We start from the raw sequence: 56,968 nt of genomic DNA, 5'->3' as shown, positions 1-56,968 counted from the left end.
GGGGGACATCAGAAAATAAAAAACCCCGCCAGCGCGAGGTTTTTCAGAGAATTAGCGTAACAGGATCCAGACAAGTTGCCCCCAGAGTAATGCAGAGACAGTAAAAGCACTCATCCACGACCAGTATTTAGCGGAGCAGCGGTTATTCATCAATTCACACCAGAAAATGTATTCATTCAAACTGCGTAATAACGCAGTTCATTATTTGCTGTGGTGTATTTATTTAACAGTACACAAGTACAGAGAAGAATAACGAGGGTAATTTACCTTGGTTATTCTAATGACAAATTATTGTTTAGATGCGTCGTCTTCAGCGAAGCTATCAATAAAGTCTTTTTGCTGGGGCGTCAGTTTCCATGACGCCGGAACTGTGGTTTCAGTTTGCGGTTTCGCGTTTTGCGGTTTGTCATGGCGCTGACACAGTTGTTTAACAGGCTCTGAACGACCAATCACCGCCATTTTAACCCCAGAATTTCCAGATAACGAAGGCCACCACGACCCAGAACAAGGCTGAGCCCAGAAATACCGCTAGCCAGGCTTTACGCTTCAACGCCGGGTCCCTTTGCGGTTCTTCACTTCCTGATGGCATTGCTAACCTCGTACAATCGACATCACTTATCATTTCGGCACCAACAATAGGTACAATTAATCATGAGATGAGACAAATCCTAAAGAAACTTTAGCCGAAAAGCTAGTGAATTTACGCACTGTTTCTAACGAATTATTTAATCTTTTGACCTGAAATAAATTATTGAAGTATGAAATTTGCGAAGCGACATTTTAGTTTCTATCTTTATCGCAAATTTAAGGCAGGATATGCATTTAGTGGAGCGAGTCAATCATGCAAAAGTATGATTTGAATAAGCGAATGATAATGAGAATTCTACTTAAGTAAGTTTAAAGGGTATCTCCTGAGAGCAACAGATACCCTTTTGCCGATTATTTCTCGGGAAGCTTAATGTCTTTGAACATCGCTTCAATATCTTCATTGGAACGCAACGCAACCGCAGCATCAACCACATCACGTGTCAGATGTGGCGCAAAGCGTTGAATGAAATCATACATATAACTGCGCAGGAAGGTGCTGCGACGGAAGCCAATTTTGGTGGTGCTGTGGCTAAAGACGCCCTGCGCATCGAGTTTTACCAGATCGGGGTCGGAAACAGGATCCACCGCCATACTGGCAATCACGCCCACCCCCAGCCCCAAACGCACATACGTTTTAATGACGTCGGCATCTGTCGCCGTAAAAACGATACGTGGTGAAAGACCCGCACGGTTAAATGCCGTATCAAGTTCAGAGCGCCCTGTAAAACCAAAGGTGTAAGTGACGAGCGGATATTGGGCCAGTTCCTCAATAGACACTGACTGCTTAGAAGCCAGAGGGTGGTCCGGCGTCACCACAATAGAACGGTTCCAGTGGTAACAAGGCAGCATCACTAAATCGTCATAAAGATGCAAAGCTTCTGTGGCGATGGCGAAATCAGCATTACCTTTTGAGACCGCTTCGGCAATTTGCGTGGGTGAACCCTGGTGCATATGCAGCGACACGCGCGGGTAACGCTCGATAAAGCCTTTGATAACGTTGGGTAGGGCATAACGCGCCTGCGTATGGGTTGTCGCGACGTACAGTGAGCCTTTATCCGGCCAGGTGTGCTCTCCGGCAACAGATTTTATCGCATCAACTTTTGATAAGACTTCGCGGGCAATACGGATGATCTCCTGCCCCGCCGGGGTGACCTGAGTTAAATGCTTGCCGCTTCGGGCGAAAATCTGGATCCCAAGTTCATCTTCCAGCATACGAACTTGCTTACTGATGCCCGGTTGCGAAGTGTAGAGACCTTCGGCGGTAGAGGAGACGTTGAGATTGTGGTTTACCACCTCAACGATATAACGGAGCTGCTGTAGTTTCATGAAAAGCCATCCGAATTCGCGCAAACAGGCAATCGCTTAAGACGATTTCATAATAAAAAGTGGGTTTACTATAACCACTATATCATTTATATCTTCCATGTATAGATTTGAACAAAAAATAATAACCACCGCATAAAAAAAGGGCCGGATAACCGGCCCCTTTCTAACCTATTAATTTACAGGCAATTATTTTTTCGCTTCAGTCCATTTACCGTCAATGAAGAACGCGGACCAGCCTGTTGCCTTGCCCTCTTTCTCCGATGCAACATATTGCTGCTTGGTTTTACGGCTAAAGCGGACGATGGTTTTATTGCCTTCAGCATCCTGCTGCGGCGCATCGGCCAGGTAACGCAGTTTTTCCGGTAGACGATCGCGGAAGCGGTGTAACTCTTCAACCAATGGCGCGCGGGTTTCGCGTGATTTCGGGAAGGTGTTAGCCGCAAGGAAGACCCCGGCAGCACCGTCACGCAGCACAAAATAAGCATCCGATTTTTCACACTGCAGTTCAGGCAGCGGAACCGGATCTTCCTTCGGCGGCGCAACTTCGCCATTACGCAGGATCTTACGCGTATTTTTACAATCGTCGTTGGTGCAAGCCATGTATTTACCGAAACGCCCCATCTTCAGGTGCATTTCAGAACCACATTTCTCACACTCAACGATGGGGCCGTCGTAACCTTTGATGCGGAACTCACCCTCTTCGATTTCGTAGCCATCGCAGGAAGGGTTATTACCACAGACGTGCAATTTACGCTTCGGATCGATGAGATAGCTGTCCATCGCCGTACCACACTTGCTGCAACGACGCTTAGCACGAAGGGCATTGGTCTCAGCGTCATCGCCTTCCAGTACGTTCAGGACTTCGTTCTCTGGCACCAGATTGATAGTGGTTTTGCAGCGTTCTTTCGGCGACAGTGCATAACCGGAGCAACCCAGGAATACGCCAGTGCTGGCGGTACGAATACCCATTTTACGACCACAGGTCGGGCAATCAATACTGGTCAGTACCATCTGATTCGGGCGCATCCCCCCTTCTTCTGGATCCTTTTCCGCCTGATCAAGCTGACGAGAGAAATCACCAAAGAAGCTATCGAGCACTTTCTTCCATTCCGCTTCGTGGTTGGCCACCTGGTCAAGGCGGTCTTCCATCTGTGCGGTGAAATCGTAGTTCATCAGCTCGCGGAAGTTATCTTCCAGACGGTCGGTAACGATTTCGCCCATCTTTTCTGCATAGAAACGGCGGTTTTCGACACGCACATAGCCACGATCCTGAATGGTCGAAATAATCGATGCGTAGGTCGACGGACGGCCAATACCGCGTTTTTCCAGTTCTTTGACCAGCGATGCTTCGCTAAAGCGGGCAGGCGGCTTGGTAAAGTGCTGAGCGGGCGTCAGTTCAATCAGTGACAGCACATCGCCGGTATTCACAGCCGGTAAAGTACGGTCCTCATCACCTTTACGCAGCGCAGGCATCACTTTGGTCCAGCCGTCGAAGCGCAGAATACGACCACGCGCTTTCAGACGATAATCACCTGCACCCACGGTAATAGTGGTGGAGTCGTACTGCGCTGGCGTCATCTGGCAGGCAACAAACTGGCGCCAGATTAGTTGATACAGTTTCTGCGCATCCGCTTCCATGTCCTTCAGGGAATCGGCTTCCACCGCCACATCTGACGGGCGAATTGCTTCGTGCGCTTCCTGCGAATTCTCTTTGCTGGCGTACTGGTTAGCACTTTCCGGCAGGTATTTTTTGCCGAATTTGCTGCCAATGTAGTCACGCACCATGCTTACGGCATCCTGGCTCAGGTTGGTTGAGTCAGTACGCATATAAGTGATGTAACCCGCTTCATACAGACGCTGAGCCATCATCATGGTTTTCTTCACGCCAAAACCAAGACGGGTACTCGCAGCCTGTTGCAAGGTAGACGTAATGAAAGGTGCACCCGGCTTGCTGCTGGTCGGCTTGTCTTCACGATCGACAACCGTGTAACGCGCTTTTTCCAGCAGGCTGACCGCCGCCATCGTCTGTTCACGATTGACCGGACGGAAAGGTTTATCCCCTTCATGGGTCACGGCCAGAGGAAGCGTATCGCCGCCCGGCGTCGCCGCGCTGGCACCCACTTCCCAGTACTCTTCCGGAACAAACGCTTTGATTTCGCGTTCGCGTTCAACCACCAGACGCACAGCTACGGACTGAACACGCCCTGCGGACAACCCGCGAGCAATTTTCTTCCACAGCAGCGGAGAGACCATGTAACCCACTACACGGTCCATAAAACGGCGCGCCTGTTGAGCATTAACACGGTCAATATTCAACTCACCTGGCTTATCAAAGGCCTGGCGAATGGCGTTTTTGGTAATTTCGTTGAACACCACGCGGCTGTAGCGTGATTCATCACCCCCGATCACTTCCCGCAGGTGCCATGCAATGGCCTCCCCTTCGCGGTCAAGGTCGGTTGCGAGATAGATGTGGTCAGCTTTCTCGGCCAGTGATTTCAGTTCAGAAACCACTTTCTCTTTGCCCGGGAGCACTTCGTAATGTGCATCCCACTCGTTCCATGGGTCGATACCCATGCGATTGACAAGCGCACCGCGCTCATCTTTTTTAGGCTTTTTAGCCGGTTTAGCGGAAGCAGACTCCGCGCTCTTTTTAGGTGCTGAGCCACTGGTCGGCAAATCACGGATATGACCAACGCTGGATTTCACCACGAAGTCATTACCCAGATACTTATTGATCGTTTTGGCTTTTGCCGGGGACTCAACGATGACGAGAGCTTTACCCATATTCACCTTTACCTAATAAAATTCTTCCAGGAATTCGTCGCTCATTACTCAACCGTCCACTGGCGACGAGCCAAATATATAGTGGCGGCGACAATGGATATCAACCGTTTTTACAACCATAAGCAAAACATATCGCTATCAGGTGATTGAGTTGACAGGTTTTTTCTCCTGTCCGCGATACAGCACGACGATTTCGCGGTCGAATGTCAAGCAATTCTGTTGCCAGATTGACGAAAGCGTCACACTGTACCTGATAAAATTTGTTACGCAACTTTATTAGCATGCATTTTCAAAACACGCCAGCACGGCGACCACCTCAAAGCCTTTGCTCAGGCAGGGAAAATTTGCCCACACGCGGTGTGGGGCGTAAACTTGTTAAATTTTTCAGGAGGAGCGAAATGCAAGACTCAGCGCAACCTATTAACCAGCAGTCATTGCTGGAGCTGGCCAATAAAATGATCCGCGAACATGAAGACACCTTATCCGGTATCGTCGCGACCGGTGTGACACAGCGAAATGGCATTCTGGTGTTTAGCGGCGAGTATTATCTTGATGAGCAGGGATTGCCAACCGGGAAGAGTACGGCGGTGTTTAACATGTTCAAGTACCTGGCGCACGAGCTTTCAGAAAAGTACACGCTGACCGATTAAAGCAAAAACGCGAGGCTTTCACCTCGCGTCTTATTGTCTATAGAAAACCCCCAGCTAGGCTGGGGGTTCAGTAAAGCTTTCAGCTTTGAGCCGGATATAAAAACCCCTTTTGATTTGTTAAAACATCTTTGCGGTCTGGCAACTGCAAAAGTTAAACAAGAAATCAAAAGGGGGTCCCAATGGGGGACGAAAAGAGCTTAGCGCACACCCGATGGAACTGTAAATATCACATAGTCTTTGCGCCCAAATACCGCCGACAGGTGTTTTATGGGGAGAAACGCAGAGCAATAGGCGGCATATTAAGAAAGCTATGTGAATGGAAAAACGTCCATATTCTAGAAGCAGAATGCTGTACGGATCACATTCATATGCTTCTGGAAATCCCACCGAAGATGAGTGTGTCGGGGTTCATGGGGTATCTGAAAGGCAAAAGCAGTCTGATGCTTTATGAGCAGTTTGGGGATTTGAAATTCAAGTACAGAAACAGGGAGTTCTGGTGCCGTGGGTACTACGTAGACACGGTGGGTAAGAACACGGCAAAGATACAGGAATACATAAAGCACCAGCTTGAAGAGGATAAGATGGGGGAGCAGTTATCGATCCCTTATCCGGGCAGCCCGTTTACGGGCCGTAAGTAGCGAAGTCTGATGCAAATGTCAGATCGTATGCGCCTGTTAGGGCGCGGCTGGTAACAGAGCCTTATAGGCGCATTTGAAAAACCTCCGGCTATGCCGGAGGATATTTATTCAGAGCAGTGGTTTCTGCCCACGCTGCCACCAGCGCATCAGTAACTTATCGACACTTTCGGTAGCACTGCCGGTGAATCTGTCCATCAGTTTCTTGCGCTGCTGATAACGCAGACCAATAACCTCATGGTTTTCAAACAAGCCCAGCAATAATTCATCACTGGTTCCGACCGCATCAACCAGACCTTTCTCCAGTGCCTGCGTGCCGTACCAGTGCTCGCCCGTCGCCACCTGTTCGATGTCCAGTTGAGGGCGCATCTGGTGGACAAAACCTTTAAACAGGTCATGCGTTTCGTTAAGGCTCTCACGGAATTTCTGCCGCCCTTCTTCCGTGTTCTCCCCTAACAGCGTCAGAGTTCGTTTAAACTGCCCGGCGGTATGCAGTTCAATGTCGATCTCTTTTCCTTTCAGGAAACGGTTGAAGTTCGGAATCTGCGCGACCACGCCAATCGACCCAATAATGGCAAACGGCGCCGCTACTATAGTATCCGCTACACAGGCCATCATATAACCACCGCTGGCAGCGACTTTATCGACGGACACTGTCAGAGGGATCTGCTTATCACGAAGACGTTGCAGTTGAGACGCTGCCAATCCGTAACCGTGGACCACCCCACCCGGGCTTTCCAGACGAAGCACCACGCGATCCTCTGGTTTGGCGAGGGTCAGTACGGTGGTTATCTCTTCGCGCAAACTCCCCACTTCATGGGCATCCATACTTCCTTTGAAATCAAGGACGTAAACGCGGGATTTTGTCGCGGACACTGACTCACCACGTTTCGCTTTAGCTTTGGCCTCTTTTGCCTCCAGCTTGTTTTTTTTCTTTTGGGCTTTATGCCAGAGCTTTTGCTGCGCCTCATCCAATAACGCGACGGCCATCTCCTCCTGCATTTCCTTATATTGTTCGCTCAGACGGGTGATGCGTAACTCTCCCCGCTGACGTTTGCGTTGTGTCAGATTGACAATGAGAATTGCAACAACGGCTATCGCGACAACAACGGTCGCAATTTTGGCCAAAAACAAACCATATTCAGACAGTAATTCCACGCATTCCACCTTGGTTCAGCCACTTAACGTTCGTACCCAGTGTACATGAGGCTTTTAGGCGCGTCTCGCATTGCGAATACCTTGCTGATATCAGATAACTGGCTGGTTTCACATCAATTACCCTGCCACAAGAGCGACTCTCCGCCAGACTGATTGAAATACGCGGCGGTTTAAGGCATAAACCCAACATCAGACTAACCCGCGCAGACCAAGGAGTCAGTGTGCATTACCAGCCACAACGCGACCTGCTACGCAACCATATTATTCTGGTGACCGGAGCCAGCGACGGTATCGGCAAAGAGGCCGCGCTAACCTATGCCGCCCACGGTGCCCGACTTATCTTACTCGGGCGCAATCAGCAGAAACTTCATCAGGTCGCCGACCAGATAGCGCAGGAAGGCGGTCAGGCCGCCAGTGTCTATCTCCTCGACCTGGCAACCTGTTCACCGCAGGATTGCCATACCCTTGCCGGGCAGCTTGCCATCCAGTATCCCCGCCTGGACGGCGTACTGCACAATGCCGGGATATTAGGGGATGTTTGCCCTATGGATCAGCAGAAACCCGACGTTTGGGGTGCTGTTATGCAGGTAAACGTCAACGCCACCTTCTACCTGACCCAGGCACTTCTTCCTTTATTACTCAAAGCCGAAAGCGGCTCACTGGTGTTTACCTCTTCCAGCGTAGGTCGACAGGGTCGGGCAAACTGGGGAGCCTATGCGGCGTCCAAATTTGCCACCGAAGGCATGATGCAGGTGCTTGCTGAAGAGTACCAGAACCGGTTGCGCGTCAATTGTATCAACCCAGGCGGCACACGCACGAGCATGCGTGCAAGCGCATTTCCGTCGGAAGACCCGCAAAAACTGAAAACACCCGCTGATATCATGCCGTTATATTTATGGCTGATGGGTGATGACAGCCGCCGTAAAACCGGCATGACTTTCGACGCCCAACCAGGACGAAAACCGGGGATATCACAATGACTGAAGAACGTTACCAGCAGCGCCAGCAGCGCGTAAAAGAGCGAGTGGATGCTCGTGTTGCGGCAGCGCAGGATGAGCGCGGCATTATTATTGTCTTTACCGGCAACGGTAAGGGAAAAACCACCGCGGCATTTGGCACTGCAACCCGCGCCGTCGGGCACAATAAAAAAGTTGGCGTTATCCAGTTCATTAAAGGCACATGGCCAAATGGTGAACGCAACCTGCTCGAACCGTTGGGCGTTGAGTTCCAGGTGATGGCAACCGGGTTTACCTGGGAAACGCAGAATAAAGAGAGTGATACAGCAGCTTGTCTGGCTGTCTGGGAACATGCACAACGCATGCTGGCTGACCCGACACTGGATATGGTGCTGCTGGATGAGCTGACTTACATGGTGGCGTACGATTATCTGCCGCTGGAGTGGGTACTTGAAGCGCTGGAAAATCGTCCGACTACGCAAACGGTAATTATTACCGGCCGCGGTTGTCACCGGGATATTCTGGAACTGGCGGATACCGTCAGTGAGTTGCGGCCTGTCAAACATGCGTTTGAAGCCGGTGTTAAAGCACAGATCGGCATTGATTACTGAATAAATGCCAGATATCAGATAAGAAAAAAGGGCTTTCGCCCTTTTTTTATTGTCCGTTGCCGTTATTGCGGCTACTGGAACGACGACCACCCGGAGCCTGACGGCTGCTGGTGACCTGAGTGTGACGCTTCACCGCACGACGAATCTGGTTCGCCTTCATACGGCGACGATCTTTTTCTACCGCTACTTTTGAGGTGGTTTCCGGCGTCAATCCAACCAGTTCACGCAGGTAGTTGGTTTGTGCCAGATCCAATTCGGTATAGCCACCACGTGGCAGACCTTTTGGCAGCGGAATATCACCGTAACGAACGCGAATCAGGCGGCTTACCTGCACGCCCACCGCTTCCCACAGGCGACGAACCTCACGGTTACGCCCTTCGGTCAGGGTGACGTTGTACCACTGGTTGATCCCTTCACCACCACTGAATTTGATGGTTTTGAATGCTGCCGGGCCGTCTTCCAGTTGCACGCCGCGTCCGAGGTCGCGCAGTTTAGCTTCATCAATCTGGCCGAAGACGCGAACCGCGTATTCACGCTCAACTTCACGACTTGGATGCATCAGACGGTTAGCCAGTTCACCATCGGTGGTGAACAGCAACAGACCACAGGTGTTAACGTCCAGACGCCCCACAGCAATCCAGCGCGCACCGCGCAGTTTTGGCAGGCGGTCAAAGACGGTCGGACGCCCTTCAGGATCGTTGCGGGTGCAGAGCTCGCCTTCCGGTTTGTAATAGGCCAGCACGCGGCAAATTTGCTCAACGGATTCCTTCACGGAAATAAGATGACCGTCAATACGAATTTTCAAAGCCGGAGTGACTTCAACGCGATCGCCGAGCGTGGCAACTTTACCATCAACGCTCACGCGACCTGCTTCAATAATGGTTTCGATTTCACGGCGGGAGCCGTGACCAGCTCTCGCCAGCACTTTCTGTAACTTCTCGCTCATAGAGCTTTCCTCGGGTGTCGCCTTCACAGGCGTCGAATAAGGTCATCAGGCCGCCGCGGCGCCTGTGAAATGGCCGCGTAGTATACCGACTTGCGTGATTATAAGAAAGGCTTAACGTCGCCCACGCCTTCGCGAATCACCACCGGTGCGTCGTCTGTCAGATCGACCACGGTCGTCGGTTGCTGGCCCAGGTAACCGCCGTGGATAATCAACTCCACCACTTTCTCAAGACGGTCTTTGATCTCATCCGGATCGGATTCAGTAAATTCGCTGCCCGGCAACATCAGTGACGTCGACAGCATCGGTTCGCCGAGCGTTTCGAGCAACGCGACGGCTATCGGGTTAGCAGGCACACGCAGACCAATGGTTTTACGTTTTTCCTGCAGCAGGCGACGAGGAACTTCTTTCGTCCCTTTCAAAATAAAGGTGTAGTTACCCGGCGTGTTGTTTTTGATCAGACGAAACGCCACGTTATCAACAAACGCGTAGGTCGACAGCTCAGATAAATCACGGCACATCAGGGTGAAATTATGCCCGTCAGGCAGCTGACGGATGCGGCAAATCCGCTCCATCGCGCCTTTATCTTCAATTTTGCAACCCAGTGCATATCCGGAGTCGGTCGGATAGACAATAACTCCGCCTTTGCGGACGATATCCACCGCCTGGTTAATCAGGCGCGGCTGCGGGTTATCCGGATGAATATAGAAAAACTGACTCATACTTCCCTCTCTGTAGAGTGTTGCGGCTGCTCCCACTTAAGCCAGACGCCTTCGACTTCCGCCGGAAGCCAGAGCTTGCGTCCCAGTTCAATCCACGGGCAGGGTTGATGAAAATCCGACCCTTGTGAACCCAGTAAACCGAACTGACGGGCATATTCGCCAAGCTGCTTACGTTCATTAGGAGCCTGCTGGCATTGGGCAACTTCCATCGCCTCACCGCCGCTTTGAGCAAAATGCGCCAGCAGTCTTTTCAACCATTTAGCGGATAAATCATAGCGGCCTGGATGCGCCAGTACCGCCGTTCCGCCAGAATGATGAATCACTTCAATAGCTTGTTCTATTGTACACCACTGCGGCGGAACGTAGCCGGTTTTCCCGCGCGCCAGGTACTTTTTAAAGACGTCAGCCACGGAATTGGCTTTACCCTGCTCCACTAAATAACGGGCATAGTGACCACGCGTGATGGCCGCCCCTTTTGCCAGTCGCTGTGCCCCTTCCCAGGCACCGGGGATGTGCGCTTTCTCGAGGCGTTCTGCAATAAGCTGCGCACGCAGTTGACGGCGTTCATGCTGAAGTTGTAAAAACTCACGCATCACCGGATGGGCAATATCAATATTCAAACCCACAATGTGGATTTCGTGGTTTTCCCAGACGGTCGAAATCTCAACGCCGGTAATCAGGCGAAGATTGAGTCCCGCGCGCGCAATTTCTGCCTGAGCAGCGGGGATCCCATCGGTGGTGTCATGATCGGTTATGGCCAGCGTGCCAACGCGCATTTCAACGGCGCGGTGCACCAGATCTTCAGGGCTCAACAGGCCATCAGAGGCCAGCGTGTGGCTGTGCAGGTCGTAAATAATAGCGTAATTCGTGTCGCTCAAACGCGGCTCCAGTACGGGGTGAATCAGAGTTTGCGCGCTATCATAACGTTACAGGCTGATTTTCTGAAATCAGGGTTGACTTTCCCCTCTCGAACTAGTTAACTAGTACGCAAGTTCACTCAACGAGGTATCGCTCATGAATACGCACTTTTCTCTGAACAACCGCTGGTGGCGCACTCCCTGATACGGGCTGTGTCTCCGTGCGTATTCTGCACACCGATACCTGGCCCGCCATTTGTGCGGGCTTTTTTATGGAACACAATGAATGAGAGCGACGATGCAAACGCAAAAACCGACACTCGAACTACTGACCAGCAACGCACTTTACCGGGAGAACCCGACCGCGTTGTTCCACCAACTCTGCGGCGCTCGCCCGGCAACTCTGCTGCTGGAATCTGCCGATATCGACAGCAAAAACGATTTAAAAAGCCTGCTGCTGGTTGATAGTGCGCTGCGTATTACCGCGTTAGGTGACACCGTCACTATTGAGGCAATGAGCGCCAATGGCGCGTCACTGCTGCCTCTGCTGGATGCTACACTCCCTGCCGGTGTGGAAAATACCGTCAAACCGACAGGACGTGAACTGCGCTTCCCGCCGGTGAGTCAGTTGCTGGATGAAGATGCCCGCCTCTGCTCACTCTCCGTGTTTGATGCCTTCCGCCTGCTGCAGGATCTGGTCAACGTGCCGGAAGATGAGCGCGAAGCGATGTTCTTTGGCGGTCTGTTTGCCTACGACCTGGTGGCCGGGTTTGAAGATTTACCAGCCCTGAATCATGACCGTCGCTGCCCGGATTACTGCTTCTACCTGGCAGAAAGCTTACTGGTTATCGATCACCAGAAACAGCAGACCCGCATTCAGGTCAGCCTGTTCTCTGACAACATCGAAGAGAAAGCACGTCTCACCCAGCGGGTTGAAACACTGCGCCAGCAGTTGAATGAACCGCCGGTCCCGCTACCGGTCGAGAATGTCGGCAACATGCGCGTTGAATGCAATCAGAGCGATGAAGAGTACGGGGCCGTTGTGCGTCAGATGCAAAAAGCCATTCGTGCCGGGGAGATTTTCCAGGTAGTGCCATCCCGCCGTTTCACGCTGCCGTGCCCTTCTCCATTGGCTGCTTATGAAGTGCTGAAAAAGAGCAATCCAAGCCCGTACATGTTCTTTATGCAGGATGCGGATTTTGCCCTCTTCGGCGCGTCCCCGGAAAGTTCGCTGAAATACGATGCCACGTCCCGTCAAATTGAGATCTACCCGATTGCAGGTACCCGTCCACGCGGACGCCATGCAGACGGCACGCTGGATCGCGATCTGGACAGCCGCATTGAACTGGACATGCGCACCGACCACAAAGAACTGTCTGAACATCTGATGCTGGTCGATTTGGCGCGTAATGACCTGGCGCGTATCTGCACCCCAGGGAGTCGTTATGTTGCTGACCTCACCAAAGTGGATCGCTACTCCTTCGTCATGCATCTGGTATCCCGCGTGGTGGGTGAACTGCGCCACGACCTGGACGTGCTGCACGCTTACCGTGCCTGCATGAACATGGGCACCCTGAGCGGTGCGCCGAAAGTTCGCGCGATGCAATTGATTGCCGATGCAGAGGGTTCACGTCGCGGTAGCTACGGCGGCGCAGTGGGTTACTTCACTGCTCACGGCGATCTGGATACGTGCATCGTGATTCGTTCCGCCTGGGTCGAAGATGGCATTGCAACTGTTCAAGCCGGAGCTGGTGTTGTGCTGGACTCTATCCCGCAGTCTGAAGCGGATGAAACCCGTAATAAAGCCCGCGCTGTTTTGCGCGCCATTGCTAAAGCGCATAACGCCGAGGAGACGTTCTGATGGCCGACATTCTGCTGCTCGATAATATTGATTCCTTTACTTACAACCTCGCCGACCAGTTGCGTGCGAGCGGGCACAACGTGGTGATTTACCGTAACCACGTTCCGGCACAAACGTTAATTGAGCGTCTGGGGACCATGAAAAACCCGGTGCTGATGCTGTCACCCGGCCCTGGCGCGCCGTCCGAAGCCGGTTGCATGCCGGAGTTACTGACCCGTATGCGCGGCAAACTGCCGATTATCGGTATTTGCCTCGGCCATCAGGCCATTGTGGAAGCCTACGGTGGCTATGTTGGTCAGGCAGGTGAAATCCTCCACGGCAAGGCCTCCAGCATTGAACATGACAATCAGGCGATGTTTGCCGGGCTGCCAAATCCGCTGCCGGTTGCCCGTTACCATTCCCTTGTTGGCAGCAACATCCCGGCAGGATTGACCATCAACGCCCATTTCAATGGCATGGTGATGGCCGTTCGCCACGACGCTGACCGGGTGTGCGGATTCCAGTTCCACCCGGAATCTATTCTGACAGCGCAGGGTGCGCGTCTGCTGGAACAGACGCTTGCCTGGGCGCTGCAGAAACTGGAGCAGACCAACACGCTGCAACCGATTTTGGAAAAGCTCTATCAGGCACAGACACTGAGCCAACAGGAGAGCCATCAGCTGTTCTCTGCGGTGGTTCGTGGTGAGCTTAAACCTGAGCAACTGGCCGCGGCGCTGGTCAGCATGAAAGTGCGCGGCGAGCATCCGAACGAGATCGCCGGAGCGGCAACCGCACTGCTGGAAAACGCAGCCCCCTTCCCGCGCCCGGATTACGCATTTGCCGATATCGTCGGAACCGGTGGCGACGGTAGCAACAGTATCAATATTTCTACTGCCAGCGCGTTTGTGGCGGCAGCCTGTGGATTAAAAGTCGCCAAACACGGTAACCGCAGCGTTTCCAGCCGTTCCGGCTCGTCAGATCTGCTGGCCGCGTTTGGCATCAATCTGGACATGAATGCTGACAAATCCCGTGCAGCGCTGGATGAGTTGGGTGTGTGCTTCCTGTTCGCACCGAAGTATCACACCGGATTCCGCCACGCGATGCCGGTACGCCAACAGCTGAAAACACGCACCCTGTTCAACGTGTTGGGCCCTTTGATTAACCCGGCGCACCCGCCACTGGCACTGATTGGCGTCTACAGTCCGGAACTGGTACTGCCGATTGCCGAAACACTGCGGGTGCTGGGTTATCAGCGTGCTGCTGTCGTGCACAGCGGCGGGATGGATGAAGTCTCCCTGCATGCACCGACGGTGGTAGCGGAGCTGCATGAAGGCGAAATCAAGAGTTACCAGTTGACCGCAGCAGACTTCGGTCTGACGCCTTATCATCAGGAGGCGCTGGCAGGCGGCACGCCGGAAGAAAACCGTGACATTCTGACCCGCTTATTACAAGGTAAAGGTGAAGCTGCCCATGAGGCCGCCGTCGCGGCTAACGTAGCAATGTTGATGCGTTTGCACGGTGAAGAAGATTTGCAGGCCAATGCGCAGAAGGTGCTGGATGTACTCCATAACGGCACCGCGTACGACAAAGTCGCCCAACTTGCGGCAAGAGGATAAAAAATGCAGACCGTTTTAGCGAAAATCGTCGCAGATAAGGCGATTTGGGTAGCTGCCCGTAAGGAACAACAACCGCTGGCCAGTTTTCAGAACGATGTGGTGCCCAGCACCCGCCGTTTTTACGATGCCCTGCAGGGAACGCGCACTGCATTTATTCTTGAGTGTAAAAAAGCCTCCCCGTCGAAAGGGGTGATTCGTGATGATTTTGATCCGGCACGCATTGCTGAAGTGTATAAGCATCATGCCTCCGCGATTTCTGTCCTGACCGACGAGAAATATTTCCAGGGCAGCTTTGATTTCCTGCCCATTGTGAGCAGAATCGCCCACCAGCCGATTCTGTGTAAGGACTTCATTATTGACCCTTACCAGATTTATCTGGCGCGTTTCTACCAGGCGGACGCTTGCCTGCTGATGCTTTCGGTACTTGACGACGAACAGTATCGCCAGCTCTCTGCGGTAGCACATAGCCTCAACATGGGTGTGCTGACGGAAGTCAGTAACGAAGAAGAACTGGAACGCGCCATTGCCCTTAATGCCAAAGTGGTCGGCATTAACAACCGTGACCTGCGTGATTTGTCTATCGACCTGAATCGTACACGCCAGTTGGCCCCACGTCTGGGTGCTGGCGTCACCGTGATCAGCGAGTCGGGCATTAATACCTACGCTCAGGTGCGTGAGCTCAGCCATTTCGCCAACGGCTTTTTAATCGGTTCAGCAATGATGTCGCACGGCGACCTCGATGCTGCCGTGAAACGTGTATTGCTTGGTGAGAATAAGGTCTGTGGTTTGACCCGCCCTGAGGATGCGCAGGCTGCGCACGAAGCCGGAGCCATCTACGGCGGATTGATTTTTGTGCCCTCTTCGCCACGCGCCGTCGATGTGGCGCAGGCTAAAACCGTGATGACCGCCGCGGCGCTGCAATATGTCGGTGTATTCCGCGATAGCCCGCTTCAGGACGTCGTCGATACCGTCAAACAACTGGGTCTGGTTGCGGTACAACTGCATGGCAGTGAGGACCAGGGTTACATCAATGCGTTACGTGACCAATTGCCAGACGATGTAAAAATCTGGAAGGCACTTAGCGTGCAAGAGACGCTGCCAGCGCGCAACTTACAGCACGTCGACAAATACGTATTTGATAACGGTCAGGGTGGAACAGGCCAGCGCTTTGACTGGTCGCTACTGGCGGGCCAAACGCTGGATAACGTTTTGCTGGCCGGTGGACTTGGCGCAGATAACTGCGTAGACGCGGCCAAAACCGGATGTTCCGGACTTGATTTCAATTCAGGCGTAGAGTCTGAGCCGGGAAAAAAAGATGCCACTAAGCTGGCCTCGGTATTCCGTACTCTGCGAGCCTACTAAGGAAGAAAACGATGACGACTTTATTAAATCCCTATTTTGGTGAGTTTGGCGGTATGTACGTCCCGCAGATCCTGATGCCCGCACTGCGCCAGCTTGAAGAGGCCTTTGTCAGCGCACAGAAAGATCCTGAGTTTCAGGCCCAGTTTACAGATCTGTTGAAAAACTACGCCGGTCGCCCGACAGCACTGACCAAATGCCAGAACCTGACGGCGGGCACCAAAACGACGCTTTACCTTAAGCGTGAAGATCTGCTGCACGGCGGTGCGCACAAAACCAACCAGGTGCTAGGTCAGGCGCTGCTGGCAAAACGCATGGGTAAAACCGAAATTATCGCTGAAACCGGTGCCGGTCAGCACGGTGTGGCCTCAGCGCTGGCGAGCGCCCTGCTGGGTCTGAAATGCCGCATCTACATGGGGGCAAAAGACGTGGAGCGCCAGTCGCCGAACGTCTTCCGTATGCGCCTGATGGGGGCGGAAGTGATTCCGGTACATAGCGGCTCTTCTACGCTGAAAGACGCCTGTAACGAAGCCTTGCGCGACTGGTCTGGCAGCTACGACACCGCGCACTACATGCTGGGAACCGCTGCAGGCCCACACCCGTTCCCGACCATTGTGCGTGAATTCCAGCGCATGATTGGCGAAGAGACCAAAGCGCAGATCCTCGAAAAAGAGGGACGTCTGCCGGATGCAGTTATCGCCTGCGTAGGTGGTGGTTCCAACGCCATCGGCATGTTCGCTGACTTTATTGACGAGACCGCTGTCGGCCTGATTGGTGTTGAACCGGCAGGACACGGCATTGAAACGGGCGAGCATGGTGCGCCACTGAAACACGGGCGTGTTGGTATCTATTTCGGTATGAAATCACCGATGATGCAGACCGACGAAGGGCAAATTGAAGAGTCGTACTCTATCTCTGCGGGTCTGGACTTCCCGTCCGTTGGACCTCAGCACGCCTACCTGAACAGCATTGGCCGTGCGGATTATGTCTCCATTACTGATGACGAAGCGCTGGATGCTTTTAAAGCCTTGTGCCGCAGCGAAGGGATTATCCCTGCGCTGGAATCTTCTCACGCCCTCGCCCATGCCCTGAAAATGGCCAAAGAGAACCCGGAGAAAGAGCAACTTCTGGTGGTGAACCTGTCAGGCCGCGGGGACAAAGACATCTTTACCGTACACGATATTCTGAAAGCGCGAGGGGAAATCTGATGGAACGCTACGAACAGCTTTTTAAACAGTTGCACGAACGCAAGGAAGGCGCTTTTGTTCCCTTCGTGACCTTAGGCGATCCGTCACCGGAGCAGTCATTAAAGATAATCGACACCCTGATTGAAGCTGGCGCAGACGCGCTGGAATTAGGGATTCCGTTCTCCGATCCGCTGGCTGACGGCCCTACCATCCAGAATGCGGCGCTGCGTGCTTTTGCATCGGGTGTTACCCCGACGCAGTGTTTCGAAATGCTGGCAGCGATCCGCCAGAAGCACCCCACCATTCCAATTGGCCTGCTGATGTATGCAAACCTGGTGTTCAGCCGTGGTATTGATGAGTTTTACGCGCAGTGTGCGAAAGCCGGTGTGGATTCTGTTCTGATCGCAGATGTGCCGATTGAAGAATCGGCACCGTTTCGTCAGGCGGCATTACGCCATAACGTCGCGCCAATCTTTATCTGCCCACCAAATGCCGACGACGAGCTTCTGCGTCAGATTGCCTCTTTCGGTCGCGGCTACACCTATCTGCTCTCCCGTGCGGGTGTGACGGGTGCTGAAAATCGCGCAGCGTTGCCGTTGCATCATTTAATCGAAAAACTGACGGAATACCATGCTGCACCACCGCTGCAAGGTTTCGGGATATCCGCACCGGATCAGGTGACTGCCGCTATCGGAGCCGGTGCTGCAGGCGCGATTTCCGGATCGGCAATTGTGAAAATTATCGAGAAGAATCTCGATAACCCGTCCGTCATGCTGGATGAACTCGGTGCGTTTGTTCGGGCCATGAAAGCCGGTACGCGTCAGTAAATCACGGTTCTACCCTGCTGTCGGATGCACTATCCGGCGGCAGGTGTGATCAAGGTCATTAATCACTTTTGCCCACCTTAGCTACCCCCAACTTATCATTGCCCCCGCTTATATTTCGCTCAATAATGCCACAGGAAGTAAGGGTAACGAATACTGTCTGGCACTCAGGCGCCACTGGCATTCGTTAAATCAGGCAATGATTTGGGTAAGGATGTCCGTATGTTCAGCAAGGCCGCACTGATAAGAGGCTGGTTTACCATCACCACCATTTTTACCTGTTTTACCCTCGGTATTATTATCGGGCACCAGTTTTTTGGCGATTCCCGCATTCCCTGGCTGGTTGGGGCACTTGCCGCCATGATCATAAACTGGGGTTGTTACCCTGATTTGCGCAAACTGCTGTAGTAAGGCTTAACTTACGATGACTGGCCGCAATGCGGCCAGAAGAGACGCTGACTATCAGAAGCGATAACCCGCCGAGAACATGAAGACCCACGGGTCCAGACGGGTACTGACGCTCTGTTGTTGACCACCAGCCTTAAATCGCACGTCCGTATCGATATCCATGTACCAGACCGACGCATTAATCAGCCAGTCACGGTTAATCAAATAATCCAGACCCGCCACGCCCGCAGCACCCCACGAATTCTTCAGGCTCAAATCAGAGAGCCCAGCTTCTTTACCGGTGTCGTTGAATTTTTCATTAAAGAACATCGTGTAATTAATGCCCGCACCGATATAAGGGCGGAACTTGCTGCCTGCGTCGCCAAAATACCACTGTGCGACGAGCGAAGGGGGAAGATGCTGGATGGTGGCTATCGTCCCGGTCGGTCCAGTACCCACCTTATGGCGAAACGGTGACGCGGCCAGTAACTCAATCCCGACGTTTTCGGTCGCCATGTACGTCATGGTTAAACCAAGCTGCGTGTTATTGCTGACGTTAAAACTGCCCAGACTTCCTAACACATTATCCGATCCTTCCGTAGGTCTGACGGTTGCAGAACCGGCGCGAATAAAAAACTCACCGGCTTCATGCGCCAACGCGCTTCCAGATACGCTACTCAGAATCAGTGCTGCCACGGCTACTTTCTTCATGTCCACTCCATGTATGTGGTTTTATAGGCGCCGTGAATATAACCACTAATGAGTAGAAAGTGATCGAACAGAGATCACATTCCATTCATGAATTTAACCTTTATTGATCTACATTAATTTTCACCACCAGAATGAGAACTTAAATACTGTAATCACATCAATTTACTCATGAAATTATGTTAAAAATAAACCATTGAGCCCCTCTTGTTCTTCGCAAAATCCGGCGATAATTTAAACCACTCCCTCACAATATTGATGCGTAGTGAATACAGGTGTGCCATGAGCGATCTCAACCCGTGCATGTCGTGCGGAGCCTGTTGTGCGTATTTTCGGGTCTCGTTTTATTGGGCTGAAGCAGACGATGCGGGAGGCCCCGTACCCACTTATCTGACCGAACCCGTCACTCCTTTTTTGCGCTGCATGAATGGAACAAATCAGCAACCATGCCGTTGTATAGCGCTTGCAGGGAATCCCGGTGAATCGACCCAATGCCAGATCTATTTCAACCGACCGTCGACCTGTCGGGAATTTTTGATGTCAGGGGAGAATGGGAAACCGAATGAAGCCTGCGATCGGGCTCGTGCACAATTTCAATTACCGCCGCTTTACAAAGATATGCTTTTCCATACGTGTGCTGATGCTGCCACCGACGGGTCATCCAGGGTACAATTACGCTGAATTTAACATTGCAGAACTCAAGGAGAGTGCATGTCTATCACGGCGAAATCCGTTTACCGTGACACGGGAAATTTTTTTCGTAATCAGTTTGTTACTATTTTGCTGATTACACTGTTATGCGCGTTGGTTACCGTACTGCTTGGGCGCGTATTTATGCCCAGTGATGCACAACTCGCCATTATGAGTGAAGGTGATAACCTGGTGGGCAGTACGGGGTTGTTTGACCTTGTGCAAAACATGACGCCGGAGCAGCAGCAGGTTCTGTTACGCGCTTCTGCCGCATCGACCTTTTCGGGACTGATTGGTAACACCCTGCTGGTCGGCGGGACACTGGCTTTGATACAGCTGATTTCAGCTGGTCAACGGGTCAGCGCATTGCGCGCGATTGGTGCCAGTGCACCTGTCTTGCCAGCCTTGTTTATCCTGTTGATGCTGATGATGTTTATGACGCAATTCGGGATTATGCTGGTTATTGTGCCGGGTGTTATTGTCGCCATCCTGTTCGCTTTCGCACCGATCATGCTGGTTCAGGACAAAGTGGGTGTGTTCACTGCTATGCGTAACAGCCTGCGCCTGAGTTGGGCCAACATGCGAGTGGTTGCACCAGCCGTCATCGGCTGGATGTTAGCAAAAATCTTGCTGCTGATGTTTGCCCATAATCTTGCGTTTCTGACGCCAGAAGTGGGCGCAGTGGTCGCCAATACGGTGAGTAACATGATAACTGTAGCGCTGCTCATTTATCTGTTCCGCCTGTACATGCTGATTCGTCAGTAACTTTTTCTGCCTGCGCGGGCTCCGCCCCGCAGGCGATAATCTGTAACGGAATCGTAGAATGAAGCAGTTTCTTGATTTTCTCCCGCTGGTCGTGTTTTTCGCGTTTTATAAGCTTTATGACATCTATGCAGCGACGACTGCGCTGATTGTCGCAACGGCTGTCGTGCTCATTTACAGCTGGGTTCGCTATCGAAAAGTTGAAAAGATGGCGCTCATCACTTTTATTATCGTCGCCGTTTTTGGTGGTCTGACGATTTTCTTCCATAACGATGAATTTATTAAATGGAAGGTCACGGTGATTTATGGGTTGTTTGCTGCCGCCCTGCTGTTCAGTCAGTGGGTGATGAAAAAACCATTGATTCAGCGGATGCTGGGTAAAGAGCTGACGTTGCCAGAGTCTGTTTGGGGGCGTCTCAATCTCGCCTGGGCACTTTTTTTCATCGCCTGCGGTCTGGCCAATATCTACATCGCTTTCTGGTTACCGCAAAACATTTGGGTCAACTTTAAAGTCTTCGGTCTTACGGCACTGACGCTGCTATTTACCGTCCTGAGTGGCGTCTACATCTATCGCCACATCCCGCAGGATGACAAGTCCTGACGGCCAAAAGCCAGGTTCGCCTGGCTTTTTTTGTTGCCGCTGCGTTATCTCGTTGTGAGCGGTAATAAATTCATAGTAGCATCCCGCCGGAAACCCTTTATTCATTGTTGAGATATTCATGACACACACCCAAGATGCACCTCAGGGCGAGCTGGTTCTGCGCACGCTGGCCATGCCTGCAGACACCAATGCTAACGGCGATATTTTCGGCGGCTGGCTGATGTCACAAATGGATATGGGCGGCGCGATTATGGCGAAAGAGATCGCGCAAGGTCGCGTAGTCACCGTGCGGGTCGACGGCATGACCTTTTTGCGGCCTGTTGCCGTGGGTGACGTTGTGTGCTGCTACGCACGCTGCGTAAAACGCGGTAACACGTCGATTACGATCAATGTCGAAGTCTGGATCAAGAAAGTGGCGTCAGAGCCAATTGGACAACGCTACAAAGCCACTGAAGCACTGTTTATCTATGTCGCGGTAGATGGCGAAGGAAAACCCCGCCAGCTCCCCGTTCAGGCATAAAAAAAGCCTCCGGTTCGGAGGCTTTTTATTACTCCACTGTAGAGGTGCCCTTCATATTAAACACAATATTTACCGTGATACCGGTTCCGGGTTTCCCAGCTTCATAGCGCCATTTCCGCATCGCGGCTTTGACATCACGCTCAAACATATTTGACGGTTGTGCGGATAAAATTTCAACGTTATCAATGCGACCATCAGGCATCACATCAAACTTCACACGCACCCGCCCTTCAATGCGCAATGCCCTAGCGCGCGCAGGGTATTCTGGTGAAGAACGACTTAATGCACGCGGGCCAGCAGGAACGGACGGCGTCGGCTTGCTGGCAACCGATGGAGCTGTATTCGTTACGGGACGAACGGGGGCATCCACTGGAGCCGCAGCACGCTGCTCAACCGGTTTGACGTCACGCTTCGGCTGCTCAACCTTTTTCTCTGGCTTAGGCTTCGGTTTAGGCTTTGGCTTGGGTTCAGGTTTTTGAATAACCACCGGCGCTTCTTTTGGAGGTTCCGGGACCGGCTCGGGTTCAGGCTCCGGCTCAACTACCGGTTCAGGCTGCGGTTGTACCACCTGAGGCGGTTCCAGATCAGCCGGTGCCACCATAGTCACCGAGATAGGCTGTGCTGGCGCGGGTAGTTCAATAACCTGATGTACCGACATATACAGCAAACCTGCTACAGCGGCTCCGTGGATGCCTACAGATACTATCGCTGCCCAGGGAATGCGGCGTGGTAAATCTAGAGTCATTGAAGTCATAATCGTTTCAGTTGAAAAAACAAACCACGATTTTAAATGCAAATAGCAATCATATTCAACTAGCCATATCACCTATCGTTGATTTCGATCCGCAACTGCCTAAAAACAGCGCAGAAAAAACAGGGATGTGGAAGGGACTTCATCTTTGCATTGCAGCCACGCAATGATTCACATAACGTAACTGTTTTCTGCTGAAAAGGAGCAAACACCGTGCTTTACGTTATTTTTGCTGAAGATATCGTCGACTCTCTAGAGAAACGTCTGTCCGTTCGCCCTGCCCACCTCGCTCGCCTGCAGCTGTTGCAGGATGAAGGCCGCCTGTTAACAGCAGGTCCAATGCCTGCCGTAGACAGTAACGATCCGGGCGCTGCTGGATTCACAGGTTCGACGGTAATTGCGGAGTTTGAATCGCTGGAAGCGGCAAAAGCGTGGGCAGAAGCCGACCCTTACGTGGCTGCTGGCGTTTATCAGAACGTAACAATCAAGCCATTCAAGAAAGTGTTTTAATTTTTTGCAAAGCGGACGGGCCAGAGAAATAACACTGCACTGGCCCTTTCTATGGAACAGCGGTTAATGTGCGACGCTTTTCGAAAAAACGTTTATCGTGATAACCCCGGCAATAATTAACCCCATCCCCAGCACGGCGGGCATATCGAGTTTTTGCCCATGCACCAGCCAGCCCACCGTACCAATAAGCACAATGCCCGCACCAGACCAGATGGCGTAAATAATGCCAGTTGGGATCGTACGCATAGGAATGGTCAAACACCAGAACGCAATACAGTAGCCAGCGATGCTGATAATACTTGGGAAAATTCGGGTAAAACTGTCAGACGATTTTAATGCAGTGGTCGCGATCACTTCGGCGATGATAGCCACGGCCAAAAAGATCAAAGCTTCTTTATTCATGAGATTCCAGTAGGAAAGTACAGACGCTGTTGAGGGATAAAACTGCGTTAACCTAACGTAAAAACGTGACGCTTATGTGACGTTTAACGTCTCAATATGAGGTAAAACAGTGGGCACCCTGAGTGGTGCCCGGGATCATCAGAACACATAAAAATCAAAGACTAATGCATTACGATGCCGATTAAGAATACACTTTCTTATCGAGTGGATGCGCATATTGCGTCGCGATTGACCTTCCAGCCAACGCGCCTTACGACGACTGGTCTGTCGAGCCATGCGCCAGCGCCCCACTTCCGTTCTACTACGCTTCATTATGACGACTCTTTTCTAATGCTGACGCGCCATTATAGACCCTGACAGCCGCCACACCAGCGCTTTTGCGAACCGTTTTTATTTGCCAGATGAATCCTTATGCGTACACTCGTTATATGCGATTTTGAAAAGGATTTTTTGTTATGACAACCTTCTACACCGTCGTGAGTTGGCTGGTCATTTTAGGGTACTGGTTGCTTATTGCGGGGGTGACATTGCGCATCCTCATGAAACGTCGCGCGGTTCCCTCTGCTATGGCATGGCTGCTGATCATATTTATCCTGCCCCTGGTCGGCATTATCGCTTACCTCTCTTTTGGCGAGTTGCATTTGGGCAAACGCCGGGCAGAGCGCGCCAGAGCAATGTGGCCCTCAACGGCAAAATGGCTAAAAGACCTTAAAACACATCGTCATATCTTTGCGACCGAAAACAGCAGTGTTGCCGCATCCCTTTTCAAACTGTGTGAACGCCGTCAGGGCATTGCCGGTGTGAAGGGAAATCAACTCCAGTTGCTGACAACGTCAGAAGACGTGATGCAGGCACTGATTCGCGACATTCAACTGGCACGCCATAACATTGAGATGGTGTTCTATATCTGGCATCCCGGTGGCATGGCTGACCAGGTTGCAGAATCCTTGATGGCCGCCGCACGTCGTGGTGTGCACTGCCGTTTACTGCTCGATTCCGCAGGGAGCGTGACGTTTTTCCGCAGTCCGTGGGCCGATATGATGCGTAATGCTGGTATCGAGGTCGTCGAAGCGTTGAAAGTGAATCTGATGCGTGTTTTTCTGCGCCGTATGGATCTGCGCCAGCACCGTAAAATGGTGCTTATCGACAATTATATTGCCTACACCGGCAGTATGAATCTGGTCGACCCGCGCTATTTTAAGCAAGATGCAGGCGTCGGTCAGTGGGTGGATTTAATGGCAAGGATGGAAGGCCCAGTCTCAACCGCCATGGGCGTGGTCTACTCCTGCGACTGGGAAATTGAAACGGGTAAGCGCATTCTCCCGCCGCCACCCGATGCCAATATTATGCCTTTTGAGCAGGCCAGCGGGCACACCATTCATACCATCGCCTCCGGGCCCGGTTTCCCTGAAGACCTTATTCACCAGGCGCTGCTCACCGCGGTTTATGCTTCTCGTGAATATCTCATCATGACGACCCCCTATTTCGTGCCGAGCGATGATTTGCTGCATGCGATTTGTACCGCAGCACAGCGTGGTGTGGATGTCAGCATTATTTTGCCGCGTCACAATGATTCGGTACTGGTCGGCTGGGCCAGCCGTGCATTCTTCACTGAGCTGCTAGCAGCTGGAGTGAAGATTTATCAGTTTGAAGGCGGATTACTGCACACCAAGAGTGTATTGGTTGACGGAGAACTGAGTCTGGTGGGAACGGTGAACCTCGACATGCGCAGCCTGTGGCTCAATTTTGAGATAACCCTGGTGATTGATGATGCCGGATTTGGTGGCGATCTGGCCGCCGTTCAGGATGATTATATCTCCCGTTCTCGCCTGCTGGATGCCCGGTTATGGGTAAAGCGCCCGTTCTGGCATCGAATCGCTGAACGACTGTTTTACTTCTTCAGCCCGTTGCTGTAAAACGTGCCCAATTGACGTTAAACAGGTAGTTATTATGGAAATGGATCTGAACAATCGCCTGACCGAAGATGAAACGCTGGAACAGGCTTACGACATTTTTCTCGAACTGGCTGTCGATAATCTCGACCCGGCAGACGTAATTCTCTTTAACCTGCAATTTGAAGAGCGCGGCGGTGCAGAATTGTTCGATCCCAGTGAAGACTGGCATGAACACGTAGATTTTGATCTGAACCCGGACTTCTTTGCCGAAGTGGTGATTGGCCTGGCGGAGACGGACGGCGGCGAAATTAACGATATTTTCGCCCGCGTGCTGTTATGCCGGGAAAAGGACCACAAGCTCTGCCATATCCTCTGGCGCGAATGAGAAGTAAGAAAAAGGCTGACATCTGTCAGCCTTTTTTATTTACCGCTTACCCACTTAGAGCGGATCGACTTTCAGGCAAGAGACCGCATGTCGGAAGCTACCCTCCAGCACCGGGCGCGTCTTCGCACATTCCGGTCCGGCAATCGGGCAACGGGTGCGGAAAACACAACCTGACGGCGGATTGATCGGTGACGGTAATTCACCTTCCAGCAACTGTATTACCTTGTTCTTTTCCAGATCCGGGTCTGGAACAGGAACGGCAGACATCAGCGCTTTGGTATAAGGATGTTGCGGGTTATGGTACACCTCATCATAGGTACCCAACTCCACCGCATGTCCCAGATACATCACCAGCACCCTGTCGGAAATGTGTTTGACTACCGCCAGATCGTGCGCAATGAAGATCAGTGACAGCCCCATTTCACGCTGCAGTTTTTGCAACAGGTTCACTACCTGTGCCTGAATCGACACGTCCAGCGCTGAAACTGGCTCATCACAGATAATCAGCTTAGGCTCAAGGATCAGTGCCCGCGCAATACCGATACGCTGACACTGCCCACCGGAAAACTCGTGTGGATAACGGTTAATCAGGTTTGGCAGTAAACCCACCTTGAGCATCATCGCTTTGACACGATCGCGCACATCCTGGCGGGACATTTTTGGATGGTAGGTGCGCAGAGGTTCGGCAATAATTTCACCGATGGTCATACGTGGGTTCAGTGATGCCAGAGGATCCTGAAAAATCATCTGAATATCGCTACGCACCTCACGCCACTCATCCGGCTTCATTCCCAGCAGGTCTTTACCCAGCCAGGCAACCTTACCGTCTGTGGCTTTAACCAGCCCGATAATCGCGCGCGCAAACGTCGATTTACCACAACCAGATTCCCCAACCACGCCGAGGGTTTCACCTTCGTATAAACGCAGCGTCACACCGTCAACAGCCTTCAGGGTTTTCGCGGGCTGCCAGAACCATTGCTTGCCGTCTTTGATATCGAAATGCACTTTAAGATCGGCAATTTCGAGTAGAACTTTTCTCTCGTCAACTACGGTGCTCATACCAACTCCTCCACCGGCTTAAAGCAGGCGCGCAAGCGACCCGGGGCAAACTCCTCCAGCGGTGGAGCACTCATACAGATATCCATGGCATGTTGGCAACGAGGCTGGAACGGGCAACCTTTTGGCAGGCGAAGCAAGTTTGGCGGGTTGCCAGGAATGGTCAGCAGAGCTTCTCCTTCGGCATCCAGACGCGGGACCGCATTCAGCAGACCGATAGAGTACGGGTGAGCCGGGTGATAGAACACATCTCGCGCCTTGCCATATTCCATGGTACGCCCGGCATACATCACCAGTACCTTGTCGCAGATACCCGCAACCACACCCAGGTCATGGGTGATCATAATGATCGCCGTGTTGAATTCACTTTTCAGTTCGTTCAGCAGCGTCATGATCTGCGCCTGAACGGTCACATCCAGCGCAGTCGTTGGCTCATCGGCAATCAGCAACTTAGGCCGACATAACAGCGCCATCGCAATCATGACACGTTGACGCATCCCACCTGAGAACTCGTGCGGGTACATACGCATACGCTTACGCGCTTCCGGCATTTTGACGGCATCGAGCATTTTTACTGACTCTTCAAACGCTTCCGCTTTACTCATGCCTTTGTGCAACATCAGGACTTCCATTAACTGCTCACCCACCCGCATGTACGGGTTAAGTGAAGTCATGGGATCCTGGAAAATCATTGAAATTTGCTCAGCACGAAGTTTGTTGAGCGATTTTTCCGGTAGGTTGAGGATCTCTTTCCCGTTAAATTTCGCCGAACCGCCAATGATGCCATTTGAAGCAAGTAGCCCCATTAATGCGAAGGCAGTCTGGGATTTACCAGAACCAGATTCGCCCACGATACCGAGAGTCTCACCAGCCCGCAGATTGAAGTTGAGGTCGTTTACCGCCGTCACGTCACCGTCAGGGGTGGTAAAGGTGACTCGCAGATCTTTAACATCCAGCAAGATGTCAGATTGCTGCAGCGCCTGTGGCGCAGATGAGGTTTCATGCATGCTCATTACAGCACTCCTTAACGATCTTTCGGGTCGAGGGCATCACGAAGGCCATCGCCGATAAAGTTGAAACAGAACAGCGTCACGACAAGGAATGCCGCAGGGAACATCAGAAGCCAGGGGGAAACTTCCATTGAGTTCGCACCATCACTCAAGAGAGCGCCCCAACTGCTCAACGGTTCTTGCGTCCCCAGACCCAGGAAGCTCAGGAAGGATTCGAACAGAATCATGCTAGGCACCAGCAGCGATGCATACACCACGACCACACCTAATACGTTCGGCACAATGTGGCGAATCACGATGTTCCCGGTCGACACCCCACCAACTTGCGCCGCTTCGATGAACTCTTTGCGCTTCAGGCTCAACGTCTGACCACGCACGATACGGGCCATATCAAGCCAGGAGACCATCCCGATTGCCACGAAGATGAGCAGGATGTTTTGACCAAAGAAGGTGACCAGCAGAATTACGAAGAACATAAACGGGAAAGAGTTGAGGATTTCCAGGATACGCATCATGACGGAATCAATTTTTCCGCCCAGATAACCTGACAACGATCCGTATAGTGTACCTAACACAACGGCTACCAGTGCGGCAGCTATCCCTACCATCAGAGAAATACGTCCGCCAATGGCAACGCGCACTAACAGGTCACGACCGGAGGAGTCAGTACCAAAGTAGTGACCTGATTCGGTATCCGGAGCACTCGACATCATCCCCCAGTCCGTATCGAAATAGGCAAATTGCGACAGCATCGGTGCGAATGTCACAAACAGGGCAATCAGCAACAGCACGAACAAACTGGCGACCGCTGCGCGGTTATGCATGAAGCGACGTCGCGCGTCCTGCCAGAGGCTACGACCTTCGACTTCCAGTTTCTCACTGAAGTTTTCCAGCGCCTCGCTGTTTTTCTTACTTAACATCATGGCGTACTCCAGTGTTAATAACGAATTTTTGGATCGATAACGGCATACAGCACATCAACAACCGCATTGAATAAAATGGTGAGTGCACCAACCAGTATGGTCAAACTTAATACCAGGGAGTAATCACGATTGAGAGCGCCGTTAACGAACAACTGACCGATACCCGGTAATCCATAAATGGTTTCGATAACCATGGAACCAGTAATAATACCGACGAACGCTGGCCCCATATAAGAGAGCACGGGTAACAGTGCAGGCTTAAGCGCATGGCGGAAGATAATCCTGCGCATCGGTAATCCTTTTGCGCGTGCCGTACGAATAAAGTTTGAATGGAGGATTTCAATCATGGAACCACGGGTAATACGCGCAATACTGGCGATATAAGCCAGAGAGAGCGCCACCATCGGCAGAATGATAAATTTCGGTGCTCCCCCGTTCCATCCACCAGCAGGTAACCATTTAAGTGTAATCGCGAAGATCATGACCAATAAGGGGGCAACAACAAAACTGGGTATAACCACACCGGTCATTGCCAGTCCCATTACCGAATAATCCCATTTGGTATTTTGGTTCAGTGCGGCAATAACTCCAGCACCGACCCCAAAAATGACCGCCATTAAGAATGCAGCGGCGCCTAATTTCGCGGAGACCGGGAAACTGGCCGCAACCAGATCGTTCACCGTGTAATCTTTGTATTTAAACGACGGACCAAAATCGCCGTGCGCCAGCTGTTTCAGGTAGCTGGTGTATTGCGTCAGGATAGGATCGTTCAGGTGATATTTCGCTTCGATATTTGCCATTACTTCAGGCGGCAGCGTGCGTTCACCGGTAAAAGGACTTCCCGGTGCAAGGCGCATCATAAAGAAGGAGATCGTAATAAGAATAAAGAGTGTTGGAATCGCTTCTAAACAGCGACGTAGGATAAATTTCAACATTGCCCGTACCTTCTGGCCTGTGCCTTTGTAGTGCGATGAAATAAGACACCGTGGGGCAGGTTCACCCTGCCCCACTCATTGCCATTAATGCTTGATAATATAAAGGTTCTTAACGTAGATGTTATCCATCGGGTCTTTACCGGTATAACCACCTACCCACGGTTTAACCAGACGGGCGTTAACGTAGTAGTAAACCGGAACAATGGCAGAATCTTTATCGAGCTGTTGTTCTGCTTTGGTGTAAAGCTCGGTACGTTGCGCTTCGCTGGTGGCTTTCAGCGTATCGCCAACCAGTTTGTCGAACTCAGCACTCTTATAATGCGCAGTGTTGTTTGAGCTATCAGACAACATGGTGTTCAGGAAAGAAGTCGGCTCGTTGTAGTCTGCACACCAGCCTGCACGCGCAACATCAAAGGTGCCCTGATGACGGCTGTCGAGGAAGGTTTTCCACTCCTGGTTCTCCAGCTTCACATCCACGCCCAGATTTTTCTTCCAGATAGATGCAACGGCGATAGCCAGTTTTTTGTGCAGATCGGAAGTGTTGTACAGCAGGTTGAACGTTAACGGCTTATCAGCGGTATAACCCGCTTCAGCCAGCAGTTTTTTCGCTTCTTCGTTACGTTTGTCCTGAGACAGTTTGAACCACTCAGGCTCAACCAGTTTTGCACCATCGGTGTATGGTGGGGTGTAGCTATATGCCGGCAGATCGCCCTGGTTTTTCACCTTGTTGACGATAATGTCACGATCAAGTGCCAGTTTCAGAGCGGTACGAACACGCACATCGTTGAATGGCGCTTTTTGGTTGTTAATTTCGTAATAGTAAGTACAGAGATACGGGTCAACATGGACTTCAGTCGGGATCTCTTTTTTCAGTTTCTGGAACAGTTCAATCGGCATGTTGTTATAGGTCATGTCGATTTCACCGCTGCGGTAGCGGTTAACGTCTGTTACTTCAGAAGAAATTGGCAGGTAGGTCACCTGATTAATCACGGTTTTGGCGTTATCCCAATAGTTGGTATTACGCTCAAGCACGATACGTTCGTTGACAACCCAATCTTTCAGTTTGTAAGCACCGTTGGTCACGATGTTCGCCGGTTGGGTCCATTTGTCACCGAATTTTTCTACGACAGCTTTAGGAACTGGCGATACAGAAGGGTGTACCAGCAGTTTATAGAAATAAGGAACAGGTTCGCTCAGAGTCACTTCAAAGGTATTATCATCGATAGCTTTTACGCCCAGATCGGTGATCGGTTTTTTACCTTCGATGATTTCATCGATATTCGCGATGTGACCGTACTGCAGATAGCTTGCATACGGGGAAGCCGTTTTAGGATCAGCCAGACGCTGCCAGCTATAAACGAAATCTTGTGCCGTTACCGGCGTGCCATCAGACCATTTTGCATCTTTACGCAGATGGAAGGTCCAGACTTTAAAATCTTTGTTTTCCCATTTTTCAGCCACACCCGCACTAGGATGGCCTTGAATGTCGGAAATCAGCAACCCTTCAAAGAGATCGCGGCTAACGTTAGATTCCGGTACCCCTTCAATCTTATGTGGGTCGAGGGATTGGACTTCAGAGCCGTTGTTGCGGACCAACGTCTGCGTGTCAGCCAGTTTTACATTTGCCGGAACGTCAGCCGCCATGGCCACGTTACCTGCCATTAGCGCAGTGAAAATCCCTGCAGCTACCAGACTTTTCTTTGTGATGATGGACATTGTGTTGATACTCCACTCATTATAATTACTGGCATTAGTACCAGCTGTTTTGTTCCCTTTCGGGGTACCCGGTCAGCGCAGGAGCTTTAGCAACTGCCAGGCATCGTTTACTGCTTGCTATCACCGACTTGTCTTTATTACGAGATGCTCGTTCGGCACCCTTACGTCGATATCGAGTACGTCACCCTGTCGCGACGTACCTTATAGAGCATGGGATAAGAATTACATTTGAAAATAATTCTCATCCGCATTTATTCTTAACAAAAATATAAGGCCGGAAAGTAGCAAATGCGTATATTCGCCGCCAATACAATTTGCAAATTTGTTAACCAATTCTCTTTTATTTCTGTCAACAAACCTTACAACCTTCTCACCCTTGTCACAGACATCAAAAAACTTGCATAAAAATCAATGGAATGTGCAAAAAAACACATCATGCTTATGACCGAGCGACTTCACTGGTCGTTTTTTACACAAAAAATCAACATTTGATTATTATCTAGCACATTTGTCTGTTTGTACGGGGAAATTACTAATAACATTTCAATTATCCTACAGCAACCCCCAGAGTATCATGTGAGTAAAATAACACGGCAAAGGGATTAATTTATCGCCAATGAATCGTGCAACAAAATGTAATTCATTGAAATAAAACCATTAATCTTAATCAGTGCAATTTATTATATTTACGTTTTTTTCCGGCAATATTTATACGTTTTACTAATAATGCGGCAAATGGAACGCAACCGGACAAATCATTTTCATATGAAATGATTTCATTGCAGCAAACCTGGGAAAATCGCCTTCACACCAGCCACGATAAACTCGATTCCCAATGCCATAAGCAACAAGCCCATAATACGGGTAATCACGTTGATCCCTGTTTGCCCCAGCAGTCGCACCAGCCACGGCGCAATACGGAACAATCCCCATGAACACGCGGCAAAAAGAGCAATTGCGACCGTGAAGCCGGCTAAATATTCCACCGTGTGAAAACGGGTCCCCCACACAATAGTCGAGCTGATCGCCCCCGGCCCCGCCATAAGAGGCAGAGCAAGGGGGACCACACCTATGCTTTCTCTTATTGCCGACTCCGATTTTTCCTGCTTGTTTTGCTTATCCTCGCCCAACTTGCCGCTGATCATCGACATGGCGATAGTCACGACCAGGATGCCACCGGCGATGCGGAAGGAGTCAATAGAAATGCCGAAGAGCTGCAGGATTGAGTCGCCGAGAAAGAGCGAAGTCCAAAGAATGATTGCCACTGAGAGGTTAGCGGTAAGGTTAGTTTTATTCCTGGCAGCCGCAGTCTGGTAACTCGTCATGCTGATAAAAACCGGAATAATGCCAATCGGGTTCACTAAAGCAAAAAGACCAATGAAGAATTTAGACCAGGTAGGAAAATCAAAGACGGTTTGAATCACGTGGTGCTCCGCAATGCAGCAAGGCAAAAGGTCATAAAACGAACAGCAAAACCATGCTAAATATACGCCTAATCACAGCATAGCTCACCATAAATACTGACTTTCTCACGACTTTTGGGCATGTTATGCATTTGTATTAATTATGATAATCTTAGCCGACGCCATCCTTTTATCATTAACATTTGATACAAATGCCCAAAAACAGCATGCTGAAAGGTGTCAGCTTCGCTGAAACTTGATTTAGATCACGTAATCGCTACTCAGAAGTGAGTACTCTTGGTTACGTCGTCAGGGTCCTCTAATCATCATTAAGAATGATGTTTTGTTTAGACTCTTCCAGTAAATCAGTGGGTCAGGAAAGGCGTTAACTTATTGTTTTTCTGTAATTTACGCAACCTGCAGCTAGCCTGTCTATACTGTCGTATCGAACAGCTGGTTTACTAGAAAAGTTTAACATTATCAGGAGAGCATTATGGCTGTTACTAATGTCGCTGAACTTAACGCACTCGTAGAGCGCGTGAAAAAAGCCCAGCGTGAATATGCCAACTTTACTCAAGAACAAGTTGACAAGATCTTCCGCGCCGCCGCTCTGGCTGCTGCTGATGCCCGAATCCCTCTCGCTAAAATGGCTGTTGCCGAATCTGGCATGGGTATCGTCGAAGATAAAGTGATTAAAAACCACTTCGCTTCCGAATATATCTACAACGCCTATAAAGATGAGAAGACTTGCGGCGTCCTCGACGAAGATGACACCTTTGGTACCATCACCATCGCTGAACCTATCGGTATTATTTGCGGTATTGTTCCGACTACTAACCCGACTTCTACAGCTATCTTCAAATCGCTGATCAGCCTGAAGACACGCAACGCAATCATTTTCTCCCCGCATCCACGTGCTAAAGACGCCACCAACAAAGCAGCAGATATCGTTCTGCAGGCTGCCATCGCAGCCGGCGCGCCAAAAGATCTGATCGGTTGGATTGATCAACCGTCCGTTGAACTGTCAAACGCACTGATGCACCACCCTGACATTAACCTGATCCTCGCGACTGGTGGTCCGGGCATGGTTAAAGCGGCATATAGCTCCGGCAAACCTGCTATCGGCGTTGGCGCGGGTAACACGCCAGTTGTTATTGATGAGACTGCTGATATCAAACGTGCTGTAGCATCCGTTTTGATGTCTAAAACCTTTGATAACGGCGTAATTTGTGCTTCCGAGCAGTCTGTTGTTGTGGTTGATTCCGTTTATGACGCAGTACGTGAACGTTTTGCCAGCCACGGCGGCTACCTGTTACAGGGTAAAGAGCTGAAAGCTGTTCAGGATATCATTCTGAAAAATGGCGCGCTGAACGCAGCCATCGTTGGTCAACCGGCATACAAAATTGCTGAACTGGCTGGCTTTACTGTTCCAGCATCAACCAAAATTCTGATTGGCGAAGTCACTGTCGTTGACGAAAGCGAACCGTTTGCTCACGAAAAACTGTCTCCAACGCTGGCTATGTATCGTGCGAAAGATTTCGACGATGCGGTAGTTAAAGCAGAAAAACTGGTTGCCATGGGCGGTATCGGTCACACATCTTGCCTTTACACTGACCAGGATAACCAGCCTGCTCGCGTACAGAAATTCGGCGCGGAAATGAAAACCGCGCGTATCCTGATTAACACCCCCGCTTCTCAGGGTGGTATCGGTGACCTGTATAACTTCAAACTCGCACCATCCCTGACTCTGGGTTGTGGTTCCTGGGGTGGTAACTCCATCTCTGAAAACGTTGGTCCGAAACACTTGATCAACAAGAAAACCGTTGCTAAGCGAGCTGAAAACATGTTGTGGCATAAACTTCCGAAATCTATCTACTTCCGCCGAGGCTCTCTGCCAATCGCGCTGGATGAAGTGATTACTGATGGTCACAAACGTGCGCTGATCGTGACTGACCGCTTCCTCTTCAACAATGGTTATGCAGACCAGATTACGTCTGTTCTGAAAGCCTCTGGCGTGGAAACTGAAGTGTTCTTTGAAGTTGAAGCTGATCCGACGCTGACTATCGTGCGTAAAGGTGCTGAGCTCGCCAACTCCTTTAAACCAGACGTGATTATCGCGCTGGGCGGCGGTTCCCCAATGGATGCAGCCAAAATCATGTGGGTCATGTACGAACATCCGGAAACCCACTTCGAAGAACTGGCACTGCGCTTTATGGATATCCGTAAACGTATCTACAAGTTCCCGAAAATGGGCGTAAAAGCAAAAATGGTTGCTATTACCACCACATCCGGTACAGGTTCAGAAGTAACTCCATTCGCTGTTGTTACTGACGACGCAACGGGTCAGAAATATCCGCTGGCAGACTACGCGTTGACTCCGGATATGGCCATTGTTGATGCTAACCTCGTCATGGATATGCCGAAATCGCTCTGCGCATTTGGTGGTCTGGATGCGGTTACGCACTCACTGGAAGCCTATGTTTCTGTACTGGCATCTGAGTTCTCTGACGGTCAGGCTCTGCAGGCTCTTAAATTGCTGAAAGAAAACCTGCCAGCATCTTACCATGAAGGCTCTAAAAACCCGGTTGCTCGTGAACGTGTGCACAGTGCTGCTACCATCGCCGGTATCGCGTTTGCCAACGCCTTCCTGGGTGTGTGTCACTCAATGGCGCACAAACTGGGTTCTCAGTTCCATATTCCGCACGGTCTGGCCAACGCCCTGCTGATCTGTAACGTTATCCGCTATAACGCGAATGACAACCCGACCAAACAGACAGCGTTCAGCCAGTATGACCGTCCTCAGGCTCGTCGTCGCTATGCAGAGATTGCAGATCATCTGGGTCTGACGGCTACCGGTGACCGTACTGCTGCGAAAATCGAGAAACTGCTGGCATGGCTGGAAAGCATTAAAGCTGACCTGGGCATTCCTAAGTCCATTCGTGAAGCAGGCGTCCAGGAAGCAGACTTCCTGGCACATGTGGACAAACTGTCTGAAGATGCGTTTGATGACCAGTGTACTGGTGCGAATCCGCGCTACCCACTGATCTCCGAGCTGAAACAAATCCTGCTGGATACTTTCTACGGACGTGAGTTCAAAGAAGGTGACGTTGCGGAAGTTAAAGCCGACGTAGCAAAAGCTGATAAAAAAGCGAAGAAAACCGCTTAATAAGTTTCAACAAAGAAAAACCGTCTGATGGCTAACACCGTTCACTTAAGACGTTTTAAGTGAACGGAATACCGGTTTTTTGAGATTTAAACGGTCCGTTTTGTGGGCCGTTTTTCTTTTCCGGCAAAACAAATCGCGTCACATTCTCCCGCATTTCCCACTGCTTTGTCAGAAAGATCCCCGGTTTACTCAGTGTGCACCAGATGGTCTCCGTCACCGAATATTTCCACTATCCAGTATTTTGTATTGTCCTTGAGAAGGATGCTTTACGTACTCAAAGAGCTCGAATGTGCACGGTCTGCGAAACAGTGTGTCATCAACGATATACAACCTGGTGCCCATTGGTGAGAAAATTCCCATCCTCCATTTGAATACAGTAGACTTCCTCAAGCGGTTCATCGCTGAGTCGCTGATATATATGGCCAATGGAACTGGCCGCGAGGGACTCACCTTCAAGCGAGCTCAGGAACAGGTAAAGTATTGTTGAGACATCATCGGCGGTACGATCGCGATAGAGGCCCATGGTAACAATCAGCCAGACCACGAGTTATGGGGAGACCTGTGTTTACGGATACAGGTTCATTTGTGGATTCAAGGACCTGAGAAATCCATCCCAGCGGAATGGCACGCAGAAAATGAAGTGGCTAATTCCTGGCCCTGATATCTTCAAGCCTGGTCGAAAGCATAAAAAAGCCCCATCAAAGAATTGATGAGGCTATTGTCGTCTTCACACCGGATTGTGCAATCAATCATTATGCTTACTCGAACGGTGTTAGCTTATCAGGCAGTGTTCTTATATAAACAATGAAGGTACAAACATCTATTCTGCTACCCCCTCACCCGCACCTGAATCTCGGCCAACGATCCCACGGCAAGCGCCTCTTTATAATGTTTGCGGCATACTGAGACATAGCGTTCATTTCCGCCAATGACGACCTGTTCACCTTCGTTATAAGGCCTCCCCTGCTGATCGAGGCGCAGCACCATACTCGCTTTGCGTCCGCAGAAACAGATTGTTTTTAGCTCAACCAACTTATCTGAGAGAGCCAGTAAATACTGGCTGCCGATAAAAAGCTCCCCCCGGAAATCAGTTCTCAACCCATAGCAAAGGACAGGAATATCAAGATCATCAACAACGTCAGACAACTCATAAACTTGTTGGCGTGTTAAAAACTGACTTTCATCTATTAGTACGCAATGAATCGGTTCACGTGAATGCTCAGCGCCGATCTCTTCTTTGAGTACCGTATCCTGATTGAACAACTTAGCCGGGGAAGATAGTCCTATCCGCGAACTGACCTTACCAGCACCGAAGCGATCGTCAATTTCCGCCGTATAGACAAGCGTGCGCATACCGCGTTCCTGGTAATTGTAGGAAGACTGCAGCAACGCAGTAGACTTCCCGGCATTCATTGCTGAGTAATAGAAATAAAGTTGCGCCATTGCCCGCAAGACCTCTATCAAAGTGTGATATTCATTGGGAGGATTGTATCATATTTTAACGCCCCCTCTTAGCCTCTGTTACAAGGTCTCCCGGAATGCCCCTCCTCTTTCTATCAGTACAGATTTAACTTATTTCACCCTGCAACTGTTGCTGCCAAAGAAACATACAATATGGATAACCATGCATTAACTCCCTATTACTGAGAGAAAAATTTAGTGCCAGGCTTCAGAAATTATTAATGTTTTCCCAGAGTCACAACGTCTTTTGAATCTAATAAAAAAGGTTGATATTTATCCACCGAAACTATAATTTGCATGAGATTAATCAGTAAACTTTTTCACAAAATTGCCACTTTAGTTGCAATCATACGCCGTTTCTATATGTACTTTTCGTGCCACCTACTGCACTAAATTTAAGTTAATGGATTTTATAACTGAGATAAATAAAGAGGAAATTTGAATTCCTTACATTCTCACCTATTGCACTAGACAAATTAAGGCTCTATTATTAGCTCAACAAACCACCCCAATATAAGTTTGAGATTAGAAAAATGAGCGAAGCACTTAAAATTCTTAACAACATCCGTACACTTCGTGCGCAAGCAAGAGAATGCACCCTCGAAACGCTCGAAGAGATGCTCGAAAAACTAGAAGTTGTCGTTAACGAACGTCGTGAAGAAGAAAGCGCCGCAGCTGCTGAAATCGAAGAACGTACCCGTAAATTACAGCAATACCGTGAAATGTTGATTGCTGACGGTATTGATCCGAACGAACTGCTGAATAGCATGGTCACGGCTAAAACCGGTACTAAAGCTAAACGCGCTGCCCGTCCGGCTAAATATAGCTATGTTGACGAAAATGGCGAAACCAAAACCTGGACAGGTCAAGGTCGTACTCCGGCAGTGATCAAAAAGGCAATGGACGAAAACGGTAAGCAGCTGGATGACTTCCTGATCAATGAGTAATCCAACTCATTAAAAAAATCCTGCTGATAGCAGGATTTTTTTTGCCTGTCGTATCGCCAATAAAGAACTTCAGTTGACGTTAATCGTGCATTCCTGATGAAATTTGCTCACTGAATCAGTGTCAGTGTTAATTACTTCGCTAGATTCAATATGCAAAGCCTGCGATAAACATCAGGATGATTATCATCCGTAAGAACCAAATAAATATCCTCCGGCATAGCCGGAGGTTTTTCAAATGCGCCTATAAGGCTCTGTTACCAGCCGCGCCCTAACAGGCGCATACGATCTGACATTTGCATCAGACTTCGCTACTTACGGCCCGTAAACGGGCTGCCCGGATAAGGGATCGATAACTGCTCCCCCATCTTATCCTCTTCAAGCTGGTGCTTTATGTATTCCTGTATCTTTGCCGTGTTCTTACCCACCGTGTCTACGTAGTACCCACGGCACCAGAACTCCCTGTTTCTGTACTTGAATTTCAAATCCCCAAACTGCTCATAAAGCATCAGACTGCTTTTGCCTTTCAGATACCCCATGAACCCCGACACACTCATCTTCGGTGGGATTTCCAGAAGCATATGAATGTGATCCGTACAGCATTCTGCTTCTAGAATATGGACGTTTTTCCATTCACATAGCTTTCTTAATATGCCGCCTATTGCTCTGCGTTTCTCCCCATAAAACACCTGTCGGCGGTATTTGGGCGCAAAGACTATGTGATATTTACAGTTCCATCGGGTGTGCGCTAAGCTCTTTTCGTCCCCCATTGGGACCCCCTTTTGATTTCTTGTTTAACTTTTGCAGTTGCCAGACCGCAAAGATGTTTTAACAAATCAAAAGGGGTTTTTATATCCGGCTCAAAGCTGAAAGCTTTACTGAACCCCCAGCCTAGCTGGGGGTTTTCTATAGACAATAAAAAAGCCGGGACTCATGCCCGGCTTTTCTTTCTATTGCAGGTGGATCAGGCTTTAGTCAGTCCTAATTGGCCTTCCAACCACGCTTTAAATTCTTCACCCAGCGTGTTGTGGCGAATACCATATTCTACGAATGCCTGCATGTAGCCAAGCTTATTACCGCAGTCATGGCTTTTGCCTTTCATATGATAGGCTTCGACCGTTTCTTTCTCGATAAGCATATCGATGGCATCCGTTAACTGAATTTCGTCACCCGCTCCTGGAGGCGTTTTAGCGAGTAGTGGCCAAATATTTTCGCTCAGAACATAACGACCAACTACAGCCAGATTAGAAGGTGCTACATCAGCTTTTGGTTTTTCAACGACACCGACCATCGGAACACTTCCACCGGGCTTAAGCTCTGCACCTTTACAGTCGACAACACCATAAGCTGTAACATCAGCCACCGGCTCAACCATAATCTGGCTCGCACCGGTCTCGTCGAAACGCTTAATCATCTCAGCGAGGTTATCCTGAGAGAGATCGGATTCGAATTCATCCAGAATCACGTCCGGCAGAATAACCGCAACTGGTTCATTACCCACAACAGGGTGCGCGCAAAGCACCGCGTGGCCAAGGCCTTTAGCAAGTCCCTGACGAACCTGCATGATAGTCACATGAGGTGGGCAGATAGACTGGACTTCTTCCAGCAGCTGACGCTTAACACGTTTCTCCAGCATTGCTTCAAGTTCAAAACTGGTATCAAAGTGGTTTTCGATAGAGTTTTTCGACGAGTGCGTGACAAGCACGATCTCTGTAATACCCGCGGCAATACACTCATTCACGACATACTGAATTAATGGCTTATCAACCAGCGGCAGCATTTCTTTCGGAATCGCCTTTGTCGCTGGCAGCATCCTGGTTCCCAATCCCGCAACGGGGATAACTGCTTTTGTTACTTTTGAATTTAAGGCAGCCATTGAAAATCTCCTGGTCTGTTCACGCTTTGAGCATGTTCATGAATTTACACGCGACTGAGTATATCAGCACCACTGCGACTCACTGGTCTGAAAAGGGCGCGGTAACGTTTAATTAGGACTAATACGCAAAACTGTGGCGATAGTACCACTCGTTTAAACGCGGAGGTAAAGCTATCTGCTAAATACGTTACGATTGCTCATTCCGCAGACAACATTAAACGCAAGCGTCCACCCGCACCCCAGACCTGACATTGCCAGGCGTCGCAGCGCTGGCTTAATTGATTAAGATAGGTATTTCCTAATGTCCCTAATGGAATACCGCTGCTGATTTGAATCTGATGCTCACCCGTATTTAGAGTGGCATTAAGACCTGCCGAAACTAAAATAAGATTTTTTAATTCGCTATGATAATAACCAACCAGCAGAGGAAACTGCCCTGGTAAATTAGCCTGACGCAGTAGCTGGTTCACTTGTTTAAGCAAATTTCCCATCTCTGGTAGGCGTTGATGCTGATGTGAAAGCTGCTCCTGTAGCAGTCCATTGAACAACGCACGGAGTAATAAGGCCGCCAGCACACCGTTATTTCCGGCACGCGTCACATCAAGGCAATAAAATGCCAGGTCGTTAGAAGAGATCGGTGCAATATCCAACACTAATCCAGGCTTATCTGCAGACACAAGCTGTCGGTAATTGACCCTGCATCCAGACATCTGTTGCTGGACTGGTGGTTGTAATTCCTGCAAAAGTTTGGCTGCGGCTTGTGGATTTTCTACCAGCGCATCCCAGTCCTGAAATAAGCGCTCTTCTTCTTCCACACGAGAATTGAACATATTCGGGTAAATACAGGCAAACACCGTCTCCTTGAGGCGGTTAAAGTCTTTCACTGGCTTAAGTAATACGTCCTGAACCCCGAGACGCAAGGCTTTGGCGATATCGGCCATATTATCCGTCGCAGAGATCACCAGGATAGGCATCTGTAATCCTTGACTGCGCATCTGCTCAACCAATTTAAGCCCGTTCATCCTTGGCATTGCGATGTCGCAAATCATCAAATCTGGCGATGTTTTCTCGAGTATTTCAAGCGCAACAAGACCATCTTCTGCCAGCAAGGTGTCCGCACCCAACGATGAGAGCCAGGAATCCAGCAGCGAGCGGAAGACGGGTTCGTCTTCAACGATCATTATCTGTTTTCCTGCCAACGGCTGCGTCATTTTCTCTCCCCTGCCAGACGATATATAAATAGTGGCATGTTCTATCAATATCGCCTGTCAGATTTTGCTTAAGTCAGATAAAAAGAATAGGCTCATGCGGTCGCCCTCACGAGTGGTAACAACTCATCGAGTTTTTTCTCAACCGCCAATTGCCCGGCGCTAATCGCCTCATCTGCTCGATGGAAATCGAGCGTCGAAATTTGCGGACAGAACGGTTGAATCAGAATATCGGGCGGGTCTCCGGCCATACGATTACGTTTAAGACGGTTCTCAAGCACCTGAATTGAAGTGCTCATGATCTCCATTGCCGTAGGGACAACTACCGGACGTCTCGCCGTTAACATGCCAATTCGCTCACGCAAGCGCTCATGCCAGCGAGGTGATTCGCTGGCCGAAAGACGTCTTTCATCGTCATCATCGCCAGCAGGATTCATCGATAAGAGATCCTGCTGCATCAGATGGGCATCGTGCTGCAAATCAACAGCGATGACAATATCGGCACCCAAGGCTCGGGTCAACGAAACGGGCACTGGGTTAACAACCGCACCGTCAACCAACCAATAGCCATTATGTGCAACCGGCGCCATTAATCCGGGCAGGCTACACGAAGCCCGGACGGCGAGATGGAGATCCCCTTCCGTAAACCAGAGTTCACGCCCGGTACTAAGGTTTGTCGCAACAGCACCGAATTGTAACTGGCAATCGGCAAAAGACGATTCTGGCAAAAGTTGTCGGTAATGGTTGAATACGCGCTCACCGCGCAGTAATCCCCCTCTACCCCATGAAACATCCATGAGTTTGAGCACATCCCAATAACTGAATGAGCGAACCCAGCCTTCCAGCTCGGGAAGTTTGCCGCATGCGTATGCCGCGCCAACTAAGGAACCGATGGAGCACCCCGCAACGACATCAATTTGTATGCCTGCACGCTGCAACGCATTGATCACACCAATATGCGACCAGCCCCTGGCAGAGCCGGAGCCTAAAGCCAGTCCAATTTTTACGCTTCTCATTACCTGGATTTCTGTCCCCCGGAACGACTGGCATAGCCACAAAGCCACAGCTCAGTTAACATATTACTACCCAGGCTTATGATGCCGTTCTATTTGTTCAGGAAGTCGATTGTGTCTCAACTCTGTCCCTGCGGTAGCGCACTGGAGTATAGCCTATGTTGTCAGCCTTATGTGTCTGGTGCACAGGTTGCGCCAGATCCATCACATCTTATGCGCTCTCGCTATTCCGCTTTTGTGTTAAAGCAGGCCGATTATCTTATCAATACCTGGCATCCTGACTGCCAGGCCTCCGCATTTCGCGAAGATATTGAAACAGGTTTTGCCAATACGCAATGGCAGGGCCTGACGGTTTTTGAGACAGCCTCTGGCAAAGATGAGAATGAAGGTTACGTCGGTTTTGTCGCCCGTTTTAGCGAGAACAGCAGATCAGGCGCAATTATCGAACGTTCACGATTCTTAAAAGAGGGCGGTCGGTGGTACTATATTGATGGCAAGCGCCCCGAGTTTGGTCGTAACGATCCCTGTCCATGTGGATCAAAAAAGAAATTCAAGAAGTGCTGCGGGCAATAAGCTCAGCGTCACCCCATAGTAAACACAATCAACAGGATTTACCCGGCAATGCATTCATTACAACGTAAAATACTGCGCACTATTTGCCCCGACCAAAAAGGTCTTATCGCGCGAATTACTAATATTTGCTACAAGCATGAACTAAACATCGTGCAAAACAATGAGTTTGTTGATCATCGCACCGGACGCTTCTTTATGCGTACCGAGCTGGAAGGCATTTTTAACGATGCCACCCTGCTGGCAGACCTTGATAGTGCATTACCCGAAGGTTCTGTTCGAGAGCTGAACCCTGCTGGCCAGCGCCGCGTTGTCATTTTGGTCACAAAAGAAGCCCACTGCCTGGGCGATTTGCTCATGAAAGCCAATTACGGCGGCCTGGATATCGATATTGCCGCAGTCATCGGCAACCATGAAACACTGCGTACACTGGTTGAACGTTTTGATATTCCTTTTGAACTGGTAAGCCACGAAGGTTTGACCCGCGAAGAACATGATAATCAGATGGCGCAGGCCATTGAAGCACACCAACCTGATTACGTGGTCCTGGCGAAATACATGCGCGTGCTGACACCTGGTTTCGTCTCTCGCTTCCCGAATAAGATTATCAATATTCACCACTCATTCCTGCCTGCGTTCATTGGCGCGCGCCCTTATCACCAGGCTTACGAGCGTGGAGTCAAGATCATCGGCGCAACGGCCCACTATGTGAATGACAATCTGGATGAAGGCCCAATCATCATGCAGGACGTTATTCATGTTGATCATACTTACACTGCTGAAGATATGATGCGTGCGGGTCGTGATGTCGAGAAGAACGTATTAAGTCGTGCGCTGTACCAGGTACTGGCACAGCGCGTCTTCGTCTACGGTAATAGAACGATTATTCTTTAATCGCTAAAGAAATGAATTGATTAGCTTTACTGCTTTACGAGTGAAAAACAGGCAATCGATTCATTTCTGCTAAAGCAATGCTTTACAGCAGCGCATCATTTGATATGATGCGCCCGCTTCCTGATACGGAAGCAGGCCAGTAGTCCTATGCATTACCCCGTGGTGGGGTTCCCGAGCGGCCAAAGGGAGCAGACTGTAAATCTGCCGTCATCGACTTCGAAGGTTCGAATCCTTCCCCCACCACCATCTCGCTTCTTACAATTTGAATTACCCCTGGTGGGGTTCCCGAGCGGCCAAAGGGAGCAGACTGTAAATCTGCCGTCATCGACTTCGAAGGTTCGAATCCTTCCCCCACCACCATCACTTCCCTGTAATACCTCAGCAAAATCAAATTTCTTTCGCTTAAATTCTGCCCATACGGGGAAGGATGAGAAGCTTTGACTAAGGTTCGATTCGAGCCTGGCGGGAAAGCGTTGCCGCAGGCAACAACCCGAAGGACGAGTCGCATATCCTTCCTCCCCCATCTCTGCGTTGCCCTTTCGTATTTTCAATTCTTTCAATCGGCACCGTTCAGATCATTTTCTGCAGTTTCATTTCCTGAATTTTGAGCAAAAAAAACCGCCCGTTACAGGCGGCTTTCATCATTATAAACTGCTTACAATGCTTTCAGAATCGCATCAACTGTGGCTTTCGCATCACCAAACAGCATCTGCGTGTTCTCTTTAAAGAACAGTGGGTTCTGTACGCCTGCGTAGCCCGTGTTCATGGAACGTTTGAACACAATGACGTTCTGCGCTTTCCAGACTTCCAGCACCGGCATGCCAGCGATAGGGCTACCCGGATCATCCTGTGCTGCCGGGTTGACGGTATCGTTCGCACCGATGACCAGCACCGTATCAGTGTCGGAGAAATCATCATTGATCTCATCCATTTCCAGCACGATGTCGTACGGGACTTTTGCTTCAGCCAGCAAGACGTTCATATGACCCGGCAAACGCCCCGCCACCGGGTGAATACCAAACCGTACTTTGATCCCGCGAGCACGTAGTCGTTCAGTAATCTCAGCAACCGGATATTGTGCCTGCGCAACCGCCATGCCGTAGCCTGGGGTGATGATCACGGAGTGAGAGTTTTTCAGCATCTCAGCCGTCTCTTCTGCATTGATTTCACGGTGCTCGCCGACTTCTTCAGACGCGCCAGTGGATGAACCATCCGTACCGAAACCACCGGCAATAACGCTGAAGAACGAACGGTTCATCGCCTTACACATAATGTAAGACAGGATTGCACCCGAAGAGCCTACCAGTGCACCGGTCACGATCAGCAAGTCGTTGCTCAACATAAAACCAGCGGCTGCCGCTGCCCAACCGGAGTAGGAGTTCAGCATGGAAACCACCACCGGCATGTCCGCACCACCAATGGACGCCACAAGATGCCAGCCGAAGACCAGAGCAATCACCGTCATCACCAACAACGCCAGAACCTGCACACTCACACTCTCAGTGCGCACAAACACAACCAGCAGCAGGAAGGAGACAACCAGCGCGGCCAGATTCAGTTTGTGACGATTCGGTAGCATCAGCGGTTTAGACGAAATTTTGCCGCAGAGTTTACCAAACGCAACAACCGAACCGGTGAAGGTCACAGCGCCAATAAAGATGCCAAGGAAAACTTCCGTCAGGTGAATATTCACCAGAATCGGTTCCAGACCAGATTCGTGATACAGATAGCTGTTAAAGCCCACCAGCACCGCCGCCAGCCCGACAAAGCTGTGCAGCACGGCAACCAGCTCAGGCATTTCCGTCATTTCAACTTTGCGCGCCAAACGAATACCAATTGCGCCACCAATCACCATTGCGACCAGAATCCAGGCAACATTACCGGTATCAGGGCCAAAAATCGTGGCAATCAGGGCAATCGCCATCCCGGCAACACCAAAACGGTTACCCTGCTGGGATGTTTCGTGTTTTGAAAGTCCCGCCAGACTGAAAATAAACAGGATCGCAGCAACAATGTATGCAGCAGTAACTAATCCTCCAGACATTTGCTACCCCTTAGTTCTTCCGGAACATTTTCAGCATGCGCTGAGTGACGGTGAAACCACCAAAAATATTAATGCTGGCAATCAGGACAGCAACAAAACTTAACAGGCTGACCCAACCACCATGGCCGATCTGTAAGAGTGCGCCGACCACAATAATGCCGGAGATGGCGTTAGTCACCGACATCAGCGGTGTGTGCAACGCATGAGACACATTCCAGACAACGTAGTAGCCCACAACACAAGCCAGCGCGAACACGGTGAAGTGCCCAAGGAACTCTTTCGGCGCAACATCGGCAAGCCAGCCGAACAGCACAATAACCAGCGCCATGATGCCGTACTTGACCCACGGCGACGTTGGTTTAGCTTCTGCTTTTGCAACCGGTGCGGCTTTTGCCGCAGCCTGAGGTTGTGCGGAAACCTGGATCGGAGGTGCAGGCCAGGTCACTTCACCGTCACGAATAACGGTCACACCACGCACGACTACATCATCGAAATCGACGGCAACATTTCCGTCTTTCTCTTTACAGAGCAGTTTAAGCAAGTTGACCAGGTTGGTCCCGTACAACTGCGAAGACTGTGCCGCCAGGCGGCCGGGTAAATCGGTGTAGCCGATAATCTTCACACCGTTTGCCGTCGTGACCACTTCGTTAGCCACTGTGTATTCACAGTTACCACCGTTCTGGGCTGCCAGATCTACCACCACGCTACCTGATTTCATGGAGTCAACCATTTCGCGGGTGATAAGTTTTGGCGCCGGTTTACCCGGAATTAATGCGGTGGTGACAATAATATCGACATCTTTAGCCTGAGCCGCAAAAAGTGCCATTTCTGCTTTAATGAAGGCTTCAGACATCACCTTCGCGTAGCCGTCGCCGCTACCCGCTTCTTCTTTGAAATCAAGCTCAAGGAACTCAGCCCCCATACTCTGGACCTGCTCCTTCACTTCAGGACGGGTATCGAAAGCGCGAACAATCGCGCCGAGGCTATTTGCCGCGCCGATCGCCGCAAGCCCTGCAACACCCGCACCAATAACCATCACTTTTGCAGGCGGTACTTTACCGGCTGCGGTAATTTGGCCCGTAAAGAAACGACCAAATTCATGTGCTGCTTCCACAATCGCACGGTAACCGGCAATGTTTGCCATGGAGCTCAGGGCATCCAGTGACTGAGCACGTGAAATACGCGGTACTGAGTCCATTGCCATGACGGTAACATTACGTGCAGCCAGCTTTTCCATCAGTTCTGCATTTTGAGCAGGCCAGATGAAGCTGACTAACGTAGTACCCGAATTAAGCAGCGAGATTTCGTCATCGCCCGGCGCATTCACTTTGAGAATAATGTCTGACTGCCAGACATCACTTCCGTCAACCACTGTTGCACCCGCTTGGGTGAACGCGTGATCATCAAAACTTGCCAGTTTGCCGGCGCCGCTTTCAATCGCGACGGTGAAACCCAATTTAAGCAATTGCTCGACCGTTTTCGGTGTCGCTGCAACGCGGGTTTCATTGGCCAACCGTTCTTTTGGTACACCAATACGCATAGTTTTCCCTTCCATCGAATTTAGATGATGGTTTGTCAGTGAGGACCGGAGTGCGCACAACGCTACGCGAGACAGTAGCAAGCAGCGCTCCGAAAAATAAAACAGTAACAAACTTTCTATAACCTACTGAAAATCACGCTTGTGATCTACCGCGAGAATTCAGAAATTATTTTTTTATCTGTGAAAACAGGGTGAGAGCATCCGCTGACATGGTTATTTCCCTTTATTTCGTTAGAACAGACCGATATTCCGCTCAAGCGGAGCGGCAAAACACGATTAATCTCCATCAAGAAACACGCTTTTAACAATGCATTAACCTAAAAAATGCGTATGCTTTATTACTTTTGCCGGTCAAGCGCGTGTTTTTTCAACATATCACTAAACGTTATCGTAAAACGCATAATCGGTAGCATTCACTGTGAAAAATGACGCAGACAGTTACGCCGTTTAAATGCAATAATCACCCACGTTTTTATGACAACAACCTCACCAGTATCTGGTTTGCGCAAGGCGAAGGATTATTTTTATGAAGCATAAGTTCACCCTCCTGGCGTCAGCATTTCTGTCAGTAACGACTCTGTCCGCAAACGCAGCGACGGAATTAACGCCGGAGCAAGCAGCAGAGTTAAAACCTTATGACCGCGTCGTGGTCATTGGACGCTATAACTCTATTGGCGACGCCGTTAATGCCGTTTCAAACCGAGCCGATAAAGACGGTGCAGCGTCCTTTTATGTTGTAGATATGTCTGATCAAGGGAATAGCGGTAATCAGCGCGTCAGTGCTGACTTATATAAAGCGGATGCCCCAAAAGCTGAAGCAGCTCCATTCCGTGTCATCAATGGCATAACCGAATTACCTAAAGATAAAGCCATTGAGCTGGAACCGTATGATACCGTTAGCGTCCAGGGTTTTTATCGCAGTCAGCCTGATGTGAACGATGCCATCTCCAAGGCAGCGAAAGCAAAGGGTGCCGCCTCTTTCTATATTGTGCGCCAGGTTGATGCCAACGACGGTGGCAACCAGTTGGTGACAGCCTATTTGTATAAAGCTGATGCCAAAAAACGTGTACTGCAAAGCCCGGATGCCATTCCACGCGATTCCGAAGCTGGCCGTGCAGCGTTAGCAAAAGGTGGCGAAGAAGCCAAGAAAGTTGAGATTCCGGGCGTTGCAACCAGTGCAACACCAAGCTATGAAGTCGGTCGTTTCTTTGAAACACAAAGCTCGAAAGCAGGTCGTTATTCTGTCGATCTGCCGGACGGCACCCGCATCGAAGAAGTAAATAAAATCACTGCGGCTCAAATGGTGCCGTTTGACAGCATCAAATTCACAGGCAACTACGGCAACATGACTGAGATCTCCTATCAGGTTGCCAAACGTGCCGCTAAGAAAGGTGCTAAGTACTACCACATCACCCGCCAGTGGCAGGAAAACGATGGTAGCAACATCACCATCAGTGCAGATCTTTATAAATAATCGCGTATAAAAAGGCGGCAAGTGTCGCCTTTTTTTCATTATTTCTGCAAATTTATGCACTCCTGCATTGCATGCCATAACGACTCTCCGTAAAATCCCGCGCCTTAGTGATATCCACCATTTTTATGCGCTTATGCAAAATAATTATTCTGGATTGAGTTCTTTCTTGACAGGATCCCCATGGAAAAGAAACTTGGCCTGAGCGCTTTAACTGCGCTGGTTCTCAGCTCAATGCTTGGCGCGGGCGTGTTCAGTCTTCCGCAGAATATGGCCGAGGTCGCCAGCCCTGCGGCACTGCTTATTGGCTGGGCGATTACTGGCGCTGGCATCCTGCTGCTCGCCTTCGCAATGTTGATTTTGACGCGCATTCGCCCTGACCTGGATGGTGGTATTTTCACCTACGCTCGTGAAGGATTTGGTGAGTTAATCGGTTTTTGTTCCGCCTGGGGCTACTGGTTATGCGCGGTTATCGCCAACGTTTCCTATCTCGTCATTGTCTTTTCTGCCCTGAGTTTCTTTACTGACACACCGGAATTGCGCCTGTTTGGCGATGGCAACACCTGGCAGTCTATTGTCGGCGCGTCGGTGCTGCTGTGGGTCGTTCACGCGCTGATCCTTCGTGGGGTTCAAACGGCTGCCAGCATCAATCTCGCCGCGACACTCGCCAAACTGGTGCCATTGGGCCTGTTTATCATCCTGGCGGCCGTGGCTTTCCACATAGATACCTTTAAGCTGGATTTCTCTGGCCTTGCGCTGGGCGTGCCTGTTTGGGAGCAGGTGAAGAACACCATGCTCATCACCCTCTGGGTATTTATCGGGGTTGAAGGAGCTGTTGTCGTTTCCGCAAGAGCACGTAATAAACGAGATGTGGGCCGTGCGACGCTCATGGCGGTACTGGCGGCGCTGTCGGTTTATTTACTCGTCACGTTGCTGTCCGTAGGGGTTATCGCCCGCCCTGAACTGGCGGCGATGCGCAATCCATCCATGGCAGGTTTAATGGTCAAACTGATGGGGTCCTGGGGAGATGTCGTGATTGCCGCTGGCCTTATCATTTCTGTTTGCGGCGCATATCTGAGCTGGACAATCATGGCTGCTGAAGTACCGCTACTGGCAGCGACGCATAAAGCCTTCCCACGAATCTTCGCCAAACAAAATAAAAACAATGCACCGTCTGCTTCACTGTGGCTGACCAACATTAGCGTTCAGGTATGTCTGGTGCTGATCTGGCTCACGGGTTCTGATTACAACACGCTGTTGACCATTGCGTCCGAGATGATCCTGGTGCCTTATTTCCTGGTGGGCGCCTTCCTGTTCAAAATCGCCCGTCAACCATTGCACAAAGTCGTCGCCGCGGGTGCATGTTTTTATGGCTTGTGGCTACTATATGCCTCTGGTCCTGTGCATTTATTATTGTCCGTTGTCCTGTACGCACCAGGATTAGTGGTGTTTATGTATGCTCGTCGGACGCATGAGATAAACAGCCTGCTTAAACGCCGTGAACGTGTTCTGATTGGCTTCCTGCTGATCGCCGCCGTTCCAGCCACGTGGATGTTGATGGGGTAAGCGTGCCTTACCCATCTTTAATGGAGAAAACCGATGGGAAAAACAGAAACGCGCCCGATTTTGATAACCGGGGCAGGACGCAGAATCGGCCTCGCCCTCGCCCACCATTTACTCAGTCAACAGTACCCTGTCATTGTGAGTTACCGAACTCACTATCCATCCATCGATGAACTGAAGAGTGCCGGCGCCGTTTGCCTTCAGGCTGACTTCAGCACCGATGAGGGTATTCTGGCGTTTGCCGATACCGTTAAAAAGGAAACGACCGGTTTGCGGGCAATTGTGCATAACGCCAGCGACTGGCAAGCAGAAAGACGTGACATGACGCTTACGGAAGTGCTCTCACGAATGATACAAATCCATGTAAATGCACCCTACCTGCTAAACCATGAACTGGAAAGTTTGCTGCGCGGGTTTGGTCACGCCGCCAGTGATATTATCCATTTCACCGATTATGTCGTTGAACGTGGTAGCGATAAGCATATTGCCTATGCAGCCAGCAAAGCGGCGCTGGATAATATGACGCGCTCCTTCGCTAAAAAGCTGGCACCAGAAGTGAAGGTCAATGCCATCGCTCCATCATTGATACTCTTCAATGAGTCTGACGATGCGCAGTATCGTCAGGAAGCGCTTAATAAATCACTGATGAAAATCGCGCCGGGTGAGAAAGAGATTATCGATCTTGTCGATTATTTGCTGGCCAGTTGCTACGTCACCGGACGAAGCTTTGCGGTGGATGGCGGTAGACCGCTGCGTTAATGGAAACGGCTCCAGCAAAAAATCAGTACCCAGGCGCTGAGGCACCAACAAAGCACCGCTCCGCCCAGCGCGGGCCCCACTCGCATAAATCCGGTGAAATACCAGAGCGATAACAGATAAATAAAGTAGGGAATGATAGACCACATACCGAACACAATGGTCGCTCTTAATGCTTCAACGCCACGTTCAGTGGCAACAATGTAATGGGCGATTAGCGCAAAGGTCGGAAATAAAGGAATCAGCCCGGCAATATAATAATTTTTTGTTTTGGCCAGTACTCCAATCAGCAGTACCACCAGCGCGCCAATTGCCGCTTTAATCACCAGGCCCATACTTTTCCCTATAATTCATTAACAACAACGACCTACAGCATAACGGAACCCTTCTCATTTAGAAAAGATTAATGGCAGGTTCCAGCAAGGCAGTGTATGTTTTCCTTTTCGACTCATTACGATGACATATGAATAAGATCGTTTTTGTGGAAGATGACCCGGAAGTGGGTGCACTGATTGCCGCCTACCTGGGTAAGCACGATATGGATGTCATAGTTGAACCCCGCGGCGATCGCGCCGAAGAGGTCATTGCCCGCGAAAAACCCGAGTTGGTGCTGCTGGATATCATGCTGCCTGGTAAAGATGGTATGACGTTGTGTCGAGATTTACGTAAACAATGGACCGGTCCTATCGTCCTGCTCACCTCCCTCGACAGCGATATGAATCATATCCTCTCCCTTGAGATGGGGGCGAATGACTACATACTTAAAACGACTCCGCCCGCTGTCCTGCTCGCTCGTTTACGGCTGCATTTGCGCCAACGTGCGGAGGTAAGTCAACAGGAGCCTGCCCCTGCCCTTAAACAGCATAAAGCCCTTCGCTTTGGGAGCTTAGCTATCGATCCGGTTAACCGTCAGGTCACCCTGACGGGAGAGCAAGTCATCCTGTCGACTGCCGATTTCGATCTCCTTTGGGAACTTGCCACGCATGCAGGGCAAATCATGGATCGCGATGCGCTGCTCAAAAACCTGCGCGGTGTGACCTACGACGGCATGGATCGCAGCGTTGATGTCGCGATTTCTCGCTTACGCAAGAAACTGCTCGATAACGCCACCGAACCCTATCGCATTAAAACCGTGCGTAACAAAGGCTATCTATTTGCCCCACATGCCTGGGATAATTGAATTCGGTTTCATTCGCAGGTGCCTTCATGAAAAAGCTTTTCGTCCAGTTTTATCTGTTGCTGTTCGTCTGTTTTCTGGTGATGACCATGCTGGTTGGTCTGGTGTACAAGTTCACTGCCGAACGGGCCGGGCGACAGTCGCTGGATGATTTGATGAAAAGCTCGCTGTACCTTATGCGCAGCGAACTGCGTGAAATTCCCCCTCATCAGTGGAATAAAACGCTCAAAGATTTGGATCTGAACCTGTCATTTAATCTGCGCATTGAACCGATGAGCAAATACACGCTCGATGCGCCTGCCGATCAACGCATGCGTGAAGGTGATATTGTCGCGCTGGATTCTGAGTACACTTTTATTCAACGTATCCCCCGCAGCCATTATGTTCTGGCTGTTGGCCCCGTGCCCTATCTGTTTTATATGCATGAAATGCGTATTTTGGATATAACCCTGATGGTTTTTATTGCCATCTCACTCGCCTTCCCGGTGTTTATCTGGATGCGACCGCACTGGCAAGAGATGCTGCGGCTGGAGTCGGCTGCTCAACGCTTCGGCGAGGGGCATCTTGAAGAGCGTATTCATTTTGACAGTACCTCCAGCTTTGAACGGCTGGGAATCGCCTTCAACCAGATGGCAGATAACATTAATGCCCTGATTGCCAGTAAGAAGCATCTTATCGACGGTATCGCCCACGAATTGCGAACCCCCCTGGTCAGGTTACGTTATCGTCTTGAGATGAGCGACAACCTGAGTGACAGCGAACGTGCGGCGCTCAATCGTGATATCGGGCAACTGGAAGCGTTAATCGAAGAGTTACTCACCTATGCGCGGCTGGACCGTCCGCAAAACGAGCTGAAACTTACGACCCCTGATTTTTCAGCGTGGATTGTGAGTTACATCGACGATGCGCGCATCGTCAATCCTGACCGCACACTGCGCCTTAATCATGAACCTGCGGACTATGGCGCGCTGGACATGCGCTTGATGGAACGCGTGCTTGATAATCTGGTGAATAATGCGCTGCGCTATTGCGAGTACCAGGTCAGCGTTAACCTGGTACGGGATGGCACCCATGCCGTGCTGAGCGTTGAGGATGACGGCCCGGGTATTTCTCCCGAAGAGCGTCAGCGAATATTTGAACCTTTTGTCCGCCTTGATCCCAGCCGCGATCGTGCAACCGGGGGTTGTGGACTCGGCCTGGCCATTGTCCACTCGATTGCCCAGGCGATGGGAGGCGAAGTAACCTGTGATGAAAGCGTAATGGGTGGCGCGCGTTTCAGTTTCCGCTGGCCAGTTTATCATTTGATTGATCTGCCCTGAGAAACCCTTCGACGCCGCTGGTCAGGTCAATTCAGCCATGCTATACAAAAGTATGTTGTAACTAAATGGAGTTTATGATGGCAAGCTACGATCTTATCGAACGCCTGAACAGCACCTTCCGTCAGCTTGAACACGCGTTGGAAGATTTCAATACCGGCCTTGCGGAATGCCGCCTGATGGCGGGCCGGGTGTTCTCGCTTCCGGATGTTGAAAAAGGCACAGAGCACGATCCCCTGCCCACAATTGAGGTGAAACAGCACATCGGTAAAGAGGCCGCTGAACTGGCTCTGAAACACTACTCACACCTTTTTATTCAGCAGCAGTCCGAAAAGCGCAGCAGCAAAGCCGCAGTACGTTTACCGGGAGTCGTCTGTTACCAGGTTGATACACCAACCCGCGAGCGGCTGGAAATGGCCATCAAACAGATAAACGCACTGAAAATGACCTTTGAGCGGATCGTAACGGTCGATTCCGGCCTTCCCTCTGCCGCCCGTTTTGAATGGGTGCATCGCCATCTGCCTGGGCTTATTACGCTGAATGCTTATCGCACGCTCACTGTCATTCGCGATCCCGCCACGTTGCGTTTCGGCTGGGCAAACAAGCATATCATCAAGAATTTCACTCGCGATGAGGTTCTGGCACTGCTCGATAAGAGCCGAAAATCGCCGCGCGCCGTCGCACCCTGGACACGGGAGCAATGGCAGGAACGTCTGGAACAGGAATATCAGGATATTGCAGCCCTGCCGCAGCAAGCACGCCTGAAGATCAAACGCCCGGTAAAAGTGCAGCCCATTGCGCGCGTCTGGTATTCGGGCTCTCAAAAACAGGTGCAGTACGCCTGCCCTACGCCGCTGATAGCGCTGGTATCCGAAGAGAATGGAGGAAAAGCGCCGGACATCGGTGAACTGCTCAACTACCAGGCAGACAATGTCCAGCATCGATACAAACCACAAGCGCAGCCGTTGACGCTCATCATTCCCCGGCTGCACCTCTACCTTGCTCGTTAGGCCGGTTTCATACTGCCAACCATTGATTCAGGGCGCACCCAGCTATCAAACTCGGCTTCTGTCAGGTAGCCGAGAGACAGCGCCGACGCCTTCAGGGTCAGCCCTTCTTTGTGCGCCTTTTTGGCAATTTCAGCGGCTTTGTCGTAGCCAATATGCGTGTTCAGCGCCGTCACCAACATGAGTGACTCATTGAGCAGTTGATCAATACGATCGCGGTTTGGCTCAATACCTGTCGCACAGTGTTCATTGAAACTTTCCATGCCATCCGCCAGCAGACGTACCGACTGCAGGAAATTATGAATCACCATCGGACGGAAGACGTTCAGTTCGAAGTTGCCGGATGCCCCACCCATATTGACCGCCACGTCGTTACCCATCACCTGGCAGCAGAGCATGGTCATCGCTTCACATTGGGTCGGATTCACCTTGCCTGGCATGATGGAGCTGCCCGGTTCATTTTCCGGAATCGAGATTTCGCCAATGCCGCAGCGCGGTCCGGAAGCCAACCAGCGCACATCATTGGCAATTTTCATGAGTGACGCAGCCAGGCCTTTAAGGGCACCATGGGCATGAACCAGCGCGTCGCAGGTTGCCAGCGCTTCGAATTTATTGGGTGCCGTAATGAAAGGGTGCTGGGTAAATGACACCAGTTCATCGGCGACCCGTTTCGCATATTCAGGATGGGTATTCAGACCGGTTCCCACCGCCGTTCCTCCCAGCGCCAGTTCACTCAGGTGCGGCAGGCTGAGTTCGATATGTTTGAGATTGTGCTCAAGCATCGCCACCCAACCGGATATCTCCTGACCCAACGTCAATGGAGTTGCATCCTGCAAATGAGTGCGGCCGATTTTGACGATATCGGCAAAGGCGATGGCTTTTTCATGGAGCGTTTTTTTCAGGACATGCAACTCAGGGATAAGGTGTTCACGTAGCGCGATAATGGCCGCCACGTGCATCGCCGTCGGGAACACATCGTTGGAGCTCTGACTTTTGTTGACGTCATCATTAGGATGGACTTTGCGGGCCATTCCACGTTCGCCGCCCAGAAGTTCACTGGCGCGGTTGGCCAACACCTCATTCATGTTCATGTTGCTCTGGGTACCCGAGCCCGTTTGCCAGATAGCCAAAGGAAACTCGTCGGGGTGTTTCCCGGCAAGCACTTCATCCGCCGCGTCGATAATCGCTTTCGACTTCTCTTGTTCCAGTAGGCCCAGATCCTGGTTAACTTTTGCTGCCGCCCGTTTGGTCAACGCCAGCGCATAAATAAGCGAGACCGGCATTTTCTCCGTCGAAATACGGAAATGCTCAAGAGAACGCTGAGTTTGCGCTCCCCACAATTTATCTGCCGGGACGTCAATCGCGCCCATAGAATCTTTTTCACTGCGATGCGTTGTCATTACTTTCTCCCTGTTACGAAGTGATGTTGGGTACCGACATTGCTCACCTGCAAACAAAGCTTTAAGTATTGATGCTTGTTATGACGACGTTTATTGCTTCGTGCGCTTAAAAGAGCGCAAAAAAACCGCCCCGAAGGGCGGTGATGATTATTTTACACAGCGTCCGCACTGGCCCGACTGGATCTGCTGGAAGAAGTCGTTACCCTTATCATCCACCAGAATAAAGGCCGGGAAATCCTCAACATCGATTTTCCAGATAGCTTCCATACCCAGTTCCGGGTAGGCCACACACTCCAGGCTCTTAATACTGTTTTGCGCCAGAATCGCCGCTGGACCGCCGATGCTGCCCAGGTAGAAACCGCCATGTTTATGGCAGGCATCTGTCACCTGTTGGCTGCGGTTGCCCTTCGCCAGCATGACCATACTGCCACCTTGCGACTGCAACTGATCAACATAGGAATCCATACGCCCTGCGGTGGTCGGCCCCAGTGAACCCGAGGCATAACCCTCTGGCGTCTTGGCCGGGCCTGCGTAATAGATAGGGTGATCTTTGACGTACTGCGGCAGCGGTTTACCTTCGTCCATCAGCTCTTTGAGCTTGGCATGTGCGATATCGCGCGCGACGATAATAGTGCCCGTCAGCGACAGGCGCGTCGAAACAGGATATTGCTTGAGCTGACCGAGGATCTCTTCCATTGGACGGTTGAGGTTAACCTTGATGGCTTCACCCTCACCTGCTGCACGCAGTGATTCGGGGATAAATTTACCGGGATTTTGCTCCAGCTTTTCCAGCCAGATACCTTCACGGTTAATTTTGCCTTTGATATTGCGGTCTGCTGAACAGGTACAGAC

Annotated in this window: 56 protein-coding genes, 2 tRNA genes, 1 other RNA gene, 1 pseudogene and 1 other annotated feature; of the genes and pseudogenes, 30 read left to right on the top strand and 30 right to left on the bottom strand. The window is 50.6% G+C overall.

All coding sequences use genetic code 11. The features are described 5' to 3' along the window. Positions 1-51: 51 nt before the first annotated feature. The 5 genes from ymiC to topA form a co-directional block, all read right to left on the bottom strand. On the bottom strand, positions 52-150 hold the full coding sequence (gene ymiC, locus AC5JPW_RS24765) for a small membrane protein YmiC (RefSeq protein ID WP_494244047.1): 99 nt from the start codon (positions 148-150) through the stop codon (positions 52-54). A gap of 138 nt (positions 151-288) precedes the next feature. Beyond that, positions 289-459 (bottom strand): YciX family protein, encoded by a 171-nt coding sequence (locus tag AC5JPW_RS24760; RefSeq protein ID WP_494244045.1) that lies wholly within the window; start codon positions 457-459, stop codon positions 289-291. 1 nt (position 460) lies between these two features. After that, complete coding sequence (locus AC5JPW_RS24755) at positions 461-622, bottom strand: YmiA family putative membrane protein (RefSeq protein ID WP_458043198.1); 162 nt, start codon at positions 620-622, stop codon at positions 461-463. Between the two features lie 317 nt (positions 623-939). Beyond that, the gene (gene cysB, locus AC5JPW_RS24750; RefSeq protein WP_458043199.1) at positions 940-1,914 is read right to left on the bottom strand and encodes an HTH-type transcriptional regulator CysB; all 975 of its coding nucleotides are present in this window, start codon (positions 1,912-1,914) and stop codon (positions 940-942) included. Positions 1,915-2,100: 186 nt separating this feature from the next. Then, positions 2,101-4,698, bottom strand: a complete 2,598-nt coding sequence (topA, locus tag AC5JPW_RS24745) for a type I DNA topoisomerase (RefSeq protein ID WP_494244042.1) — start codon at positions 4,696-4,698, stop codon at positions 2,101-2,103. 398 nt (positions 4,699-5,096) lie between these two features. Here topA and AC5JPW_RS24740 point away from each other — a divergent pair, with 398 nt between their 5' ends. Both AC5JPW_RS24740 and tnpA (AC5JPW_RS24735) read left to right on the top strand, forming a co-directional pair. Then, complete coding sequence (locus tag AC5JPW_RS24740; protein WP_494244040.1) at positions 5,097-5,348, top strand: YciN family protein; 252 nt, start codon at positions 5,097-5,099, stop codon at positions 5,346-5,348. A gap of 179 nt (positions 5,349-5,527) precedes the next feature. Further along, positions 5,528-5,986: an IS200/IS605 family transposase gene (gene tnpA, locus AC5JPW_RS24735; protein WP_494238354.1), complete on the top strand. Its 459-nt coding sequence runs from the start codon at positions 5,528-5,530 to the stop codon at positions 5,984-5,986. A gap of 108 nt (positions 5,987-6,094) precedes the next feature. On the opposite strand, the gene sohB is transcribed toward tnpA (AC5JPW_RS24735), so the two are convergent. Next, the gene (gene sohB, locus AC5JPW_RS24730; protein WP_494244039.1) at positions 6,095-7,141 is read right to left on the bottom strand and encodes a protease SohB; all 1,047 of its coding nucleotides are present in this window, start codon (positions 7,139-7,141) and stop codon (positions 6,095-6,097) included. 221 nt (positions 7,142-7,362) lie between these two features. Here sohB and AC5JPW_RS24725 point away from each other — a divergent pair, with 221 nt between their 5' ends. After that, the gene (locus AC5JPW_RS24725; RefSeq protein ID WP_494244037.1) at positions 7,363-8,121 is read left to right on the top strand and encodes a YciK family oxidoreductase; all 759 of its coding nucleotides are present in this window, start codon (positions 7,363-7,365) and stop codon (positions 8,119-8,121) included. Next, positions 8,118-8,708 (top strand): cob(I)yrinic acid a,c-diamide adenosyltransferase, encoded by a 591-nt coding sequence (cobO, locus tag AC5JPW_RS24720; protein ID WP_494244035.1) that lies wholly within the window; start codon positions 8,118-8,120, stop codon positions 8,706-8,708. Before AC5JPW_RS24725 ends, cobO begins: the two co-directional genes overlap by 4 nt. A 46-nt stretch (positions 8,709-8,754) precedes the next feature. On the opposite strand, the gene rluB is transcribed toward cobO, so the two are convergent. The 3 genes from rluB to rnm form a co-directional block, all read right to left on the bottom strand. Then, positions 8,755-9,654, bottom strand: coding sequence for a 23S rRNA pseudouridine(2605) synthase RluB (rluB, locus tag AC5JPW_RS24715; RefSeq protein WP_494244033.1), 900 nt, complete (start codon positions 9,652-9,654; stop codon positions 8,755-8,757). A gap of 98 nt (positions 9,655-9,752) precedes the next feature. Then, the gene (locus tag AC5JPW_RS24710) at positions 9,753-10,373 is read right to left on the bottom strand and encodes an L-threonylcarbamoyladenylate synthase (RefSeq protein ID WP_494244031.1); all 621 of its coding nucleotides are present in this window, start codon (positions 10,371-10,373) and stop codon (positions 9,753-9,755) included. After that, a complete protein-coding gene (gene rnm / locus AC5JPW_RS24705) occupies positions 10,370-11,251 on the bottom strand; it encodes an RNase RNM (RefSeq protein ID WP_494244030.1) in 882 nt (293 codons plus the stop codon). The genes AC5JPW_RS24710 and rnm overlap by 4 nt, the downstream gene beginning before the upstream one ends. Before the next feature lie 160 nt (positions 11,252-11,411). Next, positions 11,412-11,504 (top strand) — a sequence feature (Trp leader region). Between the two features lie 24 nt (positions 11,505-11,528). Between rnm and AC5JPW_RS24700 the strand changes: the two genes are divergently transcribed. From AC5JPW_RS24700 to AC5JPW_RS24675, 6 genes are all read left to right on the top strand, one after another. Then, entirely contained in the window at positions 11,529-13,091 is a 1,563-nt protein-coding gene (locus AC5JPW_RS24700; RefSeq protein WP_494244028.1) for an anthranilate synthase component 1, read from the top strand. Further along, a complete protein-coding gene (gene trpD, locus AC5JPW_RS24695) occupies positions 13,091-14,686 on the top strand; it encodes a bifunctional anthranilate synthase glutamate amidotransferase component TrpG/anthranilate phosphoribosyltransferase TrpD (RefSeq protein ID WP_494244026.1) in 1,596 nt (531 codons plus the stop codon). Before AC5JPW_RS24700 ends, trpD begins: the two co-directional genes overlap by 1 nt. A gap of 3 nt (positions 14,687-14,689) precedes the next feature. Further along, on the top strand, positions 14,690-16,048 hold the full coding sequence (trpCF, locus tag AC5JPW_RS24690; protein WP_494244024.1) for a bifunctional indole-3-glycerol-phosphate synthase TrpC/phosphoribosylanthranilate isomerase TrpF: 1,359 nt from the start codon (positions 14,690-14,692) through the stop codon (positions 16,046-16,048). A gap of 11 nt (positions 16,049-16,059) precedes the next feature. Continuing rightward, positions 16,060-17,253 (top strand): tryptophan synthase subunit beta, encoded by a 1,194-nt coding sequence (gene trpB / locus AC5JPW_RS24685; protein WP_494244023.1) that lies wholly within the window; start codon positions 16,060-16,062, stop codon positions 17,251-17,253. Beyond that, entirely contained in the window at positions 17,253-18,059 is an 807-nt protein-coding gene (gene trpA, locus AC5JPW_RS24680) for a tryptophan synthase subunit alpha (protein ID WP_494244021.1), read from the top strand. Before trpB ends, trpA begins: the two co-directional genes overlap by 1 nt. 219 nt (positions 18,060-18,278) lie before the next feature. Then, positions 18,279-18,464, top strand: a complete 186-nt coding sequence (locus AC5JPW_RS24675; RefSeq protein WP_494244019.1) for a hypothetical protein — start codon at positions 18,279-18,281, stop codon at positions 18,462-18,464. 54 nt (positions 18,465-18,518) lie between these two features. On the opposite strand, the gene ompW is transcribed toward AC5JPW_RS24675, so the two are convergent. After that, positions 18,519-19,154, bottom strand: coding sequence for an outer membrane protein OmpW (gene ompW / locus AC5JPW_RS24670; RefSeq protein ID WP_494244017.1), 636 nt, complete (start codon positions 19,152-19,154; stop codon positions 18,519-18,521). Positions 19,155-19,433: 279 nt separating this feature from the next. On the opposite strand from ompW, the gene AC5JPW_RS24665 reads away from it, so the two are divergent. The 4 genes from AC5JPW_RS24665 (at position 19,434) to yciA (ending at position 21,724) form a co-directional block, all read left to right on the top strand. After that, a complete protein-coding gene (locus tag AC5JPW_RS24665; protein ID WP_494244015.1) occupies positions 19,434-19,832 on the top strand; it encodes a YkgJ family cysteine cluster protein in 399 nt (132 codons plus the stop codon). Positions 19,833-19,862: 30 nt separating this feature from the next. Further along, complete coding sequence (locus AC5JPW_RS24660) at positions 19,863-20,606, top strand: YciC family protein (protein WP_494244014.1); 744 nt, start codon at positions 19,863-19,865, stop codon at positions 20,604-20,606. 58 nt (positions 20,607-20,664) lie between these two features. Continuing rightward, positions 20,665-21,204 carry a septation protein A gene (locus AC5JPW_RS24655; protein ID WP_494244012.1) on the top strand — a complete coding sequence of 180 codons (540 nt, stop codon included), beginning with the start codon at positions 20,665-20,667 and terminating at the stop codon, positions 21,202-21,204. A gap of 118 nt (positions 21,205-21,322) precedes the next feature. After that, positions 21,323-21,724 carry an acyl-CoA thioester hydrolase YciA gene (yciA, locus tag AC5JPW_RS24650; RefSeq protein WP_494244010.1) on the top strand — a complete coding sequence of 134 codons (402 nt, stop codon included), beginning with the start codon at positions 21,323-21,325 and terminating at the stop codon, positions 21,722-21,724. Positions 21,725-21,752: 28 nt separating this feature from the next. Here yciA and tonB read toward each other — a convergent pair whose 3' ends face one another. After that, on the bottom strand, positions 21,753-22,469 hold the full coding sequence (gene tonB, locus AC5JPW_RS24645) for a TonB system transport protein TonB (RefSeq protein WP_494244434.1): 717 nt from the start codon (positions 22,467-22,469) through the stop codon (positions 21,753-21,755). Between the two features lie 219 nt (positions 22,470-22,688). Here tonB and AC5JPW_RS24640 point away from each other — a divergent pair, with 219 nt between their 5' ends. Further along, positions 22,689-22,985, top strand: a complete 297-nt coding sequence (locus AC5JPW_RS24640) for a YciI family protein (RefSeq protein WP_494244008.1) — start codon at positions 22,689-22,691, stop codon at positions 22,983-22,985. Positions 22,986-23,048: 63 nt separating this feature from the next. Here AC5JPW_RS24640 and AC5JPW_RS24635 read toward each other — a convergent pair whose 3' ends face one another. Both AC5JPW_RS24635 and AC5JPW_RS24630 read right to left on the bottom strand, forming a co-directional pair. After that, complete coding sequence (locus AC5JPW_RS24635) at positions 23,049-23,387, bottom strand: SMR family transporter (protein ID WP_494244006.1); 339 nt, start codon at positions 23,385-23,387, stop codon at positions 23,049-23,051. 138 nt (positions 23,388-23,525) lie between these two features. Next, the gene (locus tag AC5JPW_RS24630; RefSeq protein WP_437430500.1) at positions 23,526-23,699 is read right to left on the bottom strand and encodes a YciY family protein; all 174 of its coding nucleotides are present in this window, start codon (positions 23,697-23,699) and stop codon (positions 23,526-23,528) included. Between the two features lie 143 nt (positions 23,700-23,842). Here AC5JPW_RS24630 and cls point away from each other — a divergent pair, with 143 nt between their 5' ends. After that, positions 23,843-25,303 carry a cardiolipin synthase gene (gene cls, locus AC5JPW_RS24625; protein WP_494244003.1) on the top strand — a complete coding sequence of 487 codons (1,461 nt, stop codon included), beginning with the start codon at positions 23,843-23,845 and terminating at the stop codon, positions 25,301-25,303. 34 nt (positions 25,304-25,337) lie between these two features. Further along, on the top strand, positions 25,338-25,667 hold the full coding sequence (locus tag AC5JPW_RS24620) for an HI1450 family dsDNA-mimic protein (protein WP_458043221.1): 330 nt from the start codon (positions 25,338-25,340) through the stop codon (positions 25,665-25,667). Between the two features lie 54 nt (positions 25,668-25,721). On the opposite strand, the gene oppF is transcribed toward AC5JPW_RS24620, so the two are convergent. From oppF to AC5JPW_RS24590, 6 genes are all read right to left on the bottom strand, one after another. Further along, positions 25,722-26,726 (bottom strand): murein tripeptide/oligopeptide ABC transporter ATP-binding protein OppF, encoded by a 1,005-nt coding sequence (gene oppF, locus AC5JPW_RS24615; RefSeq protein WP_494244001.1) that lies wholly within the window; start codon positions 26,724-26,726, stop codon positions 25,722-25,724. Then, positions 26,723-27,736, bottom strand: coding sequence for an ABC transporter ATP-binding protein (locus AC5JPW_RS24610; RefSeq protein WP_494243999.1), 1,014 nt, complete (start codon positions 27,734-27,736; stop codon positions 26,723-26,725). Before AC5JPW_RS24610 ends, oppF begins: the two co-directional genes overlap by 4 nt. An 11-nt stretch (positions 27,737-27,747) precedes the next feature. Further along, complete coding sequence (gene oppC, locus AC5JPW_RS24605) at positions 27,748-28,656, bottom strand: oligopeptide ABC transporter permease OppC (protein WP_494243997.1); 909 nt, start codon at positions 28,654-28,656, stop codon at positions 27,748-27,750. 14 nt (positions 28,657-28,670) lie between these two features. Continuing rightward, positions 28,671-29,591: an oligopeptide ABC transporter permease OppB gene (gene oppB, locus AC5JPW_RS24600; RefSeq protein WP_458043225.1), complete on the bottom strand. Its 921-nt coding sequence runs from the start codon at positions 29,589-29,591 to the stop codon at positions 28,671-28,673. Between the two features lie 84 nt (positions 29,592-29,675). Then, the gene (gene oppA / locus AC5JPW_RS24595) at positions 29,676-31,307 is read right to left on the bottom strand and encodes an oligopeptide ABC transporter substrate-binding protein OppA (protein ID WP_494243995.1); all 1,632 of its coding nucleotides are present in this window, start codon (positions 31,305-31,307) and stop codon (positions 29,676-29,678) included. 776 nt (positions 31,308-32,083) lie between these two features. Next, positions 32,084-32,731, bottom strand: coding sequence for a YchE family NAAT transporter (locus AC5JPW_RS24590; protein ID WP_494243993.1), 648 nt, complete (start codon positions 32,729-32,731; stop codon positions 32,084-32,086). A 472-nt stretch (positions 32,732-33,203) separates the two neighbouring features. Here AC5JPW_RS24590 and adhE point away from each other — a divergent pair, with 472 nt between their 5' ends. Then, positions 33,204-35,876 (top strand): bifunctional acetaldehyde-CoA/alcohol dehydrogenase, encoded by a 2,673-nt coding sequence (gene adhE, locus AC5JPW_RS24585; protein ID WP_494243991.1) that lies wholly within the window; start codon positions 33,204-33,206, stop codon positions 35,874-35,876. 261 nt (positions 35,877-36,137) lie between these two features. Here the strand turns inward: adhE and AC5JPW_RS24580 are convergent. After that, positions 36,138-36,511: pseudogene (locus AC5JPW_RS24580) on the bottom strand (transposase domain-containing protein); the annotation flags it as partial. A gap of 193 nt (positions 36,512-36,704) precedes the next feature. Then, a complete protein-coding gene (gene tdk, locus AC5JPW_RS24575; protein ID WP_494243989.1) occupies positions 36,705-37,319 on the bottom strand; it encodes a thymidine kinase in 615 nt (204 codons plus the stop codon). Between the two features lie 551 nt (positions 37,320-37,870). On the opposite strand from tdk, the gene hns reads away from it, so the two are divergent. Then, positions 37,871-38,284, top strand: a complete 414-nt coding sequence (gene hns / locus AC5JPW_RS24570) for a histone-like nucleoid-structuring protein H-NS (protein ID WP_494243987.1) — start codon at positions 37,871-37,873, stop codon at positions 38,282-38,284. A gap of 308 nt (positions 38,285-38,592) precedes the next feature. Here hns and tnpA (AC5JPW_RS24565) read toward each other — a convergent pair whose 3' ends face one another. From tnpA (AC5JPW_RS24565) to rssA, 4 genes are all read right to left on the bottom strand, one after another. Then, a complete protein-coding gene (gene tnpA, locus AC5JPW_RS24565) occupies positions 38,593-39,051 on the bottom strand; it encodes an IS200/IS605 family transposase (protein WP_494238354.1) in 459 nt (152 codons plus the stop codon). A 194-nt stretch (positions 39,052-39,245) separates the two neighbouring features. Then, complete coding sequence (gene galU / locus AC5JPW_RS24560; protein ID WP_494243985.1) at positions 39,246-40,157, bottom strand: UTP--glucose-1-phosphate uridylyltransferase GalU; 912 nt, start codon at positions 40,155-40,157, stop codon at positions 39,246-39,248. Positions 40,158-40,354: 197 nt separating this feature from the next. Then, on the bottom strand, positions 40,355-41,368 hold the full coding sequence (gene rssB, locus AC5JPW_RS24555; RefSeq protein ID WP_494243983.1) for a two-component system response regulator RssB: 1,014 nt from the start codon (positions 41,366-41,368) through the stop codon (positions 40,355-40,357). A 92-nt stretch (positions 41,369-41,460) separates the two neighbouring features. Further along, positions 41,461-42,381: a patatin-like phospholipase RssA gene (gene rssA, locus AC5JPW_RS24550; RefSeq protein WP_494243981.1), complete on the bottom strand. Its 921-nt coding sequence runs from the start codon at positions 42,379-42,381 to the stop codon at positions 41,461-41,463. A 111-nt stretch (positions 42,382-42,492) separates the two neighbouring features. On the opposite strand from rssA, the gene AC5JPW_RS24545 reads away from it, so the two are divergent. The 5 genes from AC5JPW_RS24545 (at position 42,493) to AC5JPW_RS24525 (ending at position 44,368) form a co-directional block, all read left to right on the top strand. Next, on the top strand, positions 42,493-42,951 hold the full coding sequence (locus AC5JPW_RS24545; RefSeq protein WP_494243979.1) for a YchJ family protein: 459 nt from the start codon (positions 42,493-42,495) through the stop codon (positions 42,949-42,951). Between the two features lie 48 nt (positions 42,952-42,999). Beyond that, the gene (gene purU / locus AC5JPW_RS24540; RefSeq protein ID WP_458043235.1) at positions 43,000-43,842 is read left to right on the top strand and encodes a formyltetrahydrofolate deformylase; all 843 of its coding nucleotides are present in this window, start codon (positions 43,000-43,002) and stop codon (positions 43,840-43,842) included. Between the two features lie 161 nt (positions 43,843-44,003). Further along, positions 44,004-44,088, top strand: a tRNA-Tyr gene (locus tag AC5JPW_RS24535). A gap of 29 nt (positions 44,089-44,117) precedes the next feature. Then, a tRNA-Tyr gene (locus AC5JPW_RS24530) sits at positions 44,118-44,202 on the top strand. Between the two features lie 46 nt (positions 44,203-44,248). After that, a non-coding RNA gene (locus AC5JPW_RS24525) (RtT sRNA) lies at positions 44,249-44,368 on the top strand. 129 nt (positions 44,369-44,497) lie between these two features. Here the strand turns inward: AC5JPW_RS24525 and pntB are convergent. Next, the gene (pntB, locus tag AC5JPW_RS24520) at positions 44,498-45,886 is read right to left on the bottom strand and encodes a Re/Si-specific NAD(P)(+) transhydrogenase subunit beta (protein WP_494243976.1); all 1,389 of its coding nucleotides are present in this window, start codon (positions 45,884-45,886) and stop codon (positions 44,498-44,500) included. 10 nt (positions 45,887-45,896) lie between these two features. Further along, positions 45,897-47,426, bottom strand: coding sequence for a Re/Si-specific NAD(P)(+) transhydrogenase subunit alpha (pntA, locus tag AC5JPW_RS24515; protein WP_494243974.1), 1,530 nt, complete (start codon positions 47,424-47,426; stop codon positions 45,897-45,899). Between the two features lie 526 nt (positions 47,427-47,952). Here pntA and ydgH point away from each other — a divergent pair. From ydgH to folM, 3 genes are all read left to right on the top strand, one after another. Then, a complete protein-coding gene (ydgH, locus tag AC5JPW_RS24510) occupies positions 47,953-48,900 on the top strand; it encodes a DUF1471 family protein YdgH (protein WP_494243972.1) in 948 nt (315 codons plus the stop codon). Between the two features lie 180 nt (positions 48,901-49,080). Beyond that, on the top strand, positions 49,081-50,463 hold the full coding sequence (locus AC5JPW_RS24505) for an amino acid permease (protein ID WP_494243970.1): 1,383 nt from the start codon (positions 49,081-49,083) through the stop codon (positions 50,461-50,463). A 33-nt stretch (positions 50,464-50,496) separates the two neighbouring features. Beyond that, positions 50,497-51,219, top strand: coding sequence for a dihydromonapterin reductase (gene folM, locus AC5JPW_RS24500; protein ID WP_494243968.1), 723 nt, complete (start codon positions 50,497-50,499; stop codon positions 51,217-51,219). Here the strand turns inward: folM and AC5JPW_RS24495 are convergent. Beyond that, positions 51,216-51,551, bottom strand: coding sequence for a GlpM family protein (locus tag AC5JPW_RS24495; RefSeq protein WP_494243966.1), 336 nt, complete (start codon positions 51,549-51,551; stop codon positions 51,216-51,218). The two genes, folM and AC5JPW_RS24495, sit on opposite strands and share 4 nt — an antisense overlap. Positions 51,552-51,679: 128 nt before the next feature. Here AC5JPW_RS24495 and rstA point away from each other — a divergent pair, with 128 nt between their 5' ends. The 3 genes from rstA (at position 51,680) to tus (ending at position 54,719) form a co-directional block, all read left to right on the top strand. Next, entirely contained in the window at positions 51,680-52,396 is a 717-nt protein-coding gene (rstA, locus tag AC5JPW_RS24490; protein ID WP_494243964.1) for a two-component system response regulator RstA, read from the top strand. Positions 52,397-52,422: 26 nt separating this feature from the next. After that, positions 52,423-53,712, top strand: a complete 1,290-nt coding sequence (rstB, locus tag AC5JPW_RS24485) for a two-component system sensor histidine kinase RstB (protein WP_494243962.1) — start codon at positions 52,423-52,425, stop codon at positions 53,710-53,712. 77 nt (positions 53,713-53,789) lie between these two features. Further along, positions 53,790-54,719, top strand: coding sequence for a DNA replication terminus site-binding protein (gene tus / locus AC5JPW_RS24480; protein ID WP_494244433.1), 930 nt, complete (start codon positions 53,790-53,792; stop codon positions 54,717-54,719). Here the strand turns inward: tus and fumC are convergent. Together fumC and AC5JPW_RS24470 are read right to left on the bottom strand one after the other, a co-directional pair. Further along, positions 54,716-56,116 (bottom strand): class II fumarate hydratase, encoded by a 1,401-nt coding sequence (gene fumC, locus AC5JPW_RS24475; RefSeq protein WP_494243960.1) that lies wholly within the window; start codon positions 56,114-56,116, stop codon positions 54,716-54,718. The genes tus and fumC overlap by 4 nt on opposite strands. Before the next feature lie 147 nt (positions 56,117-56,263). Next, positions 56,264-56,968 (bottom strand): FumA C-terminus/TtdB family hydratase beta subunit (locus AC5JPW_RS24470; RefSeq protein ID WP_494243958.1); only part of this gene is annotated, 705 nt, incomplete at its 5' end.

It is taken from the genome of Phytobacter sp., assembly GCF_059074235.1.
Note: the sequence above shows the minus strand (reverse complement) of the source record. Positions and strands in the feature narration are given on the sequence as shown.

Bases quoted from the DNA above. Each gene is read 5' to 3' on its own strand.
- ymiC (WP_494244047.1), bottom strand. From the start codon at position 150: ATGAATAACCGCTGCTCCGCTAAATACTGGTCGTGGATGAGTGCTTTT.
- AC5JPW_RS24760 (WP_494244045.1), bottom strand. From the start codon at position 459: ATGGCGGTGATTGGTCGTTCAGAGCCTGTTAAACAACTGTGTCAGCGC.
- AC5JPW_RS24755 (WP_458043198.1), bottom strand. From the start codon at position 622: ATGATAAGTGATGTCGATTGTACGAGGTTAGCAATGCCATCAGGAAGT.
- cysB (WP_458043199.1), bottom strand. From the start codon at position 1,914: ATGAAACTACAGCAGCTCCGTTATATCGTTGAGGTGGTAAACCACAAT.
- topA (WP_494244042.1), bottom strand. From the start codon at position 4,698: ATGGGTAAAGCTCTCGTCATCGTTGAGTCCCCGGCAAAAGCCAAAACG.
- AC5JPW_RS24740 (WP_494244040.1), top strand. From the start codon at position 5,097: ATGCAAGACTCAGCGCAACCTATTAACCAGCAGTCATTGCTGGAGCTG.
- tnpA (WP_494238354.1), top strand. From the start codon at position 5,528: ATGGGGGACGAAAAGAGCTTAGCGCACACCCGATGGAACTGTAAATAT.
- cobO (WP_494244035.1), top strand. From the start codon at position 8,118: ATGACTGAAGAACGTTACCAGCAGCGCCAGCAGCGCGTAAAAGAGCGA.
- rluB (WP_494244033.1), bottom strand. From the start codon at position 9,654: ATGAGCGAGAAGTTACAGAAAGTGCTGGCGAGAGCTGGTCACGGCTCC.
- AC5JPW_RS24710 (WP_494244031.1), bottom strand. From the start codon at position 10,373: ATGAGTCAGTTTTTCTATATTCATCCGGATAACCCGCAGCCGCGCCTG.
- AC5JPW_RS24700 (WP_494244028.1), top strand. From the start codon at position 11,529: ATGCAAACGCAAAAACCGACACTCGAACTACTGACCAGCAACGCACTT.
- trpD (WP_494244026.1), top strand. From the start codon at position 13,091: ATGGCCGACATTCTGCTGCTCGATAATATTGATTCCTTTACTTACAAC.
- trpCF (WP_494244024.1), top strand. From the start codon at position 14,690: ATGCAGACCGTTTTAGCGAAAATCGTCGCAGATAAGGCGATTTGGGTA.
- trpB (WP_494244023.1), top strand. From the start codon at position 16,060: ATGACGACTTTATTAAATCCCTATTTTGGTGAGTTTGGCGGTATGTAC.
- trpA (WP_494244021.1), top strand. From the start codon at position 17,253: ATGGAACGCTACGAACAGCTTTTTAAACAGTTGCACGAACGCAAGGAA.
- AC5JPW_RS24675 (WP_494244019.1), top strand. From the start codon at position 18,279: ATGTTCAGCAAGGCCGCACTGATAAGAGGCTGGTTTACCATCACCACC.
- ompW (WP_494244017.1), bottom strand. From the start codon at position 19,154: ATGAAGAAAGTAGCCGTGGCAGCACTGATTCTGAGTAGCGTATCTGGA.
- AC5JPW_RS24665 (WP_494244015.1), top strand. From the start codon at position 19,434: ATGAGCGATCTCAACCCGTGCATGTCGTGCGGAGCCTGTTGTGCGTAT.
- AC5JPW_RS24660 (WP_494244014.1), top strand. From the start codon at position 19,863: ATGTCTATCACGGCGAAATCCGTTTACCGTGACACGGGAAATTTTTTT.
- AC5JPW_RS24655 (WP_494244012.1), top strand. From the start codon at position 20,665: ATGAAGCAGTTTCTTGATTTTCTCCCGCTGGTCGTGTTTTTCGCGTTT.
- yciA (WP_494244010.1), top strand. From the start codon at position 21,323: ATGACACACACCCAAGATGCACCTCAGGGCGAGCTGGTTCTGCGCACG.
- tonB (WP_494244434.1), bottom strand. From the start codon at position 22,469: ATGACTCTAGATTTACCACGCCGCATTCCCTGGGCAGCGATAGTATCT.
- AC5JPW_RS24635 (WP_494244006.1), bottom strand. From the start codon at position 23,387: ATGAATAAAGAAGCTTTGATCTTTTTGGCCGTGGCTATCATCGCCGAA.
- AC5JPW_RS24630 (WP_437430500.1), bottom strand. From the start codon at position 23,699: ATGAAGCGTAGTAGAACGGAAGTGGGGCGCTGGCGCATGGCTCGACAG.
- cls (WP_494244003.1), top strand. From the start codon at position 23,843: ATGACAACCTTCTACACCGTCGTGAGTTGGCTGGTCATTTTAGGGTAC.
- AC5JPW_RS24620 (WP_458043221.1), top strand. From the start codon at position 25,338: ATGGAAATGGATCTGAACAATCGCCTGACCGAAGATGAAACGCTGGAA.
- oppF (WP_494244001.1), bottom strand. From the start codon at position 26,726: ATGAGCACCGTAGTTGACGAGAGAAAAGTTCTACTCGAAATTGCCGAT.
- AC5JPW_RS24610 (WP_494243999.1), bottom strand. From the start codon at position 27,736: ATGAGCATGCATGAAACCTCATCTGCGCCACAGGCGCTGCAGCAATCT.
- oppC (WP_494243997.1), bottom strand. From the start codon at position 28,656: ATGATGTTAAGTAAGAAAAACAGCGAGGCGCTGGAAAACTTCAGTGAG.
- oppB (WP_458043225.1), bottom strand. From the start codon at position 29,591: ATGTTGAAATTTATCCTACGTCGCTGTTTAGAAGCGATTCCAACACTC.
- oppA (WP_494243995.1), bottom strand. From the start codon at position 31,307: ATGTCCATCATCACAAAGAAAAGTCTGGTAGCTGCAGGGATTTTCACT.
- adhE (WP_494243991.1), top strand. From the start codon at position 33,204: ATGGCTGTTACTAATGTCGCTGAACTTAACGCACTCGTAGAGCGCGTG.
- tdk (WP_494243989.1), bottom strand. From the start codon at position 37,319: ATGGCGCAACTTTATTTCTATTACTCAGCAATGAATGCCGGGAAGTCT.
- hns (WP_494243987.1), top strand. From the start codon at position 37,871: ATGAGCGAAGCACTTAAAATTCTTAACAACATCCGTACACTTCGTGCG.
- tnpA (WP_494238354.1), bottom strand. From the start codon at position 39,051: ATGGGGGACGAAAAGAGCTTAGCGCACACCCGATGGAACTGTAAATAT.
- galU (WP_494243985.1), bottom strand. From the start codon at position 40,157: ATGGCTGCCTTAAATTCAAAAGTAACAAAAGCAGTTATCCCCGTTGCG.
- rssB (WP_494243983.1), bottom strand. From the start codon at position 41,368: ATGACGCAGCCGTTGGCAGGAAAACAGATAATGATCGTTGAAGACGAA.
- rssA (WP_494243981.1), bottom strand. From the start codon at position 42,381: ATGAGAAGCGTAAAAATTGGACTGGCTTTAGGCTCCGGCTCTGCCAGG.
- purU (WP_458043235.1), top strand. From the start codon at position 43,000: ATGCATTCATTACAACGTAAAATACTGCGCACTATTTGCCCCGACCAA.
- pntB (WP_494243976.1), bottom strand. From the start codon at position 45,886: ATGTCTGGAGGATTAGTTACTGCTGCATACATTGTTGCTGCGATCCTG.
- pntA (WP_494243974.1), bottom strand. From the start codon at position 47,426: ATGCGTATTGGTGTACCAAAAGAACGGTTGGCCAATGAAACCCGCGTT.
- ydgH (WP_494243972.1), top strand. From the start codon at position 47,953: ATGAAGCATAAGTTCACCCTCCTGGCGTCAGCATTTCTGTCAGTAACG.
- AC5JPW_RS24505 (WP_494243970.1), top strand. From the start codon at position 49,081: ATGGAAAAGAAACTTGGCCTGAGCGCTTTAACTGCGCTGGTTCTCAGC.
- folM (WP_494243968.1), top strand. From the start codon at position 50,497: ATGGGAAAAACAGAAACGCGCCCGATTTTGATAACCGGGGCAGGACGC.
- AC5JPW_RS24495 (WP_494243966.1), bottom strand. From the start codon at position 51,551: ATGGGCCTGGTGATTAAAGCGGCAATTGGCGCGCTGGTGGTACTGCTG.
- rstA (WP_494243964.1), top strand. From the start codon at position 51,680: ATGAATAAGATCGTTTTTGTGGAAGATGACCCGGAAGTGGGTGCACTG.
- rstB (WP_494243962.1), top strand. From the start codon at position 52,423: ATGAAAAAGCTTTTCGTCCAGTTTTATCTGTTGCTGTTCGTCTGTTTT.
- tus (WP_494244433.1), top strand. From the start codon at position 53,790: ATGGCAAGCTACGATCTTATCGAACGCCTGAACAGCACCTTCCGTCAG.
- fumC (WP_494243960.1), bottom strand. From the start codon at position 56,116: ATGACAACGCATCGCAGTGAAAAAGATTCTATGGGCGCGATTGACGTC.